Here is a 57671-nt window from a genome sequence, read left to right on the forward strand (position 1 = left end):
TTCAGACAATCCAACCTGGCGAATGCTTAAACTACTTCGCCAGTGCTGGATATGGTTCCATCAAAAAGTGAAATGCTCTAAAGTAATAATGCGACCATATAATAAGGATTCCTTACTAATGTCGAAAACCCTCCCGGATCCCGATTCATTTGGCTTCCTGCTGATGGATGTGGCGCGCCTTTACCGTGCTGAAGTTGACCGCCGCATCGGCAATGCCGGGCTGGACATTACCCCTGCCGAGGCGCGCACGCTGGTTCATGCCGCTCGCCATGGGCCTGTGCGCCAGACGGTTCTGGCCGAACGCATGGGCATCGAGGCCATGACCCTGTGCGGCTATCTCGACGGGCTGGAAGCGCATGGCCTGATTGTGCGCGTGGCTGATCCGGATGACCGGCGTGCCAAGCAGATTCACCTGACCGATGCGGCTGAACCGGCCTTGCAGGTCATCCTGAACATTTCAAAGGATATTCGCGCCGCCGTTTCGCGCAGCATGAGCGCGCAGGAATGGGACGCAATCAACGCACTTCTGAAATCCATACGCAACAATCTGGCCGAGGCCGCGCCGGATTGTTCCCCCAGTCACATGGATAGCCACAAGAAATGACAATACATCCTGATCCATTGAAAAAAGCCGCAGCCAGGGCGAATGATGATGCCCCGATCATGAGTGAGCTACGCGTCGGCATTGTCGGGGGCCTCCTTGCCGCGATCGGCTCGATCTCGATGTCGCTCTACACACCAGCGATGACGGAAATCGTACAAGCTTTTGGTACAACCGAGGCCATGGTGAAAATGAGTCTGTCGGTCTATTTCGGCGGCTTTTGCATGGCGCAGCTTATCTGTGGGCCATTGTCGGATGGCTTTGGGCGCAGACCGATCACCATTGCCTTCATGGGCATTTATCTTGCGGCAAGTGTTCTGGCGGTTTTTTCGACCGATATCGAGACATTGCTGGCCGCGCGTTTTTTGCAGGGCATCGGCTCTGCTGTCGGCGTGACGGTTTCGCGGGCGATCGTACGCGATCTTTTCACTCATGAGGCATCAGCCCGCGTGATGAACCTGATCGGCATTGTCATTTCCGTGGGGCCTGCCATATCACCAACCCTTGGCGGGCTGACCATGGAATATTTCGGCTGGCACGCCATTTTTCTGGTCATGGTCATGCTGGGCATCAGCGTGGTGCTGATGGCGATATTCGTCATCAGGGAAACGGTGGAACGGGATTTAAGCCGCATCCGGCCCAAGGAGTTGGTGCGTTCCTATGGAACCTTGCTTACCAATCGCTACTTCATGCTGCCGAGCCTGTCGGTTGGTGGCGCGACGGGGGCGCTTTATACGGCTGCAACCATCCTTCCCTTCATCCTGATGGGACGGGTCGGCATGTCGGCGACGAATTTTGGCGTCGGTATGCTGCTGCAGACGGGATCCTATCTGGCTGGTGGTCTCGCTTATCGGCGCGTGATGAAATATTACACCCCGCGCCAGCTTGGCATTGTCGGCATCATTGCCATTGGGCTTGCCAGCCTCCTGATTGCATTATTGCTGACCTGTTTTGAACCGAGTTATCTGCGTGTCATGGTGCCTATGGGTCTGTTTGTCTTTGGCATTGCCTTGATCATGCCGGTTTTGTCCTCTGCAGGCATGCAGCCATTTCCGAAAATGGCGGGTGCAGCATCTGCCCTGATGGGCTTTTTCCAGATGGGTGGCGGACTTCTTGGCGGTGTTCTGGCTGCCGTTATCGGTGATCCGGTCCATGCCTTCGCAATTCTTCTGCCTGCGCTGGGGATTGTCTCGACAGTCTGCTTTCTGTTGTGGCAACGTCTGCCGGAGCCATCACGGGCGGCTGTCGCCAAGTGATTGGAAAATGCCGCAAGTTGGCCTGCAAGGGGTTGACTTTGTGCGCCTCTCGTCGCAAACCACACACCAGCGGTGTTATTCAAGTCCGACCGCATCTTTCAACCGGAGTTTTCTCTCTTATGCCAAGCGACAGTCAGAGTCGATTGTGTCAGCCGTCAAGGCAACTCGTGGTCTGATCGTGCGCGGTCGGCTCGCCGGGTCTGCCTTTGACGGCGGATCGACAGAAAGGCGAGCCCATGAACGGTTTCAAAACCGATAACCACTTCTCCCCGGAAGTATTGAACGTTGCCGATCTGCCGGCAGCAGCAATCGCTGTCCGTATTGCAGGCATGCATACGGGTGATGCGGTTGAACTCGTCAACGAGCTTGATCTCGATGATGCAGTTGCCGTCATCGCAAAGCTTTCGCACGAGGATGCCATCCGGCTTCTCGACCAGCCGGAGCTGGAACGTGCGCCGGAAATCATTTCAACGCTTCCGCCCGGTCTGGCAACGCTGTTGCTTGATGGCATGTCGGCTGACCGTGCGACCGACGTTTTCCAGGAACTGGATGATAGCGAACGCACTGGGCTGTTTCCCATTCTGGCGCCGGAAACCAAGGCCGCGCTGAAAAAGCTGATGGGCTATCCGGACAATACGGCCGGATCGCTGATGACCATCGAATTCACCGTAGTGCCTTCCAACTGGAATGTCGGGCAGACGCTTGAACATATCCGCCGTGTCGAGCGCACGCGCGAGACGGTGTATGCCATTTATGTGGTCGATCCGAAAACGCGCGTGTTGCAGGGTGTGGTCAGTCTGCGCCGCCTGATCATCCGTGAGGCGGATGAGCCGATCCTTGCCATTGCGCGTGATGAGGAGCCGATCACCATTTCACCGCTGGCAAGCCGCGATGAAGTTGCACGCATGTTCCGCAAACACGACCTGCTTGCCGTTCCGGTTGTTGATGAAAGTCGGCATATTCTGGGTATTGTCACGGTGGATGACGTGCTGGACGCCATGACGGAAGATGCCAGCGAAGATGCCTACCGTTTTGGTGGTATGGAGGCGCTCGACAAGCCCTATATGCGCATTGGCTTCTGGGAAATGCTGAAAAAGCGCGGTGGCTGGCTGGGTGTGCTGTTTATTGGCGAAATGCTGACGGCAAGCGCCATGCAACATTATGAGGATGAGCTGGAAAAGGCGATTGTGCTCACCCTGTTCATTCCGCTGATCATGTCGTCGGGCGGCAATTCCGGCTCGCAGGCAACGTCACTCATCATTCGTGCACTTGCCTTGCAGGAAATCAAGCTCAAGGACTGGTGGCGTGTTGTCTTGCGTGAGCTGCCATCTGGCCTAGCGCTTGGCAGCTTCCTTGGCATAATCGGCATTGCCCGTATCATTGCCTGGCAGCAGCTTGGCATTTATGACTATGGCGAATACTGGATTCTGGTGTCGCTGACAGTTGGTCTGGCGCTGGTTGCCATTGTGACCTTCGGTTCGCTCACAGGCTCCATGCTGCCATTCATACTCAAACGGATCGGTTTTGACCCGGCCAGTGCATCGGCGCCTTTCGTGGCAACCCTTGTCGACGTCACCGGATTGGTGATCTATTTCACCGTGGCCACGCTTATCCTTTCCGGCACGCTTTTATGACGTGACCGCCCAAAAATGGCCGGTTTTTACGGATAAGATTTCAATCAATCAGGTGTTTTACGATGAAAAACGGGGCAGTCGCTGACTGCCCCTTTCTAAATCCGGAAAAAACCTGTATGAGCGCCGCATTGTTTTTCCGCGCGGGGCTACTTGTGGCGCGCCTCCCAACTCATACAGAAGTGATCTCATATGGAATTGCGTAATATCGCTATTATCGCACACGTCGATCATGGCAAGACTACCCTGGTCGACGAGCTCCTGAAGCAATCCGGTTCGTTCCGCGAGAACCAGCGCGTTGCCGAACGCATGATGGACTCCAACGATATCGAAAAGGAACGCGGGATCACGATCCTTGCCAAGGCGACCTCTGTTGTCTGGAAGAACACCCGCATCAATATCGTTGACACCCCGGGCCACGCCGACTTCGGTGGTGAAGTCGAGCGTATCCTGTCGATGGTGGATGGAGCGATTGTTCTGGTTGACGCCGCTGAAGGCCCCATGCCGCAGACCAAGTTCGTGGTCGGCAAGGCGCTGAAGGTTGGTCTTCGCCCGATCGTGGCGATCAACAAGATCGACCGCCCGGATGCCCGTCATGAAGAAGTCGTCAACGAGGTCTTTGATCTCTTCGCCAATCTCGATGCGACTGACGAGCAGCTCGACTTCCCGATCCTCTATGGTTCGGGCCGCAATGGCTGGATGGCGCTCAATCCGGATGGCCCGAAGGATGAGGGTCTTGCGCCCCTGTTCGATCTCGTGCTGAAGCATGTTCCGGCGCCAAAGGTTGCTGAAGGCCCGTTCCGCATGATCGGCACGATCCTGGAAGCCGATCCGTTCCTCGGCCGCATCATCACTGGTCGTATTCATTCGGGCTCCATCAAGCCGAACCAGTCGGTCAAGGTTCTGGCGCAGGATGGTTCGCTGCTTGAAACCGGCCGTATCTCGAAGATCCTCGCCTTCCGCGGCATTGAACGTCAGCCGATCGAGGAAGCCCATGCGGGTGACATTGTTGCGATTGCCGGCCTGTCCAAGGGCACGGTTGCGGACACGTTCTGCGATCCATCGGTTACCGAGCCGCTTGCCGCCCAGCCGATCGACCCGCCAACGGTTACCATGTCCTTTCTTGTCAATGACAGCCCGCTTGCCGGCACGGAAGGCGACAAGGTGACAAGTCGTGTTATCCGGGATCGTCTGCTGAAGGAAGCCGAAGGCAATGTCGCGCTTAGAATTGAGGAATCGACCGAGAAGGATTCCTTCTATGTTTCCGGTCGCGGTGAACTGCAGCTTGCCGTCCTGATCGAAAACATGCGCCGTGAAGGTTTCGAGCTTGGCGTATCGCGTCCGCGCGTCGTCATGAAGCAAGGCGAAAACGGCGAAATGCTGGAGCCGATCGAGGAAGTTGTCATCGACGTCGATGAAGAATATTCGGGCACGGTTGTGCAGAAAATGTCGGAACGCAAGGCCGAAATGGTCGAGCTGCGTCCGTCCGGCGGCAATCGCGTGCGTCTGGTGTTCTATGCGCCGACCCGCGGCCTCATCGGCTATCAGTCGGAACTGTTGACCGATACGCGCGGCACGGCAATCATGAACCGCCTGTTCCATGATTATCAGCCATTTAAGGGTGAGATCGCTGGCCGTAACAATGGTGTCCTGATCTCCAACGATCAGGGCGAAGCTGTGGCTTACGCGCTGTTCAATCTTGAGGATCGTGGCCCCATGATCATCGAGCCGGGCATGAAGGTTTATGCCGGCATGATCGTTGGCATCCACAGCCGCGACAATGATCTGGAAGTCAATGTTCTGAAGGGAAAGAAGCTCACCAACATCCGTGCCGCCGGCAAGGATGAGGCCGTGAAACTCACCCCGCCGATCAAGATGACGCTGGAACGCGCCCTGTCATGGATTCAGGATGACGAGCTGGTGGAAGTGACGCCAAAGTCGATCCGCCTGCGCAAGCTCTATCTCGATTCCAACGAGCGCAAGCGTTTCGAAAAGAGCGGCAAGACCGTCGTCGCCTGATCGATTTCAGCACGATTGCAAAGGCCGGGTTCGATGGTCGAACCCGGCCTTTTGTTTCGATCCATGTTCACATTGCTGCTCAGGGTTTGCGCGGATAAGGCCATTTCCAGTCGCGCACTTCCGGCATGTCTTCACCATGCTCGCGCACATAGGCATGATGCCGATCAAGCTTTTTACGGAACGCTTTGATCGTCGTTTCTGCCTGTGCCTTATCCATTGGCAGATGTTCGAGGGCCGCGATTGCCAGATGATAGCGGTCAAGTTCATTCATCACCGCCATGTCAAATGGCGTAGTCGTGGTGCCTTCCTCGATAAAGCCGCGGACATGGAAATTCGGATGATTGGTGCGCTTATAGACCAGCCGATGGATGAGATAAGGATAGCCGTGATAGGCAAAGATCACCGGACGGTTGCGCGTGAACAGGCGGTCGAATTCCTCGTCCGAGATGCCATGCGGATGGTGCTGCGGTGATTGCAGCGTCATCAGGTCAACGACATTGACCACGCGTATGCGCAAATGCGGCACGGCCTGACGCAGAAGATCGACCGCTGCCAGCGTTTCCATTGTCGGCACGTCACCAGCACAGGCCATGACCAGATCAGGCTCCAGCCCATCTTCGGTGCCGGCCCAGTCCCAGATGCCAAGCCCGGCTTCGCAATGTCTGCTTGCCTCTTCAAGCGACAGCCATTGCGGCGCTGGTTGCTTGCCTGCGACGATGACATTGATGCGGTTCCATGTCTTCAGGCAGTGGTCGCCGACCCAGAGAAGCGTATTGGCATCTGGCGGGAAATAACAACGCACAATATCGGCGCTTTTATTGGCGACAAGATCGACAAAGCCCGGATCCTGATGTGAGAATCCGTTGTGGTCCTGCCGCCAGACATGCGAGGTGAGCAGATAGTTGAGCGAGGAGACGGGCTTGCGCCATTCCAGTTCGCGCGCAACCTTCAGCCATTTTGCATGCTGGTTGAACATGGAATCGACAATATGGATGAAGGCTTCATAGCAGGAGAAGAAGCCGTGGCGGCCAGTCAGGAGATAGCCTTCCAGCCAGCCCTGGCACATATGTTCGCTCAGAATTTCCATCACCCGGCCATCGGCGGCAAGATGATCATCGCTGTCGAAAGTTTCGGCCATCCACACGCGGTCGGTCGCCTCAAACACGCTGCTTAGGCGGTTGGATGCTGTTTCATCCGGGCCAAAGACGCGGAAATTCTTCTCGGCTTCATTGAGCTTCAGGACATCGCGCAAGTAATTGCCCAGTACCTTGGTCGATTGCTCTTCAACCGCGCCGGGCTGGGTGATCTTGACCGCATAGGCATCCAATGCAGGTGTCTTCAGTTCCTTGCGCAGCAGGCCGCCATTGCCATAAGGGGTTGCGCCCATGCGCTTGTTGCCCTTTGGCGCGAGGGCCTGCAATTCGGGCTTCAGCCTGCCGGTTTCGTCGAACAGGTCTTCCGGTCGATAGCTGCGTAGCCAGTCTTCCAGGATCTTGCGATGTTCTTCGTTCTCGCGGCAGGCAGCCACCGGAACCTGATGCGACCGCCAGTGGTTTTCGACCATCTTGCCGTCAACGATCTTCGGTCCTGTCCAGCCTTTCGGGCTGCGCAAAATGATCATCGGCCAGCGTGGGCGCTTGTTTGATTTCGGATCAGCGTTTTTCTTGATCGTTGCAATGCGGTCAAACACGGTATCCAGCGTGGCGGCCATTGCCTGATGCATCTTTTCCGGCTCGCTGCCTTCAACAAAGAAAGGCTCATAACCATAGCCGCTGAAAAGCTGGGTCAGTTCCTCATCGGACAGACGCGCCAGAACTGTCGGATTGGCGATCTTGTAGCCGTTGAGATGCAGGATTGGCAGAACTGCGCCATCGCGTGCCGGATTGAGGAACTTGTTGGAATGCCAGGCGGTTGCAAGCGGGCCGGTTTCCGCCTCACCATCGCCGACCACGCAGGCAACAACCAGATCGGGGTTGTCAAAGGCAGCGCCAAAGGCATGTACCAGCGCATAGCCAAGTTCGCCGCCTTCATGGATGGAGCCCGGTGTTTCGGGCGCTGCATGGCTTGGGATGCCACCGGGGAAGGAAAACTGTTTGAACAGTTTTTTCAGGCCCGCTTCGCTCTGGTCGATGTCTGGATAGATCTCGCTATAGGTGCCTTCCAGATAGGTATTGGCCACCATGCCGGGGCCGCCATGGCCGGGGCCGCAGATATAAAGAATATCGGTATCACGCTTGTTGATGATACGGTTGAGGTGGGCATAAATGAAATTCAGCCCCGGTGTTGTGCCCCAATGGCCAAGCAGGCGCGGCTTGACATGTTCCGGCTTCAGCGGTTCACGCAAGAGCGGATTGTCCATCAGATAGATCTGGCCGACGGAAAGATAATTGGCAGCACGCCAATAGCGGTCAATGAGCGACAGTTCCTGATCGCTGAGCGGTTGGGCGTTCACGTGAGATGCCATGTGTCTATCCTTTGCCGTGAGATGCGATGTCGCTCGCCATGATGGTCGCAAGCGTTTCGTCTGCGATAACCTGTTCTTCATCCGTCTCCAGCACGAAAGCTGAAACCGGACTTGATTGCGTTGTGATGCGGAAACTGTTGGTGGCATTGGCAGCTTTGTCCAGCTCCAGACCAAGCCAGGTAAGCCGTTCGCAAACGGCCTCGCGCACGAAAGGCTGGTTTTCGCCAATGCCGGCGGTAAAGATCAGCGCGTCAATGCCGCCAATCGTGGCAGCAAGGCGGCAGATTTCCCCGGCAATGCGCAAGGTGAAGACGTCAAGCGCGGCAAGTGCTGCCGGCGAACCATCGGCCAGAAGATCGCGCGTGTCGCCGCTGATGCCGGAAAGACCAAGCAGCCCCGATTTGTGATAGAGCAGATCCGACAGTTCATCGGTGGAATGGCCGTTCTGGCTTAGAAGATGCAGCAGAACGCCGGGGTCAAGCGCACCACTGCGGGTTGCCATCGGAATGCCGTCCAGCGTGGAAAAGCTCATGCTTGTGTCATGGCTGACGCCATCTTTCATGGCGCAAAGGCTGGCGCCGCTGCCAAGATGTGCAGCGATGATGCGTTTTCTTGCAAGCGCCGGATCGTGCGTGGCGATCTTGCCGATGATCGATTTGTAGGAAAGCCCATGAAAGCCATAACGCTTGATGCCTTGCGCATAAAGTTCGGCCGGCAGTGCAAAACGGCGCACCGTTTCCGGCATGGTGCGGTGAAAGGCCGTGTCAAAAGAGGCCGCTTGCGGCAGAGGCGGATAGGCTTCACGCAGGGCGCGGATCAGGGCAACGCAGCGCGGCTGGTGCAGCGGCGCAAAGGATGACAACTGATCGATCTTTGCGAGGCTTTCATCATCGATCAGCACGGGGCCGGCAAATATATCGCCGCCATGCACCACGCGATGCCCGATCATGGCAATGCGGTTCATGTCGATATGGGCGGACAGATGGGTGGCTACTTCCAGTAGGATGGCGGCAATGGGCGCATCAGCCTTGCTTGTCAGCATGAAGGCATATGCTTCGTTATCCTGTCTCAGGTGAAAGGATGGCGGCTCGGTACCGAAATCAATCACACCCTTGGCGATGCGGCGGGCGGATGCCTGATCAAACTGGAAAAGGCCAATCTTGACAGTTGAAGAACCGGCATTGAATGTCAGGAGAAAGCCGCTCATATCTGTTCTCCTCCCTTGCCTCATCAACTGAAGAGACCCGCACAGCTATCGGCTAACAGAAAGCTTATGCGATGCAATTGATTCCGATCAAGTCTCCCTTGGCGCAATATTTCATGAAATAAAGGGCGGCCAGGCCGCCCTTTGAAAGCTGATCCTTGCAGTGCTTGCGCTCAGAGCGAAACAGCGTCGAGTCCCTGTTCGTACAGACGGTCGAGCAGTTCGACTTCTGCGGCGCTCAGGCTGATGCCTTCGCTTTCCGATTTCTTGCGTGCGTCAAAGCGGCGCTGGGATGGCAGGCGGGCACCTTGAGCGACAATCGCCTCGAAGAAGCTTTCCGCGCGTTCAAATGGATTGCCTGGACGGCCAGCCGAAAAAGCTTCCGGCGAGAAGGCGAGGATCAGCTCGCCATGCATGGGAGAAAGCGTGGTGGTGCCGAGATAGTCCAGTACTTCCGGGCTGGTGCGGTCGCCGATCATGATGGCGGCAAGCAGCTCGATCATGGTGCTGATGGCCGACCCCTTGTGACCACCAAATGGCAGCATGGCGCCAGCAAGTGCGGTTTCAGGATCGGTGGTCGGGTTGCCTTCGGAATCGATAGCCCAGCCTTCTGGCAACTGCTTGCCAGCGCGGCGGTGCAGTTCGATCTCGCCACGCGCGGCAACGGAAGTCGCAAAGTCGAATACATAAGGCGGCTTGTTTTCACGTGGCCAGCCGAATGCATAGGGATTGGTGCCAAGCAATGGCTTGGTGCCACCGGCAGGCGCAACGGTCGCATAGCTTGGGCACATGATCAATGTGGCCAGACCATAGGCCGTGACAGCTTCAACTTCCGGCCAGAGAGCGGTGAAATGGCTGCAATCATTGACAACCAGTGCTGCCAGACCGTGTTTGTGCGCACGCTCCGCCAGAACCGGCAGGCCAAGTTCAAAAGCAGGATAGGAAAAACCGCTCTTTGCATCGACGCGCACAATGGCCGAAGCCTCCTGCTCGACCAGTTCGGGAATGGCCGTCGGATTGACCTTGCCAGCCTTGACCGTACGCAGCGCACCTTCAATGCGATAGACGCCGTGCGACTTGCAATGGTCGCGTTCTCCAGCAGCAAGCACTCGCGCTAACGCACCCGCCTGCACCTTGTTTAGGCCTGCCTTCTTGAATATGGCTTCGACACGCTCCTGAAGGGTGGCGACGGTGAATGTGGCGCCGTTGGTCATCAATTGTCCCTCGTTTTCGAATTTCTTTTATCTTGTCATGGTATGCCAGATTTGTATACATACTGTATGCAAATTTGGGCGCTGTGCAACTCTCCTTTTATTGATAGTGAGAGTTTTATGAAGCGATATCTATAGAAAGGTTTCGACGGATGGCATTCATTCCTACCGGAAAAGTTCTGATCGCCGGCGAGTGGCAGGACGGTGTGACGACGTTTCAATCATCGCCAGCGCATGGTCCCGTACATACCTTCTTTTCTGCCACGCTTGAGCAGGTAAACAAGGCCTGTGAAGCAGCGGAAGACGCATTCTGGAGCTTTGGCTATTCAAGCCGTGCCGAGCGCGCAGCCTTCATCCGCACGATTGCTGCTGAAATTGATGCGCGCATTGAAGATATCGTTGTCATTGCCATGCAGGAAAGCGGCCTGCCGGAAGTACGCTTGCGCGGCGAGTGCGGCCGCACGACCGGCCAGCTGCGCCTTTTTGCCGATCACATTGAAAAGGGTGATTATCTCGACCGCCGCGTTGACCCGGCACTTCCCGATCGCCAGCCGGCGCCGCGCCCGGAAATCCGCCTGATGGAACGCCCGATCGGCCCGGTCGCCGTCTTTGGTGCGTCCAACTTCCCGCTTGCTTTCTCGACCGCTGGCGGTGACACGGCTTCCGCTCTTGCCGCTGGCTGCCCGGTTGTGGTCAAGGGCCATCCGGCCCATCCCGGTACCTGCGAAATCATCGCGCTTGCAATTGAGGCAGCGATCAAGAAATGCGGTGTTCATCCGGGTGTCTTCTCGCTCATCCATGATGCCGGCTATGAAATCGCGCATGCGCTGGTCAAGCATCCGCTGATCAAGGCTGTCGGCTTTACCGGCTCGCTTGCCGGTGGCCGCGCCCTGTTTGATCTTTGCGCCGCACGTCCGGAGCCAATTCCGTTTTTTGGCGAGCTTGGTTCGGTCAATCCGATGTTCCTGCTGCCGGAAGCCATCAAGGCACGCGCCGAAACGATTGGTCAGGGCTGGATTGGCTCGCTGACGCTGGGCGCTGGTCAGTTCTGCACCAATCCGGGCATTGCGATCGTGATTGATGGTCCGGATGCCGAGCGTTTCATCGCTTCCGCCGTTGAAGCCGCATCCAAGGTTGGCCCGCAGACCATGCTGACCGACGGTATTGCCGCCGCCTATCGCAAGGGGCAGGCCCGCTTTGAGGCCAGCAATGCGGTCAAGACGCTTTATCGTACGGAATCGGAAGGCCGTCAGGCGCTGCCGAATCTTTATGAGACCACGGGCGATCGCCTGCTTGCCGATCATACGCTGCGCGAAGAAGTTTTCGGCCCACTTGGCCTTGTCGTGCGCGTCGGCTCGGTGGATGAGATGATTACGCTTGCCAAGGGTTTTGAAGGCCAGTTGACCTCGACCATTCATATGGATGATGCTGATCTTGCCAATGCCCGCCGCCTGCTGCCGGTGCTGGAGCGCAAGGCTGGCCGTGTTCTGGTCAACGGCTTCTCGACCGGCGTGGAAGTAATCGATTCCATGGTTCATGGCGGACCTTACCCGGCCTCGACCAATTTTGGTGCAACCAGTGTTGGCACACTGGCGATCCGGCGTTTCCTGCGTCCGGTCTGTTATCAGAATTTGCCAAGGGATCTGTTGCCGGAAGATCTGGCATTTTAATCTGATGGGGCCGGAAGAATGCGTGAATGCGATGTAATTGTTATTGGTGCTGGTGTTGTTGGTCTGTCGGCGGCGATCATGGCGCATGCCCGTGGGCGCAAGGTGACCGTGCTCGACCGTGAGGGGCCAGCTGCGGGCGCTTCGGCAGGTAATGCCGGGGCTTTCGCCTTCACGGACATTCTTCCGCTTGCTTCCCCTGGCATCCTGCGCAAGGCACCCAAATGGCTGCTTGATCCGCTGGGGCCGCTTACCGTGCCGCCGGCCTATGCGCTGAAGATCCTGCCATGGATGTATCGTTTCTGGCGCGCCTGCTCGCCGGCGCAGGTTGCCAAATCCATCACGGCACAGACGGCCATGATGGATCTCGCCAAGGCAGAGCTTGAACCTTTCCTGCACATGACCGGGACTTTCCCTATGCTGCGCAAGGAAGGCAATCTTCAGGTCTATGAAGGTGAGGCAGAGTTTCGCGCATCCTTCACCGGCTGGAAGGCGCGCGAGGATCATGGCATTGAATTCCGTCATATGAATGCTGCTGAAATGGCGGAAATCCAGCCGGGGCTGTCACCACGCTTCACCCATGGCACCTTTACGCCGGGCTGGTATTCGATTGCCGATCCCAAGCTTTATACGTTGGCATTGGCGGATTATTTCCGCGCCAGCGGCAGCGCGATCGAGCGGGCGGATATTGTCGATATTCGACCGGTTGAAGGTGGGGTGGAAGTGATCAGCGCTGACGGACGCAGCTTCCGCGCCAGGGATGTGGTGCTTTCGGCTGGCGCTTTCTCGCATCGTCTGGCTGCCAGGCTTGGCGAACGCATTCCGCTGGAAACCGAACGCGGTTACAACACGACCTTGCCATCAGATGCTTTTGATCTGCGGACACAGATCACCTTCGGCGGACATGGTTTTGTCATTACGCGGCTTTCGACCGGCATTCGCGTTGGCGGCGCGGTTGAGCTTGGCGGTCTTGAGCTGCCGCCGAATTTCCGCCGTTCTGAAGCCATGCTGAACAAGGTAAAGGCATTCCTGCCTGGTCTGAAGCCAGAGGGTGGCGTGCAGTGGATGGGCTTCAGGCCGTCCTTGCCTGATACGCTTCCGGCCATTGGTCGCGCAAAGGCAACGGCGCATGTGATTTATGCTTTCGGCCATGGTCATCTGGGGCTGACGCAATCGGCAGGCACGGCGCGCCTGGTCGCTGACCTGTTGAGCAACGCCACGCCGCCGATCGACATGAAACCATTTTCCCCGCAAAGATTCTGACTGAGGTCACGCAATGGCTAATTACACTTTCTCCTGCATTGACGGGCACACCTGCGGCAATCCGGTTCGGCTGGTTTCCGGTGGTGCCCCGCGCCTTGAAGGCGCCAATATGCTGGAAAAACGCGCACATTTCTTGCGCGAATATGACTGGATTCGCACTGGCCTGATGTTTGAGCCGCGTGGCCATGACATGATGTCCGGCTCGATCCTTTATCCGCCGACACGTCCGGATTGCGATGTTGCCGTGCTGTTCATCGAAACGTCCGGCTGCCTGCCCATGTGCGGCCATGGCACGATTGGTACGATCACCATGGCGATTGAAAATGGCCTGATCACACCGCGTGAGCCGGGCAAACTGTCAATCGACACACCTGCGGGCAAGGTTGACATTACCTATCGTCAGGAAGGCCGTTTTGTTGAGGAAGTGCGTCTGACCAATGTGCCGGGCTTTCTTTATGCTGAAGGTCTGATGGCGGAAGTGGAAGGGCTGGGTGAAATTGTGGTGGATGTCGCTTATGGCGGCAATTTCTACGCCATTGTTGAGCCGCAGAAGAATTTCACCGACATGGCAGATTATACCGCCGGTGAGCTGATCGGCTGGTCGCCAAAGCTGCGCGCAGCGCTCAATGAGAAATATGAATTCGTCCATCCGGAACATCCGGAAATCCGTGGTCTCAGCCATATCCAGTGGACGGGCAAGCCAACCAAGCCGGAAGCCCATGCCCGCAATGCTGTGTTTTATGGCGACAAGGCGATTGACCGTTCGCCTTGCGGCACGGGCACTTCGGCGCGCATGGCGCAGCTTGTCGCCAAAGGCAAGTTGAAGGTTGGTGATGAATTCGTGCATGAATCGATCATCGGTTCGCTGTTCAAGGGCCGGGTCGAGGCGGCAACCACGGTTGCTGGCCGCGATGCGATCATTCCATCCATCGCCGGATGGGCACGCCAGACCGGCATCAACACGATCTTCATTGATGATCGTGACCCATTCGCCCATGGTTTCGTGGTGAAATGAGCTGGCTCAGTTATTGAGCTTGGCAGCGCGGATCTGTTTGTGATCCGCGCTGACGCTGATGCGGTAATGATCGGTCTGCACCACATCCAGTATCTGACTGGGCCGATAGGAAACGACATTTATGCCGCCCTTATGGCGCAGGCTGTCATAAAGAATGCCGGTTTCGCCTGCCGCGCGCATTGCCTCGCCAAATTGCTGGGCTGCTGAATGATCGCTGGAATCATAAATATCCGGCATGGCAGCGGCTTTGCCGCATATATCGACAAATTTTCCTGCAAGCCGTGCCGTATAGACGCGAAAATCGCGTTCGATTTCCTTCATGCCGGTGGCATGGGCTTCGCGGCGCATGTGGTGCGCCACTTCCACCACGGATGTCGTCAGCGAGGCGGCGGCATACCAGGCACCAAGCTCCGGTCCGTTAAACCGCATGCCGCCGGGTGCGACATGCATGAAGCTTGCCATGACAATGCTGGAATTGGCCCGGCCATAGACCCATTCGCTGCGGGGCAGACGATGCAGGCGTTCTTCCACCAGCCGGTCATTGGTCCAGCCGGCAAGTTCCATCACGGCTTCAAGGTCAGCTGCGGTCGTGACCGTATCAAACAGGCCAATTGGTGGAAAACGGGATGGAATCAGCCGGTAACTCGGCTGTGGAGCAGCTTTACGTTTCACGAGAAGATCACATCATCATCACTATAGGGCAGGAATTCGCGATCAAGCTCATTGGGTGACATATAGATTCCGCCGCGTGCTGCATCGAGAAAGCGCCGCACTGTGAGCAGTCCGTCCTGCGTGCCGCTTGTGACAAGGCGTAATGGTGGCTGTCCGGCAAAGGGCATGGCCTGATTGGGCGTGTTAAGCCAGCTTATGGCCTTTCCCTCATCAGGATAGAGTACGCCCAGCGCCTGATGAATGCCAAGCACGGCCGACAGGCGCAGCAATACATCGACATCAAGCGTGATTGCGCGATGTTCACGCACGGCCTTGATCCAGTTGTAATAGGTCGAGCGCGACGGCAGGCCGAGCACAAGGCGGCGCTGCTGTTCATCAAGCCCCCAAAGATCGGCAATGGCAAGAAATGTGCGCAGCCCCGGTGCGCTCAGCCGCCTGCGGACAGCAGGTGCAAAACGCCCGACATCCAGCATGTCTGGCCCTTTTGCGATGGTCTGTTGTCTTGCTGTCGAGGCTCGCGCCATTTTTTCCTCCTGTGTCCAGATTTAGATATAGTCTAAATTTGGACACATGCAAGAAATTGTTATGACAGACTGTTCCTGTTGACGATCAGAAGCTGAACAGGAACGGATGGTTTGATCGGCATCCGGTTTGACCGGAACAATACTGGTCAGAACATGTCGTGTCCTATTCGGCTGCGACCAGCGTCACCTTATCGTCTGTAAACGGATCATGCATGTCGCTATTGATAGGCTGCAAACTTGCAAAGCCATGACGAATATTGATCACATGTGTGTAAATGCCCTCGCCCTTGGCAAGGGTCGGTATGCGGTGCTCATGCATGATGCTGATCACGATTGCATCGGGGCAACGCGATTTGAGAGCTGCGTGGAACTGCATCTTGGCCTGCGGATCAAGCGCGCTGGTTGCCTCATCGAGAAAGATGATGTCTGGCTTGTGCAGGAGCAGCCTGGCAAGCATGAGTTTCTGCTTCTGTCCACCAGACAGGGCCATGTCCCACGGAAGATGGCTGGGCCCAAGGTCATGAATGTGTTCGATCAGTTCACCAAGGCCAGCCTCATGCAGAATGGCGGCAATTGTCACGTCCTGATGATTATCGGCATCTTCCGGCAGGCAGACAAGCTGTTTGAGCGATACGGATGGAAAGCGTGCTTCCTGCGGTACATAAAGCCTGCGTGCCTGATGCGGATAGATGATCTCGCCCGAACCATAAGGCCACAGGCCATTCAGCGCCTTGAGGAGAGAGGTCTTGCCAGTACCCGAGGCCCCGCGCATATAGGCCCAGTCGCCCGCGCGCAGATCCATGATGCCAGTGCGCAACAGCGGTGTTGTGTCCTTTGGCTGCACCAGCAGGGTAACCTTGCGGATCGACAGACCAAACTGTGGATGCTGTTGTCTGAAGGCAAAACGGCTGGTGCCGGTGCGGGCATAATAGTGGGAAGGCTCGCGCACATTTTCAATTGCCTTGGCGAGATCAATGACGCGGACGGCATTGGCCCTTAGATTAGCAATTGCTGGCATAACTTGAATGAACCAAGAACAATCATTGATCATTGCAGCAACAAGTTCTGCGCCGGTGATAAAGTTGCGGAACGAAACGGAACCACCGACATAAGTTGTAAGCCCCGGCAGATAAGCAACGATGCGGTTTGAAAGAAAACCATAGGCTTGTGAAAAGGCCAGATAGGCCGCGTCAACACGATTGAGCCGATGCCATGTCTGGTCGACATCATCATAGAGACGTTTGTTGACACGCACCTGAACCTGCTCACCTTCAGAAGCAGAAATCTGGAAACTCTGGCGCAGCAAGGTCGCCCATTCACCACGATAGGAGCCTTCGGCGCGTTGCATGCCATTGTTTAGGCGCTCAAGGCGCCGCCCCATGAAAACGGCAATCATCGTGCCGATGGGGACATAGATCACAATGGTGAGAAAGGCGATTGCCGCGGTTGCATAGGTTCCCAGAAATTCCAGTCCGCGGACTTCTGTCGACATTTCAATCAGCTTCTGGCCAATGAAAAAGGCAGAGAGCAAAACGCCGACAATGCCCATGGTCAGGCCAATTGCGCCGCCGGTCATGTTCTTGATCGATTCCTGCAGTCGCTGGTCGATATTGTCGGGCAGGGATTTGCTGTCGCCCTGTTGCAGATGGAAATGGGTGTGGTTGGCGTCAAGCAGGGCGGCGGAAAAGGTGTCATTAAGCCATTTGCGCCATTTGCGATGCAATGTGACGGAAAGGAAATGGCGGCTGCCGACCAGTGCGACATCCTTCAAAAGCATCAGCAGGACCAGAATGCCTGCATTGATGCCGATCAGTACCAGCGGATGTTCCGAGGAATGCAGATCCACATTGACGATGGAATTCATCAGACTGCCGGAGGCTTCGGCAATCCAGACCATGGATTTGCTGATGAAGGCGGTCAGCAGAAATATGGCGATGGTCAAGCCCCATGCCTCTTTCCAGCGATCGGAAATCCAGTAGGCGCGAAACAGGCCAAAGAAAGTGATCATGCCGGAAATCGGCATCACGGCAACCTCATTCGCCTTGTCAGGCGAATGTTTTCTGATCTGCCTGTTTCTGCCCATTCAAAAATCCACCATCACGAAAAATAACGAAATGTATCTTATTGCAACAAAGTGTTTTTAACACAATGTTAACAGTCAACACAAATCGCGAGCAGAATAGGAAATTGTGGATAGGCGATCTTGCAACATATTGATAATATTCATTTTTCTTTTGCGGCTTGGGCAGAATTTCGTATTCTGGTGTAGAAATGCACGCAAAATTGACGGGATCGTCACAATTTGCCTCTTATGATTGATCTGCGGGTTATTGGGATCTGACCAAAATTCTCAAGAAAACCATTAAGATCCTTCTGGTTCTCACCGCACTTCCTTTCTATATGCGGCAAGTTGCATGGGGCGTTTGTGGGCGCTTTTGATGATTGCTTGAAGATTGATCTCAGCCTTGCCGCCAATCTTCTGATGATCGTGATCTATTCCGGTTATGAAAATTCATCAGCCTTATGGATCTGGACGATCACAAGGAATGGCTGACTGGCATGGCGAAGTGGATTTCCCGGCGCTGAAGCTCAAACTTGTGGCGTCAATTGATGCGATTTCCGGCATTCACCTGCTGAAGGTCTTCATGGACACCAGCAAATATGGCTCCGAGCATATCAAGTGGATGGTGATCATCCACCTGATCTTGTGGTGACGGGCGTGCTCTGGGGACTATGGGCTGGGTCAGCAATCAGGCAAAGAATCTGAAAAATACAAGTCAGTGCAATGAAAAAAGACACCCGGAAAGTGATTTCCGGGTGTTATTCTGCCTGGTCTTCGATCGCCTGGATATCTGCATCCGACAGGCCAAAATGATGGCCAATCTCGTGAATCAGCACATGGGCGACAATATCACCCAGAGTTTCCTGATGTTCGGCCCAGTAATCCAGAATGGCGCGGCGGAACAGGGTGATCCTGTTTGGCGTGTCGCCTGTCTGCAGGCTGAATCGCTGGCCGATGCCTTGCCCCTCGAACAGCCCCATCAGGTCGAAAGGCGTATCAAGGCCCATGTCCTCGACGATCTGATCATCGGGAAAATCGGCAATCTGGATGATGAGATCGCCGCAAAGCGCACGAAATTCCTGCGGCAAGCGCGCAAGGGTTTCGATCGCGATTGATTCGATCTCGTCAAGCGAGGGCGAGAATCGTCCCGCCCAGTCGCCGCTCTGGTCTTCGCGAGCCATCTTGTCCAATCTGGTGCTAATCAACGGCTCAACCCGACTGCCTGTATAATGTGTCACTGCCGGCTTTTGAAGCCATTACGCCCATGGGCGCAGTGCTGCCTGCTTGGCTTCAAAAGCGTCGATGCTCTTTACCTTTTCCATGGTCAGGCCAATATCGTCCAGACCATTGAGCAGGCAGTGGCGCTTGAACTCATCCAGTTCAAAGGTGATCTTGCCGCCATCCGGGCCCGTGATTTCCTTGGCTTCCAGATCGATGGTCAAGGTTGCGTTCGAACCACGCGACGCATCATCCATCAGCTTTTCCAACTCTTCCGGCGTGACCTTGATCGGCAGAATACCGTTTTTGAAGCAGTTATTGTAGAAGATGTCGGCGAACGAGGTCGAGATGACGCAACGAATGCCGAAATCGAGCAATGCCCAGGGCGCATGTTCACGCGACGAGCCGCAGCCGAAATTATCACCGGCGACCAGAATCTGTGCATTGCGATAGCCTGGCTTGTTGAGAACGAAATCCGGATTTTCAGAACCGTCTTCGTTGTAACGCATTTCAGCGAACAGACCCTTGCCAAGTCCGGTGCGCTTGATCGTCTTCAGATAATCCTTCGGGATGATCATATCGGTATCGATATTGACGATCGGCAGAGGAGCGGCAACGCCCGTGAGCTTGGTGAACTTATCCATATGCAGAACCTGTCGGTTGGATGCTAGCTTTGTTGCGCTCTGATTTACATCAGCAAAACGCAGAGTCAATGTTTCTGGTGGTTTTCTGATGGGCTGGGGCAAAATAGGTCGCAATTCTCATGCCGGATACGCTTGCGCGTTTGCGCTGTTCGGTGCACAAATCGGGCATGAAACAGATCCTTCGCCCACGTCGTTCCGTTCTCTTCGTACCTGCCGCCAACCAGCGCGCACTCGAAAAGTCCGTTGGTCTTTCGCCAGATTGCGTGATTTATGATCTGGAAGATTCCGTTGCGCCGGATGCGAAAGCTTCGGCGCGTGCAGCCCTGCTTTCCCATTTCAGCGAGCATCCGTCCGTACCATTCGAGCGCGTGGTGCGCGTCAATGGTGGCGACAGCATATGGGGAGCAGATGATATTGCCACCGCTGCACGATGCGGTGCAGATGCAGTCCTTTTGCCCAAGGTTGAGAAGCCACAGGACATTATAGAAGCGGCCAAAGCGCTTGATCAGCATGATGCGGATCCCTCGGTCAGGATCTGGGCGATGATCGAAACCCCGCGGGGCATATTGAATGCGGACGAAATTGCCGCGCTGGGCTCGCGTTCTGCCGCACGCCTTGCCTGTTTCGTCGTCGGGCCAAATGATATTGCGCGCGAAACCCGCGTGCGGCCAATGGCCGGCCGTCCCTATCTGGTACCATGGCTGATGCAGATCATCCTTGCGGCAAGGGCTGGAAGGCTGACGGTGCTGGATGGCGTGTTCAATGATTTCCGCGATATGGCGGGCTTTGAAGCTGAATGCGCGCAAGGTGCGGCGATGGGTTTTGATGGCAAGACGTTGATTCACCCAAGCCAGATCGATGCAGCCAACCGCGCTTTTTCACCGTCAGAAGAGGATCTGCTTCAGGCGCGCCGGATTGTAGAAATTTTTGCCAAGCCGGAAAATGCTGATAAGGGCGTTGTCTCACTGGATGGTCAGATGGTTGAACGTCTGCATCTGGATATGGCTCGGCGTTTGCTGGCGCTGGCTGGAGAACAATAGCAAGGATGGAAGTCATGAAGCTTTATCGATTTATCACTGGCCCGGACGATGCGACTTTTTGCCATCGCGTGACGGCTGCCCTGAACAAGGGCTGGCAGCTCTATGGTTCGCCAACCTATGCCTTCAATGCGGCAACCGGCGTGATGCATTGTGGCCAGCCGGTGGTGAAGGAAGTTGAAGGCGTTGAATATACGCCCGACATCAAGCTCGGCGATTATTGATGGATGTGGCGCGCGCCTTTGGGTGCGCACTTCAGATTGATTGCAGATCCTCAATTTTTGTCAGCCTCAAAAACGACGCCGATCGTCTGGTTATGTGGCGTCGAAAACGTCTGGCCAGTCATTTGGTAGGATGGTTTTGAAGAATCAGAAGCTGGTAGCAGTATAGGTCGCTTGATCTGTGGCAGGTATGTTTTGAATACAGAAGATCTATGACAAGGAGCTTAACTGTCATAATTGACGGTGCGGAATCGTCAAGAATCTGCATTTTTCTCTAAATATGTTGAACAAACACGCTTTTATGGTGTTGACCATTCGGAAAGGCGCCCTTATGTTCCGCGCCAATCCCGGGGCGATTTGGTCGCATGGGAGCGCGTAGCTCAGCCGGTAGAGCAACTGACTTTTAATCAGTAGGTCCAGGGTTCGAATCCCTGCGCGCTCACCAATAATTTCAATGACTTGTGCCGGTAAGTCAACAATACATAAGCGGCAGTTTACAGTCAGGCGCAATAAGCAATAAGGCTGCGGATTGGGCAATTGTTTGATTCCTTGTGGTTCGGCGGGGCACCGATGGCAAGGAAGCAGTCTATGTATTGGCTCTCGAATGAAGAGCGGAAGGCAATCCAGCGGCATATGCCGACGGCGCGGTGCGCGGCGGGTGGATGACCGACGAGAGATTTCGGGCATCATGCGCATGCTGCGCTCTGGCGGACGCTGGAAGGGCTGTCCACCCGTTTACGGCCGCTGCACGACGATCTGCAATCGCTGGAACAGGCCGGGCGTATGGGAGCAGATCTTCTACGCCCTGACCGGGTTCAAGCGGTGTGTTCATCAGTTCGGTTGATTCCACCCACATCAAGGCCATCGTTTGGCGGCGGGGGTAAAAGGTGGCTTATCATCATGCCATTGACACCCTGCGCGGCGGTCGCACGACCAAAACCCATGCACTGAGCGACAATTGCGGCCGACCGCGCCTAAGATGCAGCCAGTCTGCGCGATTGGCTTGCTGGTCAGGGAACCGAGGCAGTCATTCCTCCCAATCCGACCCGAAATCCCCACGCGTATACGACCGCAGCGCCTATCGTGGTCGGAATCTCATCGAGCGGGTGTTCTGTCGGCTCAAGGATTTTCGCTGCATCGCAAGCCGATACGACAAGCACTCCGCAACTATCTCTCCCGTCAAATTCGTCGCGGCCTGCACCTGATGCGAGACGTAATGAGTCTATGCCCTGGTGAATTCGGGAATTGTTGGTTTCTCATGAGCAGTCATTTTGACTTATCAGAAAGGTCGCGTATCTGGCCCTGCTATGCTCCACGGACTGGGTATAAATTTTGCTTTTCCCTTTGGTTTTCGACATATTGGCTTGACCTTCCGGCAGTGTGGGAATCGAATGACAGCAATATGCTGGAAAGCATAATACAATGGGGAACGTCTTGTTATGACCTATAAAGTGACTTTGTCGAACACTACCTGGGTCTTTAAAAGTCTCAAAGAATTAATGGCAAAGGCAACGCCTTTACGTTCTGGCGATTTGCTTGCCGGGATCGCAGCCACTTCAGCCGAAGAAGCCGCAGCAGCACGCATCTGTCTATCCGAAGTTCCGCTCAACGCTTTCCTCAAGGAACTGCTCATTCCCTATGAGGAAGATGAAATTACCCGCCTGATCATCGACACACATGATGCGGAAGCCTTTGCACCCGTGTCGCATCTGACGGTGGGAGAATTTCGCGACTGGCTCTTGTCGGATGAAGCCACAACGGAGCGCCTTGCGCGTCTGGCACCGGGCCTGACGCCAGAAATGGTCGCGGCTGTCTCCAAGATCATGCGCAATCAGGATCTGATCCGCGTTGCCGCCAAGACGAAAGTCGTCACCCGTTTCCGCAATACGATCGGTTTGAGCGGAACGCTGGCAACGCGCCTGCAGCCAAACCATCCGACCGATGATCCACGTGGCATTCTTGCCTCGACACTGGAAGGTCTGAGCTATGGTTGCGGCGATGCGGTGATTGGTGTCAATCCGGCCTCCGATTCACCGGCGGCGGTGGCGGACATCATCCATCTTCTGGATGAGCTGATCAGCAGATACGATATTCCCACCCAATCCTGCGTGCTCACTCATGCAACAACCTCCATCAAACTGATCGAGCAGAATGTGCCGGTCGATCTGGTTTTCCAGTCTGTTGCAGGTACGGAAGCGGCCAATGCGAGCTTCGGCATTTCATTGTCGACCTTGCAGGAGGCCTACGAGGCTGGTCTTTCGCTTGGTCGCGGTACGGTCGGTCAGAATGTGATGTATTTCGAGACCGGGCAGGGTTCGGCGCTTTCGGCCAATGCACATCACGGCGTCGACCAGCAGACCTGCGAGGCGCGTGCCTATGCAACCTGCCGTCCGTTCAAGCCGCTTCTGGTGAATACGGTGGTTGGCTTTATCGGGCCGGAATACCTTTATGACGGCAAACAGATTGTCCGCGCCGGTCTGGAAGACCATTTCTGCGGCAAGCTGATGGGGCTGCCGATGGGCTGTGATATCTGCTACACCAATCATGCGGAATCCGATCAGGATGACATGGACGTTTTACTCACCCTGCTTGGCACGGCGGGCATCAATTTCATCATCACCGTGCCGGGGGCTGATGACATCATGCTGAACTATCAGTCCACTTCATATCATGATCAGCTCTATATTCGTGACCTGCTTGGCGTGAAGCGCGCGCCCGAATTCGAGGCATGGCTGCAAGGCATGGATATTTCTGACAAAAGCGGCGGGATCATTCCTTTGCGCAAGGATCACCCGTTTGTTTCCGCAATGCCGAGGTTGGTGGCATGACAGCCGATAAAACGTCTGAAATCAGGGTTTATGCACCTTCGATTGTCACGCGCGATGCGATTGAATTTTCAAAGGAAATCACGGCTGCGCGGCTGGGGCTGGGGCGTGCTGGCGCAAGCCTGCCAACGCGCGCGGTGCTGGAATTTACCCTTGATCATGCCCGTGCACGCGATGCTGTCCACATGCCGCTCGATTTTGCGGTACTCTCGGAGGACTGTGCTGGGCTGGGCCTTGAAATCGTGAAGGTTGATAGCGCTGCTTCCGACCGGCAGATCTATCTGCGGCGGCCTGACCTTGGGCGGGTTCTGTCGCAATCATCCCGCGCCATGCTTGAGGCGCATAAGCCGGAAACGGCGCCGGATGTGGTGATTGTCGTCGGCGATGGGCTTTCATCCAAGGCCGTGCAGACTGGCGCAGTAGAGCTGTTGCGGCATCTGGTGGCGCGCCTGCGTGAAATGGGCTTTTCGCTCGGCCCGCTTGTTCTGGCCTCTCAGGCGCGCGTGGCGCTTGCCGATGATATTGGTGAATTGTTGCAGGCGCGCATGTCCATCATGCTGATTGGCGAACGCCCCGGACTTTCCTCCGCTGACAGCCTTGGCGCCTATCTGACACTTGCGCCAAGGCGGCAATGTACGGATGCAGACCGCAACTGCATTTCCAATATCCGGCCGGGAGGTTTGAGTTATGAAACGGCGGCCTTCAAGCTGGGTTGGCTCACTGAAAATGCCTTCTGGCTGGGGGCAAGCGGGGTTGCGCTAAAGGATGAAAGTGACGCCGCCATTGCGCTTGGCAGTGCCAGCACAAAAGCCTTGTCGCAACCTGAATGAGAGTTGATGCCTCGCAAGCGAGGCATCAACCTTGTTGGAAACTCAGATCGCGCCGGGATAGATTCTGACTGGGCGATTATCCTTGACCGATTCCATGACCACGAAGGTCGAGGTGCTTGCCACATTGGGCAGGCTGGAAATCTTTTCGCCCAGCACTTCGCGATAGCGCCGGATGTTGGACGTGCGCACCTTCAGCAGATAGTCGAAAGAGCTTGCGATCATGTGGCACTCTTCCACCTCGCGGATCTTGCGTACGGCCGTATTGAAGGCTTCAAGCGCTGCCTCGCGCGTGTCGGACAGTTTGACTGTGGTGAAGGCAATATGATCAAGGCCGAGCTTTTCGGGATTTACTGCCGCACGAAAGCCCAGAATATAGCCCTGCTCGACCAGCCGCTTCAGCCGTGCCTGACAGGGGGTCTTGGAAAGCCCGACCTTTTTCGACAGTTCCGTTACGGGGATGCGTCCGTCATCACTCATGATTTCGAGTATACGCAGATCGAACTGATCCAGATCGCCTGAATTTTCCAGATTTTTCATCAAAATGACCTATTATAAGGCAAATAAAAGTTCGTTTTGCCTATAAATAGGAAAAAATTGGTCTGAATGGAATAGCTAACTTTGCTACTGTGCGCGAAACGCAAATGAGGGGTAAAGACTGTAGCTGCCAGCCGTCGGAAAGGCTGACCTGCATTCTGCCCGAATTTTGGAATTGGTCCCCAACCGCGCGAGCATTGCACCATGAACAATCAGAGCCCTGCCAGCACCACTCCTGTATTCCAGAATTTTGCACCGCCTATCCGCGAACAGAGCGCATTGCGTCAGGCAATCACCGCCGCCTATCGCCGTCCGGAAACAGAATGTGTGACGGCGCTGGTTGAACAGGCGACCTTGCCGGAAGAAACCCGCAAGGCCATTCGCGCGACAGCACGCAAGCTGATCGAGGCGCTGCGCGCCAAACATAAGGGCACCGGCGTTGAGGGTCTGGTGCAGGAATATTCGTTGTCAAGTCAGGAAGGCGTTGCCCTGATGTGTCTGGCCGAGGCGCTGCTGCGCATTCCGGATATGGCAACGCGCGATGCGCTTATTCGCGACAAGATCGCCCATGGTGACTGGAAGTCGCATATTGGTGGTGGCCGTTCGCTTTTCGTCAATGCGGCAACCTGGGGACTGGTTCTTACGGGCAAACTGACCAACACGGTTAATGATCGCGGTCTTTCTGCGGCACTCAGCCGCTTGATCGCGCGCGCTGGTGAGCCGGTCATCCGCCGTGGTGTGGATATGGCCATGCGCATGATGGGCGAGCAGTTTGTAACCGGCGAAACCATTGAGGAAGCGCTGAAGCGCGCCAAGCCGTTGGAAGAACGCGGCTTTCGCTATTCCTACGACATGCTGGGTGAGGCTGCGACCACGGCTGCCGATGCCGAGCGTTATTATAAAGACTATGAAATGGCGATCCATGCCATTGGCAAGGCTTCGGCCGGTCGCGGTATTTATGATGGTCCCGGCATTTCCATCAAATTGTCGGCCTTGCATCCGCGCTATTCGCGCGCACAGGCTGAACGTGTCATGGGCGAGCTTCTGCCCAAGGTCAAGGCGCTGGCGCTTCTATCCAAGCAGTACAATATCGGCCTTAATATTGATGCCGAAGAAGCCGACCGTCTGGAACTGTCGCTCGATCTGCTGCAAAGCCTGTGCGAAGATCCGGAGCTGGCTGGTTTTGACGGCATTGGCTTTGTCGTGCAGGCCTATGGCAAGCGCTGCCCGTTCGTGCTTGATTTCATCATTGATCTTGCCCGTCGTACCAATCACCGTGTGATGGTGCGTCTTGTGAAGGGGGCCTATTGGGATGCGGAAATCAAGCGCGCCCAGGTAGATGGTCTGGACGAGTTTCCGGTCTATACGCGCAAAGTCCACACCGACGTTTCCTATATTGCCTGCGCCCGCAAGCTGTTGGCCAATACGGATGTGATCTTCCCGCAATTTGCCACCCATAATGCGCAGACGCTGGCCACGATCTATCATCTGGCCGGACCGGACTTCAAAACCGGCAAATATGAATTCCAGTGTCTGCACGGCATGGGCGAGCCGCTTTATGACGAGGTTGTGGGCGCTGACAAGCTTGGCCGCCCGGCACGCATTTACGCGCCTGTTGGCACGCATGAAACCCTGCTTGCCTATCTCGTCCGTCGCTTGCTGGAAAATGGCGCAAATTCCTCCTTCGTCAACCGCATTGGCGATGCGAAAGTATCGGTCGATGAACTGATTGTCGATCCGGTCGATATTGTCCGTTCCATGGCGGTTATCGGCGCGCGGCATGACCAGATTGCGCTGCCAAAGGATCTTTATGGCAATCGCAAGAATTCGGCCGGCCTTGATCTGTCGAATGAAACCACGCTCGCCGCGCTTTCCAGGTCACTTGCAGACAGCGCTTCGCGTCATTGGACATCAGAGCCGCTGGTGGCAGGCGCCAGGGTCAAGGGGGAAAGCCGTCCGGTGCGCAATCCGGGTGACCACAGTGATGTGGTCGGTACGGTGACGGAAATCGCTGAAGCCGATGTTGCAAAGGCGATGAAGGCAGCAAAAAAGGCCGCAGCAAGCTGGGCTGCGGTTGCTCCGGCAGAGCGGGCTGCCTGCCTTGAGCGCGCCGCAGACATCATGCAGCGCGACATGCCGGAACTGATTGGCCTTGTCATGCGTGAAGCTGGCAAGTCCGCGCCAAATGCCATTGGTGAAGTGCGCGAAGCGATTGATTTTCTACGCTATTATGCGGAACAGGCACGTCGCACGCTTGGGGTTGCACACAAGCCGCTTGGCCAGATTGTCTGCATCAGCCCGTGGAATTTCCCGCTTGCCATTTTCACCGGCCAGATTGCAGCAGCGCTTGTGACTGGCAATCCGGTTCTGGCAAAGCCGGCTGAAGAAACTCCGCTCATTGCCGCGCAAGGTGTACGCATCCTGCATGAGGCCGGCATTCCGGCTGATGTCTTGCAGCTTCTGCCGGGCGATGGCCGCATTGGTGCAGCCTTGGTTGCTTCACCAGAAACTTGCGGCGTGATGTTCACCGGCTCGACGGAAGTTGCACGCATCATTCAGGGCGAGCTTGCAACGCGCCTTCTGCCCAATGGCAAGCCGATACCGCTGATTGCCGAAACGGGCGGGCAGAATGCGATGATTGTCGATTCATCAGCGCTTGCCGAACAGGTGGTTTTTGATGTGATTGCATCGGCCTTTGACAGTGCCGGACAGCGCTGTTCGGCGTTGCGCATTCTCTGCCTGCAGGAAGATGTGGCCGACCGCATTCTGACCATGCTCAAGGGCGCGCTGAAGGAGCTCAGCATTGGCCGTACGGACAGGCTGAGTGTTGATATTGGTCCGGTTATCACTGAAGAAGCCAAGGGCGTGATCGAGGCGCATGTCGACACCATGCGCAGCCTTGGCCGCAAGGTTGAGCGCCTGCCGCTTGGTGCATACACTGAAAAAGGCACATTCGTCGCGCCGACCATCATTGAGATCCAGAGCATCCATGACCTCAAGCGCGAAGTGTTTGGTCCGGTACTGCATGTACTGCGCTACAAGCGCGATGATATGGAACGTCTGATCGATGACATCAATGCCACCGGCTATGGCCTGACCTTTGGTCTGCATACACGTCTTGATGAAACCATCGCCAATGTCGCCGAGCGTATCCGGGTTGGCAATGTCTATATCAACCGCAACATCATTGGCGCCGTGGTTGGTGTGCAGCCATTCGGCGGACGTGGCCTTTCCGGTACGGGACCCAAAGCGGGTGGCCCGCTTTATCTCGGTCGCTTGGTCGAAAAGGCGCCGATTCCGCCGCGTCATGCCTCGGTTCACACCGATCCGGCGCTCAAGGATTTCGCGCGCTGGTTTGGTCAGCGTGGCATGAATGAACTGGCAAAGGCTGCTCGTGAAACCGGCAGTGCATCGGCGCTTGGTCTGGATATTGAACTGGCCGGTCCGGTTGGTGAACGCAATCTCTATGCTCTGCATCCGCGCGGTCATATCCTGCTGGTGCCGCAAACCGAAATGGGGCTTTATCGTCAGTTGACGGCCGTGCTTGCCACCGGCAATACCGCAATCATTGATGAAGAATCGGGTCTGCGCACTGTGCTGAAGGATCTGCCGGCATCGGTTGCCGCCCGCGTTGTGTGGAGCAAGGACTGGCAGGCCGATGTGCCATTTGCCGGCGCATTGATCGAGGGTGATGCTGATCGCATCATCGCAGTCAATCGCAAGATTGCGGCTCTGCCAGGGCCTCTGGTTCTGATACAGGCTGCATCCAGTGCAGAACTCGCGCAGAATCCGGATGCCTATTGTCTGAATTGGCTGTTGGAAGAAGTGTCGACTTCGATCAACACCACTGCTGCTGGCGGCAATGCCAGCCTGATGGCAATTGGCTGATCGGCATTTCTTGCAATAATCATATGATGTTCCGCAATGCTTGCGCAAAAGTTGCGGAACATCTGTTTTTGAAGCTCGATTCCATTTGCCATTGTGGGTTTGCTGCTGCGATACCAAATCATGGCTTATGAACTCGACAATCTGCCGCTTGAAGAGCTTTTTCTGCCTGTCAGCAATGCCACGGCAGCGCTGGTGCGACTGGATGAACGCATTGCGTGTTCGCCCATAGGGAACGGGCTGGTTGCCCGGCTTGATATGCGTGATGCCGTGGCGTCCATGTGGCTTGATGGCGAACTTGTGCATCTGGAAGATCTCGTCCTGCATGATGCAATGATGGATCTGCGCACGCCAAGTCATGCCCTGACGCTTGCCCATGCGGTTTTGCGCATGCGCCGCCAGATCGCCGGCCGTCCTGCCGACTGGGCTTTAAGTGCAGCGGGCATTCGCCATTTGCTGGGTCTGCAGGGAGAAGCGGCTGCGCAGGCAGAGCCAGAAGCGGGCAATCAAGACAGTCAGGCAGACGAGACAGCTCTTTATCAGGATATTGATGCACTTCTGGCGCGCACGGATGCAATCCTGAAAGGGCTTGCCGAGCCAAGGCCACGCAGGGAAATGGCGCAGCCCATGGCAGATCGCAATGATGTCTTTGTCGATGAAGATCAGGACGAAGATGCGCGGCTCAAGGAATGGATGGTCTGTTTCGAGGCAACTGCCCATCTGCCGCCCATGCTGCGCGCAGCCATCATGCACGATGCCTGGTTTACGCATGAAGTGGTGCAGCGATCGGTCTGGATTGGCCGCGTGCTGACGGCTGCCTATTTGCGTCAGTCCGGCCTTGCCGCGCATCATGTGCCAGCTTTGAGCATTGGCCTGCGCAACAAAAGACCGGATGAACGCCGTTCAGGCAGCCAGCTCGTACGGCTAAAGACCTTTCTTGCTGCGATTGAGGAAATGGCGGATGCGGCCTTGAAGGAGCATGACCGCCTGATGCTTGCGCGCGAGCAGATGAGCCGCAAGCTTAAAGGCAGGCGATCCAATTCGCGCCTGCCGCAATTGATGGAAATGACGCTGCGCTCCCCGCTGATTTCCAGCCTGATGGTGGAAAAGGAGCTGAAGGTGACACAGCAGGGCGCATTGAAACTGATTGCCGAATTGAATCTGCGCGAAATCACCGGTCGCGGGCGTTTTCGCGCCTGGGGCATCCTTTAAATTAGCCCCAGTTTTCAATCCGCAATTTCGATCCATTTGAAAAGCGCGAAATGTGGAATGCGGATGGATCGACGATCGGCTTTTCGCCGGTGACCATATCTGCAACAAGCTTGCCTGCGCCGGGGCCAATGCCAAAGCCATGGCCGGAAAAGCCGGTTGCCACAATCAGCCCCTCAACACCCGGCAGTGGCGAAATGACCGGGATCACATCCGGCATTGTGTCGATCTGGCCTGCCCATTCCTGCGCGATTGTTGCATTGGCAAAGGACGGAATGGTCTGTTTCAGGAGGGCAAGGACCTTGCAGTTTGTTGCGTGGTGCGGCTCCGGATCAAGGATGCGCACCTGTTCAAAAACCGATTTTTGGTCGGCAGGGCGCAATTTCCACTGTAGCGCCTCTTCAAAAAAGCGCTTGCCAAAACGGAAGCGCAGCGAGCGCCATTCGGTTGACAGTGATGGCAGAAAATCGCGGAAATAACGGAAACTGTCCGGCACGATGTCGGCAATCGAGCCGCCAAGGCTGGCCACCGTATAGCCGCCATCAAGACGCTTGCGCAGGGCAAAATCGGAATAAGCAATGGCCGGTTCCACGCCGCCTTCAATTGGTGCGGTACGGAATACAGATGAGCGTACTTTCAGCTGCGGCAGGTGGGCATCAAATTGCGACAGGATCAGCCGCGACCAGGCACCACCAGCAACCACTACCGCTTCGCAAGGCACACGGCCTTTTTCAGTCAGTACAGCGCTCACCCGGCCATTGGTGATTTCAACGCCGCGCACGGCGCAATTCTGCAAAATGACCGCGCCTTCTTCCTGCGCCTTGGCCGCCATTGCGGGGACTGCCATTTGTGGCTCGGCACGGCCATCAAGCGGGGTCAGCATGCCACCTGCAAGCTTGCGGGTCAGCCCCGGCGCAAGCGCTTCGGCCTGTTTGGCACTGAGCAGATGGGTTTCAATGCCGTGCTCACGCGCAATTTCGATCCATTTGGCATAGATGGCAAGCTGCTCCTCCTTTTCCGCTGCATAGGCAATGCCGGTTATGCGAAAGCCTGTTTCGCGGCCGGTGCGTTCATTCATGCCTTCCCAAAGACGCATGCTTTCAACAATCAGCGGCAGTTCGCGGCTGTCGCGGCCGGTGCGGCGGCACCAGCCCCAGTTGCGGCTCGACTGTTCGCCTGCGATTTCACCTTTTTCAAATAGGGCGACCGGAATTCTGCGCTCGGCCAGAAACAGGGCGGTTGATACGCCAATGACGCCGCCGCCAATAATGGCAATACGGGTTTGCTTTGGTAATTGATCGGCTGTTGCGACCTTGACCGTAACCGGCCCCATGTGAGCACTCCTGAAACAATAAAAGGATAGTTATGCGCATTTTGCCCGTCTTCGTGACATCAGCGCAATTGTTGCAATTTCAAGCAGTTGGTTCGCCGTAGCATGGGTTTGTCAGCTTAAGGTAATCAATCCTGACATAATCGATCCTGTTTTGGGTGGTTTTCACGCAAAAGTGAGCCTATACCCAAAGTCATTAAGATCAAGGAACGGGATTTCATGAACAGGCACAATGCGCAAAAATCCTTGTTGAATGGCATTGAACCGCTGCATGTGGAGGCGGGGGATGCCCTGCGCCTGTCTCATATTTCGCGCGCATTTGATGGCGTGCAGGCGTTGAAAGATGTTTCGCTCAATGTTACTTCCGGTGAGATTATCTGTCTTGTCGGCCATTCGGGCTGTGGCAAGACCTCGCTGTTGCGCATTATCGCCGGCATTGATGCGCCAGACAGTGGCACGTTGATGATCGGTGGCAAGATGCTGGTTGGTCCTTCGGTTTTTGTGGAGCCGGAAAAGCGTGATGTCGGGGTGGTGTTTCAGGATTATGCGCTGTTTCCGCATCTGACAGTGGCGCAAAATGTGAAATTCGGCCTGCGTGCCTTTAAAAGTGCTGACGCCAATCATCGTGTGGCGGAACTGTTGCAGCGTGTCTCGCTTGGCGACAAGGCGGATCGCTATCCGCATCAGCTGTCAGGTGGTGAGCAGCAGCGCGTTGCCCTGATCCGCGCTCTGGCGCCTAAGCCGCATGTTCTGTTGATGGATGAGCCGTTTTCAAACCTGGACCGTGGCCTGCGCGCAAGTGTCAGGCGCGAAACCATAAGCCTGCTCAGACAGTTGGGCACGACCGCCATTATCGTCACGCATGAGGCTGAAGAGGCGCTTTCCACGGGCGACCGGGTGGTGCTGATGCGCTCTGGTGAAATCGTGCAGACTGGCTCGGCGCGTGAGATCTATCAGCATCCGGTCAATCGCTATGCGGCGGAATTTTTCTGCGATTTCAATGTCATTCCCGGCAGGTTCGGACAGGATGGGGTGGAAACGCCGCTGGGTGTGTTCAAGGCAAACAAGACTGACATGTCGTCTGGTCAGGCGCTGGTCTATCTGCGGCCGGATGATTTGCATATTGTACCGGATGACGCTGTTACCCTTGGTGATATACGCGGAAAGGTTGTGTCGCGCAGCTATTTCGGACAGGGCGAGGAACTGATCCTGAAGGTCGAAGGGCTGGAAAATACGCTCAGAATCCATACGAAAATGCAGATTCCGCACGGCGTTACGCACATTTTCCTGAGAATTTCCGCTGAGAACGCACTTATATTTGCTGATTAGTCAGATTGGCACTCAACCCAAATATAGATGCATGCAATTGACCGCGGAACAGCTTCCCGGTATAAACTTGACAGTAATAGTCATCTATTTCTGGAACTGTTCCAAACAGGGGTATCATTATCGTGGTTAAATGTGCCGGACTAGGAATTCTCGCCCTTTCTCTGTTCTCCAGCGCCGCATTGGCTGAAACGGCTGGCAAAGAGGTCAATATCTATACGACGCGTGAGCCGGGTTTGATCCAGCCACTGCTGGATGCTTTCAAGCAATCGACCGGGATCACCGTGAATACGGTTTTCCTGAAAGATGGTCTGGCAGAACGTGTTGCCTCTGAAGGCGAAAGTTCCCCCGCAGATATTCTGATGACCGTGGATGCCGGGAAACTGGTCGATCTCGTTGAAAAGGGTCTGACGCAGCCGGTTGAATCCAGTATCCTGAATGAAGCCATTCCGGCGCAATTGCGCGATGCCAATGGCCATTGGTATGGCTTGTCGATGCGCGCGCGTATCGTCTATGCTGACAAGGACATGGATATTGAATCCATCAATTATGAAGATCTGTCCGATCCGAAATACAAGGGCAAGATCTGCATCCGCTCTGGCCAGCATCCTTATAATACCGCGTTGTTTGCCGACTATATCGCGCATTATGGCGTTGAAAAAACCGAGGAATGGCTGAAGGGCCTGAAGGCCAATCTGGCACGCAAGGCTGCAGGTGGCGATCGTGATGGCGCCAAGGATATTGTGGGCGGCATTTGCGATCTGGCTGTTGCCAATTCCTATTATGTCGGCCTGATGCGCTCGGGCAAAGGCGGTGAAGAGCAGAAGGCCTGGGGCGATGGTATCAAGGTCGTGTTGCCCACCTTCAAGGATGGCGGCACACAGGTGAATATCTCTGGTGCTGCGATTGCAAAACACGCCCCGCACAGGCAAGAGGCCCAGAAGCTGCTTGAATATCTGGTTTCAGACGAAGCTCAGGCCATCTATGCCCGCGCCAATTTTGAATATCCGGTGAAGAAGGGTGTGCCGCTCGATCCGATTGTTGAATCCTTTGGTGAGCTGAAAATCGACACTGTGCCTTTGACAGAAATCGTCAGCCATCGCAAACAGGCAAGCGAGCTGGTGGACAAGGTCGGTTTCGACAATTAAGCAGACTGAATATGTCTCCGGCAGCCTGCAAGCGAACAGTCGCGGATATGCGGGTTGCTGGAGCGTTTTTGCTGGGGCATGGGTGGTGGATTGCGCGGCATCTGATCCTGGCACTGATCATAGAGTGACCTGATGACTGTGTTCTCCGCCCCATTGCAGCAGCGTCTCGTCCGCGACTCGCGGGCGGGAAAGGGCTGGTTGTGGTTTTCTGGTCTGTTCGCGATGCTGGCATGTCTGCCGGTGCTGGCGCTGCTGTTTGAAGCGGTTCAGGGCTCGGACGGGTTGTGGAGCCATCTTCTGGCAACGACCTTGCCAACGGCGCTGATCGATACAACCACGCTGTTGTTGGGCGTTGGAGTGCTTGCTGCTGGTCTTGGCACATCCATGGCATGGCTGGTGACGGCCTATGATTTTCGTGGCCGTGCTGTGCTGGAATGGGCATTGTTGTTGCCGCTTGCCGTGCCGACCTATATCGTTGCTTATGCCTATCTCGACCTTTTGCACCCGATCGGCCCGATCCAGTCGGCAATCAGATTTGTGCTTGGCTATTCATCGCCGCGCGAATTTCGTCTGCCCGACATCCGCTCCATGGCGGGCTGTATCATGCTGCTGGGCTTTGTGCTTTATCCTTATGTCTATATTCCAACGCGGGCGATGTTCCTGACCCAATCAGCCAGCCTGATTGAAGCGGCACGGACTTTGGGCGTTTCCCGCCGCGGCATTTTCTGGCACGTTGCCTTGCCACTTGCCCGTCCGGCCGTTGCCGTCGGCGTCAGCCTTGCACTCATGGAAACGTTGAACGATGTGGGAGCAGCCGAATTTCTCGGCGTGCGCACCCTGACCGTATCAATCTATACGACATGGATCACGCGATCCGATCTTCCGGGTGCTGCCCAGATTGCACTTGCGCTCTTGTTGCTGGTTGTGGCGCTTGTCTCGCTGGAACGCTGGGCGCGTCGCCGTCAGCGTTATGTTTCCAATATCCGCCGTACGCGCAGCTTTACGCCGGTCAGCGTGCACGGCCTTTCAGGCTTGCTGCTTTGTGCCCTTGCAAGCCTGCCCATTATTATCGGCTTTGTTCTTCCGGCCAGCTATCTCGCTGTCGAGGCCTATAAACGCTATCAATTTGCCGGTCTTTCCCCGCGTTTGATCGGCGAGGCGATCAATACAGTCACGCTTGCGGCCATCGCCTCCTTGCTGGTTCTCATCTGTGGTCTTGTTATCGCCTATGCGCTGCGCCTGTTTCCAAAAGCTGCTGCACGCTGGTTTTTCCGAATTTCAACGATGGGCTATGCTGCGCCGGGCACGGTGATTGCCATTGGCATTTTGGTCGTGGCAGGCGGTTTTGACCGCATCGTCAATCAGCTTTGGGCAAGTATTTTTGATGCCACATCCGGCCTTATCCTGATTGGCAGTGGCGCTGCTGTCATTTACGCCTATGTGGTGCGGTTTCTCGCCATTTCTGCGGGCGGGATTGATGCGGGTTTCGAACGCATTCCAGCCTCGCTTGACCATGCTGCGCGCACGCTTGGACGTACAGTTAGCGAAACCTTCCGCGCCATACATCTGCCATTGTCGAAAACCGCCATCGTTGCCGCAGGACTGCTGGTCTTTGTTGATTGTGTCAAGGAACTCCCGGCCACCTTGCTGCTGCGGCCCCTGAATATGGAAACCTTTGCGACACATCTTTATGGCGAAGCGGCACGCGGCACCTATGAAGAAGCGGCAATCGCAGCACTTGCAATTGTCGTGGTGGGTATTCTGCCTGTCATCCTGCTTGCGCGTGTCGGACGGCGTCTGTGATGGGCAATGTGCCATCTTCCAGTATCAAATTGTAACAACTGTTACAGGATGCGCGATGATGATAGCTTAGCGCGTTCACCGCCAGACATGTTTGGGCGTGGATTTGTTAAGCCTATCAGGGGGATATTGAAGAGGTGGGGTCTGGGCATTAATACATTGCCAATGATTTCAACACGATACATCGCGTGAACGCAATAATATGTGACTATGTTCTGCTGTCATTTCTATGGTTTTAACACCTTGTCGCCCTATATCAGGGCTAGCCGGAATTGGCTTGAAACAGGATCGACGCAGGGAAAACGAAAACGCGACTGTTTTCTGATGACCCAGTCGAAACAGGATTGATGGTGGATATGATGACGTCGCAACAATGGTTGCCTGTCGAATTGCTGAATATCGGTCTGGCAGCCGCACTCTTTTTTGCCTGCCTGGTCTATTCGCTCTGGAAGGCGGTGTTCGATGAGTTGACGCCTGTTTTCTGGCGCCGTACGGCTGCCATTCTGTGGGCTGGCACTATGATTGTTGCCTTTGGCGGTAGTTTTGATGCACCTGTCTGGTTGCAGGCTTCTGGCTGGATGCTGGTTGGCATCGGGGTTTGCGCGACAGTCTATCGTGCTGGCCTGTTCTACTATCGTCAATATTGTGCGCAGAACGCAGAAACGCTGCATGGTCGTCGCGCACGACTGTCGGGACGGTGACCAATGATCGCATCACCTGCTGTTAAAACCGCTGCAATGCCAAGCCGGTCTCGCCGTCCGCGTAGTCTGCGATCGTTCTTTATCCGCGCTTTTGTTGCTGTACGATGCCGTAAATGTTCGTAGAGCGCGCGCCTGAACGGCAATAGGCCAGGACAGGGCCTTCTGCCTCTTCCAGCGCCTTGGCATGAGCATCCACGTCGTCCTGCGTCAGCTGGCCACCAATTACCGGAATGTAATAGGCCTTCAGCCCGGCCTTTTCAGCCTCGCGGGCGACATCGGCAAAATCTGGCTGCTCCGGGCCAGCTTCGCCATCCGGACGATTGCAGATAATGGTACGAAAACCGGCCGCCGCGATTTCACGCACATCCTCAGGGACAATCTGGCCGGAGACCGAATAGTTTTCATCGATTTGACGAATATCCATTTTTCCTCGCTTGTCGCGGTCAAAGTCGCAACGATCTTCATGTAAGATTTCGCTGCACCTTACATAAACTGCGGATTCGTGTCACATGAAACTGTCGTGCAGGATAGTTTCATGAGAGAGATGGCCACCTTGACCAAAACCAGCACCAGCCAGAAGGTTCAGCTCATCGCGCGCCGTAATCAGCGCTTTGACAATGGTACACGCTTGGTTGCCGAAGAAATGCCGGTAGCGCTGAGCTATAATGGCACAACGCAAGCTGTCATGATGGCAACGCCAGGAGACCTCGAAGATTTCGCTATCGGCTTCAGCCTCACTGAAGGCATTATTGCGCGTGCCAGCGAAATCGAACGCATGGAAATCGTTGCTTTTGATCAGGGCATTGATGTCCAGATGTGGCTGACGGAGACGCGTGAAAATGCGCTGGTTGCCCGCCGCCGCTTCATGGCCGGGCCGGTTGGTTGCGGATTATGCGGCATCGATTCGATTGAACAGGCGGTAAGGCCCTTGCGTCCGCTTGAGACCGACGGAACAAAATTTTCGGCCGACGATATTATCATGGCCATGTCTCTGCTTGCGGCTGGACAGCACCTAAACCAGAAAACCCATGCGGTTCATGCGGCGGGTTTTTATACGGCGGCGAATGGCATGCTGGCCGTGCGCGAGGATGTCGGGCGGCATAATGCGCTGGACAAGCTCATTGGTGCAGTCGCACGCGGCCACATGCAGCCACAGCAAGGGCTTGTGGCGCTCACCAGCCGCGTTTCAGTGGAGATGGTACAAAAGACCGTCATGTCCGGTGTTCCTGTTCTGGCCGCCATTTCGGCGCCGACCTCTCTTGCCATTCGTCTGGCCGAAGAGTCGAATCTCACTCTTGTTGCTGTGGTGCGTGGCGAGGAGTTCGACGTCTTCACTCATGCTCATCGCATCATCATGTCATGAGACAAGACCACATGATGTTTATGAAGGGTGTGAGGAAGAAAACTGGCGCATGCAAACTGGTGCACGCAAGAGGATTTGAACCTTTGTTGAGCCATTCGGAGGGGGCGTCCTGACCGCTGAACGATGCATGTGCCAGAATGGTTTCATAATAGGCTGAAACCGATCAGTGATTCATTACAGTTCAGATGTCGCTGATATTATGGAGAGAAGGGCGACCGAAGGGCCGCCTTCTGTCTGGCTGTGTTTGTTACCGTGCGGCCAGAATGCCGGCAATGACGCCGGTTGCCGTTGTGATCAGCAGGAACTGGTCGCCAACCTTGATCCAGCGCTGTCCACGTGCCGGTTTGCGCAGACCATAGCGCTTGTAATCCCGCACTTCGTGATGACGGCGCCAGTCGCCAAAACGTTGCCCCTTGGCAAAATGGTTGCGGTGCATGCCCGGACGTCCGGCTTTATGCGGTTCAACGCGATGCTTTGGCTTTCCGGGTGCCGATGGACGGGCAGGTTCCATGTGACCCGGGGCAGGCTTGTGCGGCGCCTGTGCCTGAGCAAGCGGAGCACCGACAAACGAAAGGGCGACTGCAGCAAGAATGATTTTCTTAAGCACGTGAGCTTCTCCTTTATTCATGGCCTGAAACTATGTCCGCGAAGCTTAACGGGATATGAACGAAATCGTTCTGAACATTAAATAAAATCAATGTAATGACGCGGCGCAGGTCTTTGGTTTCCGCTTAGGGGAGACTGCCTTTCCATGCAGTCCATGGTCGGGGTCAGGCGTGTGATCGAAGCCTGCAGACTTGTGTGAAGACGGGGACTTGGCCAGTCATCATGCAGAATGACAAGCCGGAACATCCACAGACATTGCCGCCAGATCACGACGGTCAATAGTGCGGATGCTGCAAAATATTCAGGCTTGTCTGGTCTTGTGGTCAGGACCGATACAGGACGGCTTATGCCGTTCGGCAGCAATGTAGCGTTCTGTCGCCAGAAAGGCGGCAGAACCTGTCGTCAGGCTGGAACGGAATCGATCGTTTTCAGGGCTGCTTTCTGTTTCTGGGCTGCGGCCTTGACCGCAGCCTGCACCTTTTCAAACGCGCGGACTTCAATCTGGCGCACACGTTCCCGGCTGATGCCAAATTCAGCCGAGAGGTCTTCTAGCGTCATTGGCTCATCTGAAAGACGGCGCGCCTGAAAAATGCGGCGTTCACGATCATTCAGCGTGTCCATGGCCTGTTCAAGCATGGAGCGACGGCTATCCAGTTCATCCTGCTCAATCAGTGTCTCTTCCTGGCTGGAGCTGTCATCAACCAGCCAGTCCTGCCATTCACCGGATTCGCCTTCGTTTGCGCGCAATGGCGCATTCAGCGACGCATCGCCAGACAGACGACGGTTCATGGAAACCACTTCGTCTTCGCTGACATTCAGCTTGGTCGCAATCTGCTTGACCTGTTCCGGGTTCAGATCGCCATCATCCAGCGCCTGAATCCTGCTTTTCATCTTGCGCAGGTTGAAGAACAGGCGCTTCTGATTGGCCGTGGTCCCCATTTTCACAAGGCTCCACGAACGCAGGATATATTCCTGAATGGAAGCCTTGATCCACCACATGGCATAGGTGGCAAGACGGAATCCGCGCTCCGGTTCAAATCGCTTGACCGCCTGCATCAGGCCGACATTGCCTTCGGAAATGACCTCGCCGATTGGCAGACCATAGCCGCGATAGCCCATGGCGATCTTGGCCACGAGACGCAGATGGCTTGTCACCAGCTTGTGCGCAGCCTTCGGGTCGCCATGTTCATGATAACGCTTGGCCAGCATATATTCTTCCTGCGGCTCAAGCATCGGAAAACGGCGGATCTCTTCGAGATAGCGGGTAAGACCACCATCGCCGGATGTGATTGTCGGAAGATTCATACTCTGGGTCATCAAGCACCCTCCCTTGGATTTCAGGTTCCCTTTTGGCAAACCTGGAAGCCATCTGCCCCTGCAATGCAGTCTGGCACAGACAACTTCGGACTCATCTATATAAGCATCATTTTGGCGAAAACACGATGCCTGAATAAATGAAACAATGTGTCAACGACCTGAATGAACTTTGCGCGCAACCATTAATTGCAAATTTACCTTCCCGTCAATGAAAAACTGCAGCCCTATTTCGCGTAAAGCCAAAATTTTTCAACAAGATCAGACATATCGCCCGGCATCGGACTTTCGAAGCTCATGATCGCATTGGTTGTAGGGTGTTCAAAGGCCAGTTGTGCCGCATGCAGCGCCTGACGTGTAAAGCCGTTGACGGCCTCCTTTAACGGCTCTGCCAGCTTGTTGGCCTTGGTCTTGTAGGCGCTGCCATAATCCATGTCGCCAACGAGCGGATGGCCGATATGGGCCATGTGCACGCGAATCTGGTGCGTACGGCCGGTCTCCAGACGACATTCAACCAGTGAGGCGAGGGCGGTTGCGTCCTCGCGCGGGCCGAATTTTTCAATCGTTGCATAATGCGTGATGGCATAGCGCGCATCATCGCGCATTTCATCGACGACAGCCTGCTTGGTGCGGTCACGATGTGAGCGGCCAAGATAGGTTTCGATCGTGCCTTGCGGCCGTTCCATCATGCCCCAGACCAGCGCGACATAGCAGCGTTCGAGTTCGCCTGTGCGGCCATGGTCGGCGAATTGCGCGCTCAAATGGCGATGGGCGTGATCGTTCTTGGCGACGACCATGACGCCGCTCGTATCCTTGTCGAGGCGATGAACAATGCCCGGACGGCGGATTCCGCCAATGCCTGACAAGGTGTCGCCACAATGATAGATCAGTGCATTGACCAGCGTTCCCGTCCAGTTGCCATTGCCGGGGTGGACAACAAGGCCAGCAGGCTTGTTGACCACAATGAGATCATCGTCCTCATAGAGAATGTCGAGAGGGATGTTTTCCGGTTGTGGCTCGGCAGGTTCCGGCTCTGGCAGCGCGATGGTTATGGTCATGCCTTCGCGCAGCTTCTGCTTGGTTTCCCTGGCGGGCGCGCCGTTGACGGTCACATGGCCGTCAGCAATCAGGGACTGAACGCGGCTGCGAGAGAGTTCCGGCCCCAAGGCTGCGGCCAGCCATTGGTCGAGGCGTTTGCCTGCAGCTTCAGAGTCGGTAATTAGCTCTTTCAAATGTGTCATTCCTTCGTTATCACCCGCACGCGAGAGTTTGAACCGGAGTCATTGAATGCAGGATCTACACCAACAGCGGTATCAAAATCATCACGATTCCGGATATCAGCATTATCAGCAAGATTATTATCCAGATCCAGAGCCAGCACTTGATCCAGCCATGGAGAAAGTGCGCCGCAAGATGATACGTCTGCTTGCCGTATCCATTGGCGTGATGCTGGTTGGGCTTATGGCTGTGTTGGGCGCAGTTGTCTACAAGATCAATAAATCGTCCGACGAACCGAAACCGGAAACGCATTCTGAAATTCCGGGCCAGCAGACGCCAGCCCTGCCAGAACCACCGAAAATGGTCGAATCACAGATCAATCTTGTGACTGGATCGCGCCTTCTATCCCAGAGTCTTTCGGGCAATCAGCTTTCGCTTGAAATTCTTATGCCAGATGGCGGCACGGAGCTTCTGATCTATGATTATCGCGAAGCGCGTATTGTTGGTCGCGTGAAACTCGGCAGTGATGAACAGAACTGACAAGGGGGGCAAAAGCCCCCTTACAGCATTTTCTCCGAAACAGGCGCCTGGTTTCAGCAGTCTGTTGCGCACATGAAAATCGACAGATCGCGAACGCTGAAAATTCCATAAAGCACAAAGATTGACTTGAACAGAATGAGGTCTATATGTCTCTCATTCTCTGCGCCCATCGTCTAGCGGTCAGGACGGCGCCCTCTCACGGCGCAAACAGGGGTTCGATTCCCCTTGGGCGTACCAATGATTTCAATATATTGGCTCTCAAACAGAGAACTTGTCCAATAACCGTAATTATGTGTTTTTCGGATTGGGCCTTGAATTCGTTTTGAATGAAAATTTCTGCATTTTCCTGCGACAATCTGTCATTACTTATCAGATGCCATTTTTCTGTAACACCTCGACTTGTTGTTTCTTTGGGTTAAGCTCAAAACGTATTTTTGCTGGAGGCAGGCATGATTTCTAGACGTGCATTTTGTTTGGGAATTGTGAGCGTGTTCGCTGCGGGATCTGCAGAAGCAACACCTGGGGCAGTAAACAAAAATGGTTGTCACGGTAGGCCGCGCCATTGCCATGACCCTTCGGAAATAAGAGCCACTCGTGGTCGACGCTATGTACCTGGTTTCTTCCCGAGGTCCTATTTGCCAAAGAGACGGAAAAAGCGTCGTTAACCGATGCTCTCGTTAATTCCAGGCCGTCGGCTCATAAGCTCAGATATCAAAGTCTGGTTGTAATGAACCTTATGGCAGCAAGGTAATTTTCGGGGCACTTGTCATACCGGGTTGCAATGCCGCGGAAGTGCTTTCTTCTGCTGAAGAGTGCCAACGAGGTTTCGTTGCCGATAGACCCAGGGGAAGAGTGCAACAGACTGCTTTCGATTCCTCTGGGGCACGCCGTTTCCCAGAATTCAGCTTCAGCTGATCAAAACCTCCCCACTTTCCATGATGCCTGACCAGACCTGCACCCGGTCTGATCAGGATCTGTCATGAAAGTCCGGGTTCACTCATAGATTGCGGTGTGGATGATGCCATCCTTGCCGCACCAGGCGCGGTACATGCCTTCGCTGTTGAAGGGCAGGCAGATATTGCCCTTGGCGTCAACCGCAATCACGCCGCCAGAGCCGCCGATCGCGCCAAGCTCCTGCACGACTTCCGTTGCAGCCTGTTCAAGCGACTGTTTTGCCCAGCGCATGCGGGCGTCCACCTCATGGCCAACGGCCCAGCGGATGAAATATTCACCATGGCCGGTCGCAGAAAGCGCAACGGTCTGGTTGTCCGCCCATGTTCCGGCGCCGATGACGGGGCTGTCGCCGACACGGCCCGGTGTTTTGGCCGTCATGCCGCCGGTTGAGGTGGCGGCGGCAAGATTGCCGAATTTGTCGCGTGCAACCGCACCAACCGTGCCATGTTTGCGCGCCGGATCGCCATCATCGGGCGAGCCGCTTTGGCGGCGTTCCATTTCCTTGTGCAGGGCCTGCAGACGCTGTTCGGTACCGAACCATTCAGGTGGCATGATTTCAAGACCAGCTTCCACGCAGAAACGTTTTGCGCCTTCACCGGCAAGGAAGACATGTTCAGTCTTTTCCATCACCGCACGCGCCGCCAGAACCGGATTGCGCGGGCCGCATATGCCGGAAATGGCGCCACAGGCGCGCGTCCTGCCATCCATGATGGCCGCGTCCATTTCATGCGTTGCGTCGGTGGTATAGACGGCACCGCGGCCGGCATTGAAAAGCGGATTTTCTTCCAGTGCGATGACAGCAGCCGTGACTGCATCAAGAGCCGTGCCGCCTTCAAGCAGGACATCAAGCCCTGACTGCAGGCATTCCCGCAGGCCCGCATGGTAGGCCGCTTCCTTTTCCGGTGTCATATTGGCCTTGAGAATCGTTCCTGCGCCGCCATGCAGCGCGATGACAGGTATATGGTCTGACATGCTCGCCCCGGAAATGATCATTGCTCAAAAGCCCAAGCGGGACTGTGCCCGCCTGAGTGATTGCGTTCTGTTGTCTTATTTCGGTTTTACGTCCATTGCCAGCGTGTCTTCATCCGAACGCGGCGTATAGCTGATCTTGTCTTTCCTGATGCCCCAGGCCGACAGGTTGATGGCAAGCGGCAGGTCAGGACGATCCGTGGCTACCAGCAGATTGGCCTGTTCAAGTAACTCGCGGCGCTTGTTTTCATCCATCTCGACACTGGCTTCCTCGATTAGCCTGTCCATTTCCGGATTGGAATAGCCGCGCACATTGAAGGCACCGAGCGATTTTGCCGGGTCATTCGTGTGCATCAGGGATGACAACATATAGTTGGATTCACCTGTCAGCGTGCCCCAGAACGCCATGTGTAGTGAATATTCACCACGTGTCTTGGCCGGGTTGAATACGGCAGACGGCACGCCATTGACATCAGCCTCGACATTGATCGCCGCCAGCAATTGCGCAACTGTCGGGCCAAGCTCAATCGGCAGACGGTCGTTGGCATAATTCAGCGCGACCTTGAAGCCATCCGGATAGCCGGCCTCAGCCATGAGCCTGGCTGCCTTTTCCACGTCGAAAGGTGCGGGCTTGATGTCCTTGTTGTAGCCGAAAATATTTTCGGTCACCATCTGCGTCGGGATTGCGCCCATGCCTTCAAGGGCAACATCCTTGATGGTTTCACGATCGATCGCCAGATCGAAAGCCTCACGCACGCGCGGGTCGAGGAACGGATTCTTGTCCAGCTTCTTGCCGGACTTGTCCCAGACCAGCGGGGTGTTTTCACGGAAGTCGAATTCCAGATAAGGGATATAGACCGATTCATACTTGACGACTTCGAGGTTCGGATCCGATTCCAGCGCGTCGAGGTCGGTGGACGGTACCTTGGAGATCAGGTCAACCTGGCCAGCCTTGAGCTGGGCCACACGTGCGGCATCATTTGGAATTTCCTTGCGGATCACATGATCCCATGGCTGGGCGCCGCCCCAATAATCATCAAATTTTTCCAGCACCAGATCCTGCGTTGGCGCCCATTTGACAAACTTGTATGGGCCGGTGCCAATCGTTGCCTTGCCAGTGTTGAAGCCTTCGGCTGCCGTTTCCTTGGTCGAATAATCGGCCGCAGCCTTGTGCGAGACGATGAACAGGCGCACGAAATCATTCGGCAGGGTTGGAGCCGGGCCAATGGTCTTGACCCGCACGGTCAAGGGATCGACGATCTCGACGTTCTGCACGCGACGGACATAGATGGTCGATGGATTAGGGCCGGTGACCTGCGGAATGCGCTCGATGGAAAATTTCACGTCTTCAGCGGTGAAATCCGAACCATCATGGAATTTGACGCCTTCGCGCAGCTTGAATTCCCAAGTCGTGTCGTCAATCGGCTTCCAGCTAACGGCCAGCGACGGCTCGACTTCCAGGTTGTTGCCAGAGCGCAGCAGCGTATCAAACACATGCTTGGTCGCCTCCGCATTGGCCGCGGTTGCGGTGTAATGCGGGTCCATTGAAGCCGGGCCGGATTTGGTGGCGATGATGAGGTCATCCGCCAGGACGGACAATGGGGTGAGAAGGGTGGTCAGGAAGAGAGCAGCATGCAAAATGGGACGTTTGATCATCGGGTTCCCCTAGTTGAGTTGCAGCAAAAATCGGTCAGTCCGGTCAAAAAATCAGCTTGTCACGTCTTCACTTTCTGACGGCTCTGGATCGAGGGACAATTGCTGTGGCCAGCCTTCAGAGGCCACGGCGAGTTTGGTCAGGATTTCGGAGAGATTGAGCCTTTCGGCAGGCGACAGGCATTCAAGCATGGTGCGCTCATGTTTCATCATGATGGCTTCGACGCTTTCGACCGCTTCGCGGCCCTTGTCGGTCAGCTTCATGGCGATGCGGCGCTGGTCGGTCATGTCGAGCTCACGCTGGATCATGCCGAGCGAATCCAGACGATTGATGGCGCGGCTCAGAGTATTCTTCGGAAAGCCTGAAGAACGGACAACTTCCGTCAGGGTCAGCTCATTGCTGAGATAGAGCGACCAGAGCACGACGAATTCCGGTCTGAGCAGCCCCAGCTTTTGCTGGATGAGACTGTAAACGGGATTGTTGAAGCGCAGCGCCAGATAATTGAGACGAAACGACAGCCAGCAGGGGTTGTGCCAAAGCTTGGGGAAAAGCGGATCATCTTCTGACAGGCCGGTCAGCTCTGACTCATCCCGTCCGGCACGTCCCTCATAGAGAGCAGTACGCATAAGCTCGTCCATAGCGATTTCCCGACCCTTAATTTAGTTCTATATGGAACGATATTTGAAAATTTTCTTGCGTCAATAGCAATTTTTTGTTTCTAATGGAACTGATTTAAGACTAGCAAAAGAAAGGGATGTCAGTCGCGCGGGCATTCCCGCTAGGGATGATGCACGCCGTATTGATGGGCGTGCATTTCATGAAATGCAGGAGACGAAGATGCGCATAAAAGATATGCATTGGTCGCAGGTGGAAGCTTATGTGAAGGAAGACGACCGTTGCGTCATACCGATTGGCTCGGTTGAACAGCATGCCTATTTGAGTCTCGCGACAGACATGATCCTGGCCGAGCGCGTATCAGTCGAAGCAGCCGAGCCGACGGGTGTCCCGGTTTTCCCATGCCTGCCCTTTGGCATGGCATCCGGCTTTGCCGACTATCCGGGCACGATCTCGCTAAGATTGCTTACCTATATTCATGTAATTGAAGATATTCTGAACAGCGTCTATCACCATGGCTTCCGCCGCATCCTGATCGTGAATGGTCATGGCGGAAACTCGCCTATCGCGCCGCTTCTGTCTGAATGGATGAACAGCCATCGTGATGCATCGGTGAAGCTTCACGACTGGTGGCGTGCGCCGAAAACCATGGGCAAGGTTCTGGAAATCGATCCGGCCGCCAGTCATGCAAGCTGGATGGAGAATTTCCCATGGACGCGTCTTGCCGGCGCGCCAGTTCCGGATTTTCAGAAGCCGCGGATCGACTTTGCCGCGACGGCGCGCGTGGATGCGGGGCGCAAGCGCGAACGCATTGCCGAGGGCAATTATCACGGCGTTTTCCAGCGCTCGGATGAAGACATGATGGAGATCTGGAAAGTGGCGGTCGAAGAGACCCGCCATGAAATCGAACACGACTGGCATTAACCCAAGAGGCACTCCGGGAGGCACTGTTGGCAGTATTCATCCTACGCAGGTTGGGACAGGCATTCATGGTGCTTGTCGTCATGTCCATCCTTGTCTTTGTTGGCGTCTATGTGATCGGCAATCCGGTTGATGTACTGATCTCTCCTGATGCAACGCAGGAAATCCGCCAGCGCGTGATTGAGGAATATGGGCTCAATCAACCGCTCTGGAAGCAATATGCCGATTTTGTCGTCAATACGCTGCATGGAGATTTTGGCCGTTCCTTTGTTTACAACATGCCGGTCAGCGAACTGATCAAGCAGCGCCTGCCGGCCACGCTTGAGCTGGCGGTGATTGCGGTTCTGTTTGCCTCCATGGTCGGTATTCCTCTGGGGATCTATGCGGGCTACCGGCCGGACGGTTTTCTTTCCAGGCTGATCATGGCGGGCTCCATTCTTGGTTTTTCCGTGCCGACCTTCTGGATCGGGCTGATGCTGATCATGGTTTTTGCCGTGCAGCTTGGCTGGTTGCCGGCGGGTGGTCGAGGTCAGACGCGCGATCTCTTTGGCATTCCCTTCTCATTCCTCACCTGGGATGGCTGGAAACATCTGTTTCTGCCGGTGCTCAATCTGGCGCTGTTCAAGATGGCGATGATGTGCCGGCTTGCGGCCGCCGGCACGCGCGAAATCATGACCACCGACACGATCAAGTTTGCCCGCGCGGCAGGCATTCAGGAGCGCACGATTCTGCATCGGCATGTGCTCAAGCTCATCTCGATACCGCTTGTGACGGTGTTCGGGCTGGAGCTTGGCTCGACGCTTGCCTTCGCACTGGTGACGGAAACCATTTTCAACTGGCCGGGCCTGGGCAAGCTGATCGTTGATTCCATTGCCTCGCTCGATCGTCCGGTGATGGTGGCCTATCTCATGATGGTGTCGGTTCTGTTCGTCGTCATAAACCTTTGTGTTGATCTGACCTATGCCGGGCTTGATCCGCGCTTGCGTCATAAGGGTTGATAGGAGGCTCACATGGCATCCAGCCAAAAGAGTGCTGCGCCGGTTGCAACATCACCCGTGATGGAATTCTGGCGCGCTTTTGCCAAGAACAAGGTGGCGGTTGTTGCCTTCGCCGTGGTGGTGATCATTGCCCTTTTGGCAATCTTTGCTCCATGGATCACGCCGCAGGATCCTTATGACCTGAAATCGCTGGTGCTGCGCGATGCACGTCGGCCGCCGGGCTATGTTGGCGCCAATGGTCTGCATTATCTTCTGGGCTCTGACAGTCAGGGACGCGATCTGCTGTCTGCGATCATCTATGGCCTGCGCATTTCACTGGAAATGGGGCTGATCGCAGGCGCGATTGCCTTTACGCTGGGAGCAGTGGTTGGCTGTTTTGCGGCCTATATCGGCGGGCGTTTTGAAACCTTCATCATGCGCCTTGTCGATGTGCAGCTCTCATTTCCGGCCATCCTGCTTGCCTTTGTCGTGGCGGCTGTATTGGGGCAGGGCAAATGGCAGCTCATTCTTGCGCTGGTCTTTGCGCAATATGCCTATTTTGTCCGCACCGCTCACGGTGCGGCTTCAGCCGAACGGCAAAAGGATTATGTCCAGGCCGCCCTTTCCATTCCGATCAGCGGCTGGCAGATCGTCACGCGCCATATCCTGCCAAACTCCCTGCCACCGCTCATTGTTGTGGCGACCGTGCAGATCGCATCGGCAATCTCGCTTGAGGCAACGCTTTCCTTCCTGGGGGTAGGCCTGCCACCGACCGAGCCTTCGCTTGGCATGCTGATTGCAAACGGTTTTCAGTATCTTCTCTCCGGCCGCTACTGGATTTCCATCTATCCTGGTATCGCGCTCATCATTCTGATCATGGCCATCAATCTGATGGGTGATCAGATCAGGGACATCTTGAATCCGAGGTTGCGCAAATGACAGCTCTTCTTCAGGTCAAAAACCTGCGAACCTGGTTCGAGACCGACCGGGGTACGGTGAAATCGGTCGATGGCATCTCGTTTGAGGTGAAAAAGGGCGAGATCATGGGGCTTGTCGGCGAATCCGGTTCGGGCAAGTCCATCACAGGTTTTTCCCTGATCGGACTGATCGACAAGCCAGGCAAGATACAGCCGGGCAGTTCGATCCGCTTTGAGGGGCGCGAACTTGTCGACCTGTCGGAAACCGAGTTGCGCTCAATCCGCGGCCGTGAAATTGCCATGGTGTTTCAGGATCCGATGATGACCCTCAATCCCGTCCTGAAAATCATCGATCAGATCGCCATGGCAATCCGCGCGCATGAAAAAGTGTCAGATGCCGAGGTGCGCCGCCGGGCCATTGAAGCGCTGGCGATGGTGCGTATTGTCGATCCGGAGAAGAAGGTTGATCAATATCCGCATCAGTTTTCCGGCGGGATGCGTCAGCGTGTGGCCATCGCCATTGCCCTGTTGCACAAGCCAAAGCTGGTGATCGCCGATGAGCCAACCACGGCGCTGGACGTATCGGTTTCGGCGGAAATCCTGAAGGAAATGAAGGCGCTGGTGGCAGAGCTTGGTATTTCCATGATCTGGATCAGCCATGATCTGGCAACCGTTGCCTCCATTTCGCAAAAGATTGCCGTGATGCGTCTGGGCAAGATTGTGGAAATGGGGTCGGTCGCTGAAGTGCTTGGCGCGCCAAAACATCCCTATACGCAAGGGCTGCTTGATGCACTGCCAGCGCGCAAGAAGCCCGGCGAGTTGCTGACATCAAGCGTAACCGAAAACAGTGGTCCGCTTGTGATCGAGGGTCTTGAGGCTGGAAAGTCGGGTGCGCCAAATCCGCATTTCGTCAAGGTGCAGGACGTCGACATGATTTACCGGCGTCCTGTTGGTGCCATGGAGCGCTTTGCCCGGCGTCTTGGGCTTGCAAAGCCGCCACAATCGGTTCATGCGGTGAAATCTGCCAGTTTCACCATAGCGCGCGGTGAGGTGCTGGGTCTCGTAGGCGAATCCGGCTCAGGCAAGTCAACGATCGGCCGGATCATCTGCGGCATTGACAGTCCGACCTCCGGTGCGGTGCTGATTGATGGGGCAAGGATACGGGAGAATGACCGCAAGATCGGCACGTCTGTGCAGATGATCTTCCAGGATCCCTTCGCCTCGCTCAATCCGCGGCGGACCATTTTTCAGGCGGTGGCCGAAGGGCCGATTGCACATGGCCTGTGCAGCAAGAGCAATGCACGTGACTATGTCAATCGCTGGCTGCGTGCGGTTGCCTTCGATCCGGACCTGAGCGACCGCTATCCGCATCAGTTTTCCGGCGGGCAGCGCCAGCGTGTGGCGATTGCTCGCGCCCTTGCCATGCAGCCGGAACTCATTGTCTGTGATGAGCCGGTCGCCTCGCTTGACGTCTCGATTCAGGCGCAGGTCATCAATCTGCTGCTGACGCTGAAAAACAGCCTTGATCTGACATTGCTTTTCATCAGCCACGATTTGTCGGTGGTCCGCCATCTCTGTGACCGGGTGATCGTGATGCATCATGGCAAGATTGTCGAGGAAGGGGCAGTCGCAGAGATATTTGAACATCCAAAGCAGAACTATACCGCAATGCTGCTTGATGCGATCCCGAAACTTGCCTGGTAGCGCTGCATTTCAGCCTTCTGTCAAGCAGTGAAAAGTTGCAGCACGCGTGGCTGTCAGAAAATATGGGCTGAAAGCTGCCGGTGTCCCGCAGTTTTCAGCCTTTTGCGCGTGACTGTTTCAGCTTTCACACCCGCAAGTGCAGGACGCGGGGGAAATCGTCCCATGATCAACCATGAGCAGATTTCGTATTGCGCATTTGCCTGTGTCCATTTGTGCGGATAGTCTATCGCCCTTGAAAATAAGAACAAATTTCCAATACCCGCTAATTTAGAATTTAAAACGATTAAAATTTATGTTTTTGCTGCAAGTCTGTGATTGACAGGGGCAGATTTTTACACCCTATCTTTTGGTTGTGATTAAGTGGTAACGGGTTGCATTTCAAATAGACAACGTTGTCAATTTGATGTAGCCAACATCTCCGCAAGGCCTTGGTCTGTTGGGTGTGGCCCGGTGGAACATGGTTCAGCTGGCTTATGAGGAGGATAGGCTGGGATCGGAAAGGGGGTAGCAATCGTGTGTTGTGAAAGAATCCAATCGGGATATTATCATGGTGCACGGTTGTTCAAAAATAATGAGCCGATCAAAGATCATAATGCTCTGTAATGATGATCAAATATCTGAATAGGCGGCAATATATTGCCGTTGTATATCAAATATGACGATGCTGAATCGTGAGAAGAAGCATCTAAAACCGCAGCAGTAATATTCTCAGGGAGGGAATTATGCATCATCTCTTTAAGCGATTTCTTCTTGCAACCTCGGTTGCAGGGTTGGCTGTTCTGACGCTGCAGGGTGCGAATGCACAAGACAAGCAGAATGTGGAAGTCCTCCACTGGTGGACAGCTGGTGGTGAAGCTGCTGCCCTCGATGTCCTGAAGCAGGATCTTGAGAAAAAGGGTGTGACCTGGACGGATATGCCGGTTGCCGGTGGCGCTGGTAATGAGGCAATGACGGTGCTGCGTGCACGTGTGACGGCCGGAAACCCGCCAACGGCAGTGCAGATGCTTGGTTTTGATGCCCGCGACTGGGCAGAACAGGGCTCGCTTGGCAATCTCGATGAAATTGCTGAGAAGGAAGGCTGGGACAAGGTGATCCCTGAGTCTCTGCAGGAATTCGCCAAATATGATGGTCACTGGATTGGCGCGCCGGTGAATATCCATACCACCAACTGGATGTGGATCAACAAGGCTGCCCTCGACAAGGCAGGCGGCAAGGTTCCGACCAATTGGGACGAGCTCATTGAAATGCTCGACAAGTTCAAGGAACAGGGTATTACGCCGATCGCTCATGGCGGCCAGCCTTGGCAGGATGCCACCGTGTTTGAAGCCATCGTGCTGTCCGAGGGGCCGGAATTCTACAAGAAGGCCATGATTGATCTTGATCCGGAAACGCTGGGCAGCGATCAGATGAAGGGTGTCTTCGACAAGCTGGCGAAGCTGCGCACCTATGTCGATGACAATTTCTCGGGTCGTGACTGGAATCTGGCCTCTGCCATGGTGATTGAAGACAAGGCGGGCGTCCAGTTCATGGGTGACTGGGCAAAGGGTGAGTTCCTGAAGGCTGGCAAGAAGCCGGGCGTGGATTTCGTTTGCGTCCGTTATCCGGGAACGCAGGGTTCGGTCACCTTCAATTCCGACCTTTTTGCCATGTTCAAGGTGGATGAAGCCAAGGTTCCAGCCCAAATGGAGATGGCTTCCGCGATTGAAAGCCCGTCTTTCCAGTCGGCCTTCAATGTGGTGAAGGGATCGGCGCCGGCACGCACCGATGTGTCGGATGCTGCCTTTGACGATTGCGGCAAGAAGGCTATTGCCGATGTAAAGGAGGCAAGCTCTGCCAACAAGATGTTTGGTTCCATGGCGCATGGCTATGCGGCGCCGGCAGCCGTCAAGAATGCGGTTTTCGATGTCGTGACCAAGCATTTCAATGGCCAGATATCGTCTGAAGATGCTGCCAAGGAACTTGCAGCAGCCGTTGAAGCTGCAAAGTAAGATGAAATGTCGCCCGGATTATTCCTTGATCCGGGCGATTTTTCATGCGCTGGCGATTTGAGAAGCGCATCACAATCAATCGCAGGATGCGCCTGGTATGAGTGCGCATATGGATGCGCTTGATAACCGATAGGTAGGCGATTATGCAGCGAAACAGCCGAATACAGGATTGGATCCCAAAGCTTGTGCTTGGCCCAAGCGTCTTGATCATACTGATCTTTGTTTACGGATTCATCATTTACACCGGGGTTCTGTCCTTAACCAACAGCCGTATGCTGCCATCCTATGGTTTCGTCGGTTTGCAGAACTATGCAAAGCTGTGGGCTTTGCCGCATTGGTGGCGGGCAATAACCAATCTGGCTATTTTCGCGTCGCTCTACATTGTCATCTGCACCATCATTGGCCTGTTTCTGGCGATCCTGCTTGACCAGAAAATTCGTGGCGAGGGATTCCTGCGGCCGATCTACCTCTATCCGATGGCACTTTCCTTCATTGTGACGGGTACGGCCTGGAAATGGTTTCTGGATCCGGGCATTGGTCTGGAAAACACCATGCATCTCTGGGGCTGGGAAAGTTTTTCCTTCACCTGGATCAAGGACAATACCATGGCAATCTACTGTCTTGTGATTGCTGCGGTCTGGCAATCATCCGGCTTTGTCATGGCCATGTTCCTCGCGGGTCTTCGTGGCGTTGACACGGAAATCATCAAGGCTGCCCAGATCGATGGCGCCTCGACGGGTCTCATCTATCGTCGCATCATCATTCCGCTGATGCGCCCGGTCTTTCTGTCGGCTTTTGTGGTGCTCGCCCATCTTGCCATCAAGGCCTATGACCTTGTGGTTGCCCTGACGGGTGGTGGTCCTGGCCAGGCGACGGAACTGCCGGCGACCTTCATGTATTCCTACACTTTTGCGCGTAATCAGATGGGCATTGGTGCGTCTTCGGCCATCATCATGCTGGTCATGATCTTCTCGATCATCATTCCTTATCTTTATTCGGAAATCCGCGGAGGTTCGCGTTCATGAGTGCTGAAGCGATTGCCCGTTCCCATGACAATCCGATCAATAATGGCCGACTGACGCGCGCGCTGATCTATCTGGCGCTGATCCTGTTTGCCGTCTATTTCCTGTTGCCGCTCTATGTGATGGTGGTCAATTCGCTGAAGCCACTGGAGGAAATCCGCCAGGGTGGCATGCTGAACCTTCCGAAACAGTGGACGATCGAGCCCTGGCTGTCGGCATGGTCGACGGCGCAGATTGGCGTGCAGCCTACCGGCCTGAAGCCATTCTTCATCAATTCACTGCTGATCGTGGTACCGGCAGTGGCGATCTCCACCATTGTCGGTGCGATCAACGGTTATGTCCTGACCAAGTGGCGGTTCCGCGGTTCGAACATTTTCTTTGGCCTGCTGCTGTTGTCCTGCTTCATTCCATTCCAGATCGTGCTGATCCCGATGGCGCGCATGCTGGGTATTCTGGGGCTGGCCGGTTCGATAACGGGGTTGGTCTTCGTTCACATCATCTATGGGCTGGGTTTCACCACACTCTATTTCCGCAACTATTATGAAGCCTTTCCGAACGAGCTTGTGCGTGCGGCGCAGATTGATGGCGCAAGCTTCTTCCAGATTTTCTGGCGCATTCTGCTGCCGTCTTCAGGGCCGATCATCGTTGTTTCGGTGATCTGGCAGTTCACCAATATCTGGAACGACTTCCTGTTCGGCGTGTCCTTTTCCGGGGCGAATTCAATGCCGGTAACGGTTGCGCTGAACAATCTGGTTTCGTCATCAACCGGCGTCAAGGAATATAATGTTCACTTCGCTGCCGCCATTCTGGCCGCCTTGCCGACACTCATCGTGTACATCGTTTCGGGGCGATATTTCGTGCGTGGCCTGATGTCTGGTGCCGTAAAGGGATAAAGCAATGTCATTTCTGAAGATTTCCAATCTCCATAAGGCCTATGGCACGGTCGAGATTCTGAAGAACATCAATATCGAGATCGAACAGGGTGGCTTTCTGGTGCTGGTCGGGCCGTCCGGTTGCGGCAAGTCCACACTGCTCAACACCATTGCCGGTCTGGAGCCGATTACGTCGGGCGACATTTCGATCAATGGCCGTTCGGTCGTCGATCTGCCACCATCGCAACGTGACATTGCCATGGTGTTCCAGTCCTATGCGCTTTATCCCAACATGACGGTGGCTGGAAATATTGCCTTCGGCATGGAAATTCGCGGCGTGCCAAAAGCGGAACGCGATGCTGCCATCAAGCAGGTGGCAGAAATGCTCAAGATTGATCATTTGCTTGACCGCAAGCCAAGCCAGCTTTCAGGTGGCCAACGCCAGCGTGTCGCCATGGGTCGTGCGCTTGTGCGCAACCCGCAGGTTTTCCTGTTCGACGAACCCCTGTCAAACCTTGATGCCAAGCTGCGCGTGGACATGCGCACTGAAATCAAGCGCCTGCATGACCGGATGAAGACAACCATTGTCTATGTGACACATGACCAGATCGAGGCCATGACACTGGCGACCAAGATCGCTGTGCTGAAGGATGGCGTCCTGCAGCAGTTCGGCACGCCAGCGGAAATCTACAACAATCCTACAAACATGTTTGTGGCAGACTTCATGGGCTCGCCTGCCATGAATCTGCTGACTGTCCGCGTTGAAAAGGAGGGTTCATCGCCTGTCATTTCGCTTGAGCGCACAGACAGGGAACCTTTGAAACTTGCACTCAAGGTCACGCCGCGCGATCTGGACAAATATATCGGCAAGGAAATCGTCTTCGGCATTCGCCCGGAAGCGTTGACCGATCCGGAAGGTGCCGATCGCAATGCCCATTGTCTGGTTGAAGGCGATTGCATGATTGATGTGGTTGAACCTGCCGGTTCCGATACATTCGCAATCACCCGGCTTGGCGGAAAGCACATTGTGGCGCGTCTGCGTGCAGACGCATCGATTGATGCAGGTGCGCCGGCACGACTGGCCTTCAATCTCGACAAGGCTGTCTTCTTTGACCCGACAAGTCAGGAAAGAATCCGCTGACACCGCCTTCCCGGGGCATTATCTGATCCAGTCAATCAGACCCGCCGCAAATGGTTCTGCCAGATTGCTGCGGGTCTTTTATTCGTCTGCAATGTTACTTTTTTCTAATAAAATGTTGCATGGAGCATATTGGCCTTTGCGGGCCTTGAATTGTTGCAACGCAATTATTGCTCATAATATAGTAAACAAAATTAGATATATGTTATCTGCTTGGCACTGCAAGGAAGACGAATCGTCATTGCGGCTGTCGTGCCGGCCCTTGCTGGGGAGCTGAATAAATGAATGCCGGGGGTGAAATGGGGGCAGATCTTGCTCTGCAGGACGGGCGTGCGCGAACAGGCGTTTCTCTTGCGATCATCATTGCGACAGCATCCGTTTTTGGCCTGACCTATAGTCTGACAGCGCCGCTTGTTGCCCAGCTTCTGATTGAAAGCGGCATGACCGAGACATTGGTGGGTGCCAATGCCGCCATGCATGCGGTTGGCGTGCTGATGATTGCGCCATTCCTGTCGCAATTATCCATCCGTTATCAGCCGAAGCGTCTCATCGTTGTAGCCCTGCTGATGTCGGGCATCTGCCTTTTTGCGTTTCCGTGGATGCCAAGCGTCTGGCTGTGGTTTCCGCTGCGTCTGATCCTTGGCGTTGCGGCGGAAATTCTGTTCGTCCTGACCGAGACCTGGGCGAGCGAACTCAGCACGGACAGCAATCGTGGCCGCGTCATGGCAACCTATACGGCTTCGCTGTCGCTTGGCTTTGCGGGTGGGCCACTGATCCTGTCCTATACCGGCTTTGACGGGCTTTTGCCCTTTGCTGTGGGCACGATCATTGCAATGGCGGCCTTGCTTGTCATCAATATGCCGGGCTTGCGCCAACCTGCCATGGTCAGCCACGGCCATTCCAATATTTTGCGCATGATGCGTCTTTCGCCCATCGCGATGGGCACGACGGCGCTCAATTCCGCGATTGAAACGGCGGGGCTGTCCTTCCTTGGCATCTATGCCGTGCGTCTCGGCTGGAGTGAAACGGATGGTGCGCAGCTCATCACGGTTTTGATGATTGGTGCAATCATTCTGCAGCTGCCGATCGGCTGGCTTGCGGACAAGGTCAACCGCATTGGGCTGATGATCGGGCTAACGGCACTGTCGGCGATTTCCGCCTTCCTGTGGCCGCTGATGTTGACAGTTGAATGGCTGGCTTATCCCGCACTTTTCATCTGGGGTGGTTTGTTTGTCGGCATTTACACGACCATGCTGGCAATCATCGGATCCCAGTTCCGGGGCGCCGATCTTGTCAATATTTATGCAGCCATGGGGCTTTTGTGGGGGGCTGGTGCATTGTTTGGCCCGACACTTGCCGGCGGCTTCCTGGATGTGCTGCCCCATGGTCTTCCCATCTTTGTTGGCCTGACCTGCACCCTGTTCCTGATCTTCGTATTCTACGTCAAAAAGAGCGCGATCCGCGCGCCTGAGGCGAACCAATCATGATACAGATCATCCTCCTTTTGCTTGGACGTGAAATCATCCAGCGCAATTGGCGCATGCTTTTGGCGGTAAGCATTGTCTGGATATTGGCTGGCGCCTTCATTGTCGTTGATGCGCTGGATGGTGTCACCCTGATCCCGTCGCGTTTCTTTGGCTATCTGCTGCTGCCCGAGGCGGTCGTGAGTTTCATTGCCGCGTTTGGCCGACAGGGCACGGCCCGTCGCATGCGCTTTCTGCAAAGTGCCGCCTTGTTCACGGTTGCCCTGCTCATTCTGAGTGCCCGTCCGGCCAGCAATTTCATTCTCGCCATGCTGCTTGGTCTTTGCTTCCTGGTTGATGGTGGCATTCGCATTGGTAGCGCATGGGTCGTGCGTTATCCGCGTTGGAAATGGGGCCTTGCCGGAGGCATTGGGGAAGTTCTGCTTGCCATTGCCACATTGCAGCCTTGGCCGACCTGGTATGCCGGCACAGTTGGAAGCAATGTTGGTGCCGTCATGATCCTGACGGGCGCTGGCCTGTTGATGATCGCGATGAGAATCCGCAGACTGCATGAGGGCGCCTCCTTCAGCAGTCTTCTGAGCCGCAATCCATTCTGGCACTATGGCGGCAAGCTGCGCGATGATGGTGAAACGCACACCAATGAAGTCATCGTCCATGTCTGGACGCCAACCGGAACGGCCATGACGCCCCTGCGGCGGCGCGCCATTGAACGCTATATCGCGGCAGTGGATGCCAATGGCGTCATCTCGACGGGGCATGCGGCGCTGCAGATGGGCGACGATCTTTATATCAGCCATTATCCTGCTACTGAAATTGACCGGTCGCCGGAAGATTTTGCCCGTACCCTGCGGGCTACGGCAGACAATGATGTACCAGGGCGTTTTCTGACAAGCTATGAGGAGGAAGCCGCAGAATGGTGCCCTTCGACCGTGCAGGTTGTCATAACCAATATTGACGCCAAACGGTTGAGGACTTTCTGGGAGAATTACCGGGCGGACAATACCTATAACCTCACCAACCGCAATTGCTCCAGTGCAGTGGCCAATGCACTTGATGCGGCAGTTGAGGGTGTTTACGGCAAAAGACATCGCAGGCCAATCATTGCGGCGCTTAGAGCA

At 55.3% G+C, this 57671-nt stretch carries 47 protein-coding genes, 2 tRNA genes and 2 pseudogenes (1 of these 51 running past the window's edge); 33 read left to right on the forward strand and 18 right to left on the reverse strand.

Annotated features, from left to right (window positions below; all coding sequences use genetic code 11):
• The first annotated feature begins 118 nt into the window (after positions 1-118).
• From ACFO1V_RS13630 to typA, 4 genes are all read left to right on the forward strand, one after another.
• Positions 119-604: a MarR family winged helix-turn-helix transcriptional regulator gene (locus ACFO1V_RS13630; RefSeq protein ID WP_374831046.1), complete on the forward strand. Its 486-nt coding sequence runs from the start codon at positions 119-121 to the stop codon at positions 602-604.
• A gap of 59 nt (positions 605-663) precedes the next feature.
• Positions 664-1857, forward strand: a complete 1194-nt coding sequence (locus ACFO1V_RS13635; RefSeq protein ID WP_374831048.1) for a multidrug effflux MFS transporter — start codon at positions 664-666, stop codon at positions 1855-1857.
• Positions 1858-2093: 236 nt separating this feature from the next.
• Positions 2094-3491: a magnesium transporter gene (gene mgtE / locus ACFO1V_RS13640; RefSeq protein ID WP_374831050.1), complete on the forward strand. Its 1398-nt coding sequence runs from the start codon at positions 2094-2096 to the stop codon at positions 3489-3491.
• A 189-nt stretch (positions 3492-3680) separates the two neighbouring features.
• On the forward strand, positions 3681-5507 hold the full coding sequence (gene typA / locus ACFO1V_RS13645) for a translational GTPase TypA (RefSeq protein WP_374831052.1): 1827 nt from the start codon (positions 3681-3683) through the stop codon (positions 5505-5507).
• Between the two features lie 79 nt (positions 5508-5586).
• On the opposite strand, the gene ACFO1V_RS13650 is transcribed toward typA, so the two are convergent.
• The 3 genes from ACFO1V_RS13650 to ACFO1V_RS13660 form a co-directional block, all read right to left on the reverse strand.
• Positions 5587-7971, reverse strand: a complete 2385-nt coding sequence (locus ACFO1V_RS13650; protein WP_374831054.1) for a phosphoketolase family protein — start codon at positions 7969-7971, stop codon at positions 5587-5589.
• 4 nt (positions 7972-7975) lie between these two features.
• Positions 7976-9178, reverse strand: coding sequence for an acetate/propionate family kinase (locus ACFO1V_RS13655; protein WP_374831056.1), 1203 nt, complete (start codon positions 9176-9178; stop codon positions 7976-7978).
• A gap of 170 nt (positions 9179-9348) precedes the next feature.
• Entirely contained in the window at positions 9349-10389 is a 1041-nt protein-coding gene (locus ACFO1V_RS13660; protein ID WP_374831058.1) for an Ldh family oxidoreductase, read from the reverse strand.
• A 149-nt stretch (positions 10390-10538) separates the two neighbouring features.
• On the opposite strand from ACFO1V_RS13660, the gene ACFO1V_RS13665 reads away from it, so the two are divergent.
• Genes ACFO1V_RS13665 through ACFO1V_RS13675 form a run of 3 tightly spaced genes read left to right on the forward strand, consistent with a single transcriptional unit; the run spans position 10539 to position 14331 of the window.
• The gene (locus ACFO1V_RS13665; RefSeq protein WP_374831060.1) at positions 10539-12056 is read left to right on the forward strand and encodes an aldehyde dehydrogenase (NADP(+)); all 1518 of its coding nucleotides are present in this window, start codon (positions 10539-10541) and stop codon (positions 12054-12056) included.
• 18 nt (positions 12057-12074) lie between these two features.
• Complete coding sequence (locus ACFO1V_RS13670; protein WP_374831062.1) at positions 12075-13316, forward strand: NAD(P)/FAD-dependent oxidoreductase; 1242 nt, start codon at positions 12075-12077, stop codon at positions 13314-13316.
• A gap of 13 nt (positions 13317-13329) precedes the next feature.
• Positions 13330-14331 (forward strand): 4-hydroxyproline epimerase, encoded by a 1002-nt coding sequence (locus ACFO1V_RS13675; RefSeq protein WP_374831064.1) that lies wholly within the window; start codon positions 13330-13332, stop codon positions 14329-14331.
• A 6-nt stretch (positions 14332-14337) separates the two neighbouring features.
• Here the strand turns inward: ACFO1V_RS13675 and ACFO1V_RS13680 are convergent, their stop codons facing one another.
• The 3 genes from ACFO1V_RS13680 to ACFO1V_RS13690 all read right to left on the reverse strand — a co-directional run bounded on the left by ACFO1V_RS13680 (position 14338) and on the right by ACFO1V_RS13690 (position 17544).
• Positions 14338-15003, reverse strand: a complete 666-nt coding sequence (locus ACFO1V_RS13680; protein WP_374831066.1) for an RES family NAD+ phosphorylase — start codon at positions 15001-15003, stop codon at positions 14338-14340.
• Positions 15000-15527, reverse strand: a complete 528-nt coding sequence (locus tag ACFO1V_RS13685) for an antitoxin Xre/MbcA/ParS toxin-binding domain-containing protein (protein ID WP_374831068.1) — start codon at positions 15525-15527, stop codon at positions 15000-15002. Before ACFO1V_RS13685 ends, ACFO1V_RS13680 begins: the two co-directional genes overlap by 4 nt.
• Before the next feature lie 163 nt (positions 15528-15690).
• Positions 15691-17544, reverse strand: a complete 1854-nt coding sequence (locus ACFO1V_RS13690) for an ABC transporter ATP-binding protein/permease (RefSeq protein WP_374831246.1) — start codon at positions 17542-17544, stop codon at positions 15691-15693.
• Between the two features lie 529 nt (positions 17545-18073).
• Between ACFO1V_RS13690 and ACFO1V_RS13695 the strand changes: the two genes are divergently transcribed.
• Positions 18074-18241 (forward strand): hypothetical protein, encoded by a 168-nt coding sequence (locus tag ACFO1V_RS13695; protein ID WP_374831070.1) that lies wholly within the window; start codon positions 18074-18076, stop codon positions 18239-18241.
• A gap of 106 nt (positions 18242-18347) precedes the next feature.
• Here ACFO1V_RS13695 and ACFO1V_RS13700 read toward each other — a convergent pair whose 3' ends face one another.
• Both ACFO1V_RS13700 and leuD read right to left on the reverse strand, forming a co-directional pair.
• On the reverse strand, positions 18348-18770 hold the full coding sequence (locus tag ACFO1V_RS13700; RefSeq protein WP_374831072.1) for a metallopeptidase family protein: 423 nt from the start codon (positions 18768-18770) through the stop codon (positions 18348-18350).
• A gap of 75 nt (positions 18771-18845) precedes the next feature.
• Complete coding sequence (leuD, locus tag ACFO1V_RS13705; protein ID WP_374831074.1) at positions 18846-19451, reverse strand: 3-isopropylmalate dehydratase small subunit; 606 nt, start codon at positions 19449-19451, stop codon at positions 18846-18848.
• A 167-nt stretch (positions 19452-19618) separates the two neighbouring features.
• Here leuD and ACFO1V_RS13710 point away from each other — a divergent pair, with 167 nt between their 5' ends.
• From ACFO1V_RS13710 to eutC, 6 genes and pseudogenes are all read left to right on the forward strand, one after another.
• Positions 19619-20491: an HpcH/HpaI aldolase/citrate lyase family protein gene (locus ACFO1V_RS13710; RefSeq protein ID WP_374831076.1), complete on the forward strand. Its 873-nt coding sequence runs from the start codon at positions 19619-19621 to the stop codon at positions 20489-20491.
• Between the two features lie 14 nt (positions 20492-20505).
• Positions 20506-20712, forward strand: coding sequence for a DUF1737 domain-containing protein (locus tag ACFO1V_RS13715; RefSeq protein WP_374831078.1), 207 nt, complete (start codon positions 20506-20508; stop codon positions 20710-20712).
• Between the two features lie 366 nt (positions 20713-21078).
• A tRNA-Lys gene (locus ACFO1V_RS13720) sits at positions 21079-21154 on the forward strand.
• 143 nt (positions 21155-21297) lie between these two features.
• Positions 21298-21914, forward strand: a pseudogene (locus ACFO1V_RS13725) (transposase).
• A gap of 234 nt (positions 21915-22148) precedes the next feature.
• A complete protein-coding gene (locus tag ACFO1V_RS13730; protein ID WP_374831080.1) occupies positions 22149-23537 on the forward strand; it encodes an ethanolamine ammonia-lyase subunit EutB in 1389 nt (462 codons plus the stop codon).
• Positions 23534-24364 (forward strand): ethanolamine ammonia-lyase subunit EutC, encoded by an 831-nt coding sequence (gene eutC, locus ACFO1V_RS13735; RefSeq protein ID WP_374831082.1) that lies wholly within the window; start codon positions 23534-23536, stop codon positions 24362-24364. The genes ACFO1V_RS13730 and eutC overlap by 4 nt, the downstream gene beginning before the upstream one ends.
• A 42-nt stretch (positions 24365-24406) precedes the next feature.
• Here the strand turns inward: eutC and ACFO1V_RS13740 are convergent, their stop codons facing one another.
• Positions 24407-24901: an Lrp/AsnC family transcriptional regulator gene (locus ACFO1V_RS13740; RefSeq protein ID WP_374831084.1), complete on the reverse strand. Its 495-nt coding sequence runs from the start codon at positions 24899-24901 to the stop codon at positions 24407-24409.
• A gap of 201 nt (positions 24902-25102) precedes the next feature.
• Between ACFO1V_RS13740 and putA the strand changes: the two genes are divergently transcribed.
• Positions 25103-28786, forward strand: coding sequence for a trifunctional transcriptional regulator/proline dehydrogenase/L-glutamate gamma-semialdehyde dehydrogenase (gene putA / locus ACFO1V_RS13745; protein WP_374831086.1), 3684 nt, complete (start codon positions 25103-25105; stop codon positions 28784-28786).
• Between the two features lie 120 nt (positions 28787-28906).
• On the forward strand, positions 28907-29995 hold the full coding sequence (locus ACFO1V_RS13750) for an RHE_PE00001 family protein (protein ID WP_374831088.1): 1089 nt from the start codon (positions 28907-28909) through the stop codon (positions 29993-29995).
• Position 29996: 1 nt separating this feature from the next.
• Here the strand turns inward: ACFO1V_RS13750 and ACFO1V_RS13755 are convergent, their stop codons facing one another.
• Positions 29997-31325, reverse strand: coding sequence for an NAD(P)/FAD-dependent oxidoreductase (locus ACFO1V_RS13755; RefSeq protein WP_374831090.1), 1329 nt, complete (start codon positions 31323-31325; stop codon positions 29997-29999).
• Between the two features lie 216 nt (positions 31326-31541).
• Between ACFO1V_RS13755 and ACFO1V_RS13760 the strand changes: the two genes are divergently transcribed.
• From ACFO1V_RS13760 to ACFO1V_RS13775, 4 genes are all read left to right on the forward strand, one after another.
• Positions 31542-32651 (forward strand): ABC transporter ATP-binding protein, encoded by a 1110-nt coding sequence (locus tag ACFO1V_RS13760; protein WP_374831092.1) that lies wholly within the window; start codon positions 31542-31544, stop codon positions 32649-32651.
• A 146-nt stretch (positions 32652-32797) separates the two neighbouring features.
• The gene (locus ACFO1V_RS13765) at positions 32798-33796 is read left to right on the forward strand and encodes a Fe(3+) ABC transporter substrate-binding protein (RefSeq protein ID WP_374831248.1); all 999 of its coding nucleotides are present in this window, start codon (positions 32798-32800) and stop codon (positions 33794-33796) included.
• 132 nt (positions 33797-33928) lie between these two features.
• Positions 33929-35599: an ABC transporter permease gene (locus ACFO1V_RS13770; protein ID WP_374831094.1), complete on the forward strand. Its 1671-nt coding sequence runs from the start codon at positions 33929-33931 to the stop codon at positions 35597-35599.
• A gap of 353 nt (positions 35600-35952) precedes the next feature.
• Positions 35953-36297, forward strand: a complete 345-nt coding sequence (locus ACFO1V_RS13775) for a hypothetical protein (protein WP_374831250.1) — start codon at positions 35953-35955, stop codon at positions 36295-36297.
• Between the two features lie 79 nt (positions 36298-36376).
• Here the strand turns inward: ACFO1V_RS13775 and ACFO1V_RS13780 are convergent, their stop codons facing one another.
• Positions 36377-36721, reverse strand: coding sequence for a protein tyrosine phosphatase family protein (locus ACFO1V_RS13780; RefSeq protein WP_374831096.1), 345 nt, complete (start codon positions 36719-36721; stop codon positions 36377-36379).
• 129 nt (positions 36722-36850) lie between these two features.
• Here ACFO1V_RS13780 and fdhD point away from each other — a divergent pair, with 129 nt between their 5' ends.
• On the forward strand, positions 36851-37660 hold the full coding sequence (fdhD, locus tag ACFO1V_RS13785) for a formate dehydrogenase accessory sulfurtransferase FdhD (RefSeq protein ID WP_374831252.1): 810 nt from the start codon (positions 36851-36853) through the stop codon (positions 37658-37660).
• A gap of 247 nt (positions 37661-37907) precedes the next feature.
• On the opposite strand, the gene ACFO1V_RS13790 is transcribed toward fdhD, so the two are convergent.
• The 3 genes from ACFO1V_RS13790 to ACFO1V_RS13800 form a co-directional block, all read right to left on the reverse strand.
• Complete coding sequence (locus ACFO1V_RS13790; protein ID WP_374831098.1) at positions 37908-38267, reverse strand: RcnB family protein; 360 nt, start codon at positions 38265-38267, stop codon at positions 37908-37910.
• Between the two features lie 401 nt (positions 38268-38668).
• Positions 38669-39583, reverse strand: a complete 915-nt coding sequence (rpoH, locus tag ACFO1V_RS13795; protein WP_374831100.1) for an RNA polymerase sigma factor RpoH — start codon at positions 39581-39583, stop codon at positions 38669-38671.
• A gap of 224 nt (positions 39584-39807) precedes the next feature.
• Positions 39808-40821, reverse strand: coding sequence for an RluA family pseudouridine synthase (locus tag ACFO1V_RS13800; protein ID WP_374831102.1), 1014 nt, complete (start codon positions 40819-40821; stop codon positions 39808-39810).
• Between the two features lie 46 nt (positions 40822-40867).
• Between ACFO1V_RS13800 and ACFO1V_RS13805 the strand changes: the two genes are divergently transcribed.
• Positions 40868-41338, forward strand: a complete 471-nt coding sequence (locus tag ACFO1V_RS13805) for a hypothetical protein (RefSeq protein ID WP_374831104.1) — start codon at positions 40868-40870, stop codon at positions 41336-41338.
• 162 nt (positions 41339-41500) lie between these two features.
• Positions 41501-41575 (forward strand) — tRNA-Glu (locus ACFO1V_RS13810).
• Between the two features lie 474 nt (positions 41576-42049).
• Here the strand turns inward: ACFO1V_RS13810 and ACFO1V_RS13815 are convergent.
• The 4 genes and pseudogenes from ACFO1V_RS13815 to ACFO1V_RS13830 form a co-directional block, all read right to left on the reverse strand.
• Positions 42050-42221, reverse strand: a pseudogene (locus ACFO1V_RS13815) (IS5/IS1182 family transposase); the annotation flags it as partial.
• 110 nt (positions 42222-42331) lie between these two features.
• Positions 42332-43264, reverse strand: a complete 933-nt coding sequence (locus tag ACFO1V_RS13820; RefSeq protein WP_374831106.1) for an isoaspartyl peptidase/L-asparaginase family protein — start codon at positions 43262-43264, stop codon at positions 42332-42334.
• A gap of 75 nt (positions 43265-43339) precedes the next feature.
• On the reverse strand, positions 43340-44917 hold the full coding sequence (locus ACFO1V_RS13825) for an ABC transporter substrate-binding protein (RefSeq protein ID WP_374831108.1): 1578 nt from the start codon (positions 44915-44917) through the stop codon (positions 43340-43342).
• Positions 44918-44968: 51 nt separating this feature from the next.
• On the reverse strand, positions 44969-45553 hold the full coding sequence (locus tag ACFO1V_RS13830; RefSeq protein ID WP_374831110.1) for a MarR family winged helix-turn-helix transcriptional regulator: 585 nt from the start codon (positions 45551-45553) through the stop codon (positions 44969-44971).
• Between the two features lie 199 nt (positions 45554-45752).
• Between ACFO1V_RS13830 and ACFO1V_RS13835 the strand changes: the two genes are divergently transcribed.
• The 10 genes from ACFO1V_RS13835 to ACFO1V_RS13880 form a co-directional block, all read left to right on the forward strand.
• Complete coding sequence (locus ACFO1V_RS13835) at positions 45753-46454, forward strand: creatininase family protein (protein ID WP_374831112.1); 702 nt, start codon at positions 45753-45755, stop codon at positions 46452-46454.
• Between the two features lie 26 nt (positions 46455-46480).
• The gene (locus ACFO1V_RS13840) at positions 46481-47449 is read left to right on the forward strand and encodes an ABC transporter permease (protein ID WP_374831114.1); all 969 of its coding nucleotides are present in this window, start codon (positions 46481-46483) and stop codon (positions 47447-47449) included.
• 12 nt (positions 47450-47461) lie between these two features.
• The gene (locus ACFO1V_RS13845; protein WP_374831116.1) at positions 47462-48367 is read left to right on the forward strand and encodes an ABC transporter permease; all 906 of its coding nucleotides are present in this window, start codon (positions 47462-47464) and stop codon (positions 48365-48367) included.
• Positions 48364-50049: a dipeptide ABC transporter ATP-binding protein gene (locus ACFO1V_RS13850; protein WP_374831118.1), complete on the forward strand. Its 1686-nt coding sequence runs from the start codon at positions 48364-48366 to the stop codon at positions 50047-50049. The genes ACFO1V_RS13845 and ACFO1V_RS13850 overlap by 4 nt, the downstream gene beginning before the upstream one ends.
• 722 nt (positions 50050-50771) lie before the next feature.
• Positions 50772-52037, forward strand: a complete 1266-nt coding sequence (locus tag ACFO1V_RS13855) for an ABC transporter substrate-binding protein (protein WP_374831120.1) — start codon at positions 50772-50774, stop codon at positions 52035-52037.
• 143 nt (positions 52038-52180) lie between these two features.
• Complete coding sequence (locus tag ACFO1V_RS13860; protein ID WP_374831122.1) at positions 52181-53062, forward strand: carbohydrate ABC transporter permease; 882 nt, start codon at positions 52181-52183, stop codon at positions 53060-53062.
• Positions 53059-53952, forward strand: coding sequence for a carbohydrate ABC transporter permease (locus tag ACFO1V_RS13865; RefSeq protein ID WP_374831124.1), 894 nt, complete (start codon positions 53059-53061; stop codon positions 53950-53952). The genes ACFO1V_RS13860 and ACFO1V_RS13865 overlap by 4 nt, the downstream gene beginning before the upstream one ends.
• 4 nt (positions 53953-53956) lie before the next feature.
• A complete protein-coding gene (locus tag ACFO1V_RS13870; protein ID WP_374831126.1) occupies positions 53957-55072 on the forward strand; it encodes an ABC transporter ATP-binding protein in 1116 nt (371 codons plus the stop codon).
• A gap of 278 nt (positions 55073-55350) precedes the next feature.
• Complete coding sequence (locus ACFO1V_RS13875) at positions 55351-56556, forward strand: MFS transporter (RefSeq protein ID WP_374831128.1); 1206 nt, start codon at positions 55351-55353, stop codon at positions 56554-56556.
• Positions 56553-57671, forward strand: partial view of an HdeD family acid-resistance protein gene (locus tag ACFO1V_RS13880; protein ID WP_374831130.1) — the 5' portion only. The gene runs 195 nt beyond the window's last position; the window shows 1119 of its 1314 coding nt (coding positions 1-1119); its start codon is at positions 56553-56555; its stop codon lies beyond the right edge, outside the window. The genes ACFO1V_RS13875 and ACFO1V_RS13880 overlap by 4 nt, the downstream gene beginning before the upstream one ends.

Source organism: Daeguia caeni, assembly GCF_042653845.1.
Lineage (GTDB): Bacteria > Pseudomonadota > Alphaproteobacteria > Rhizobiales > Rhizobiaceae > Brucella > Brucella caeni.

Bases quoted from the DNA above. Each gene is read 5' to 3' on its own strand.
- ACFO1V_RS13865 (WP_374831124.1), top strand. From the start codon at position 53,059: ATGAGTGCTGAAGCGATTGCCCGTTCCCATGACAATCCGATCAATAAT.
- mgtE (WP_374831050.1), top strand. From the start codon at position 2,094: ATGAACGGTTTCAAAACCGATAACCACTTCTCCCCGGAAGTATTGAAC.
- ACFO1V_RS13820 (WP_374831106.1), bottom strand. From the start codon at position 43,264: ATGTCAGACCATATACCTGTCATCGCGCTGCATGGCGGCGCAGGAACG.
- rpoH (WP_374831100.1), bottom strand. From the start codon at position 39,583: ATGACCCAGAGTATGAATCTTCCGACAATCACATCCGGCGATGGTGGT.
- ACFO1V_RS13685 (WP_374831068.1), bottom strand. From the start codon at position 15,527: ATGGCGCGAGCCTCGACAGCAAGACAACAGACCATCGCAAAAGGGCCA.
- ACFO1V_RS13670 (WP_374831062.1), top strand. From the start codon at position 12,075: ATGCGTGAATGCGATGTAATTGTTATTGGTGCTGGTGTTGTTGGTCTG.
- ACFO1V_RS13730 (WP_374831080.1), top strand. From the start codon at position 22,149: ATGACCTATAAAGTGACTTTGTCGAACACTACCTGGGTCTTTAAAAGT.
- ACFO1V_RS13675 (WP_374831064.1), top strand. From the start codon at position 13,330: ATGGCTAATTACACTTTCTCCTGCATTGACGGGCACACCTGCGGCAAT.
- ACFO1V_RS13855 (WP_374831120.1), top strand. From the start codon at position 50,772: ATGCATCATCTCTTTAAGCGATTTCTTCTTGCAACCTCGGTTGCAGGG.
- ACFO1V_RS13805 (WP_374831104.1), top strand. From the start codon at position 40,868: ATGCAGGATCTACACCAACAGCGGTATCAAAATCATCACGATTCCGGA.
- ACFO1V_RS13860 (WP_374831122.1), top strand. From the start codon at position 52,181: ATGCAGCGAAACAGCCGAATACAGGATTGGATCCCAAAGCTTGTGCTT.
- ACFO1V_RS13710 (WP_374831076.1), top strand. From the start codon at position 19,619: ATGAAACAGATCCTTCGCCCACGTCGTTCCGTTCTCTTCGTACCTGCC.
- ACFO1V_RS13760 (WP_374831092.1), top strand. From the start codon at position 31,542: ATGAACAGGCACAATGCGCAAAAATCCTTGTTGAATGGCATTGAACCG.
- typA (WP_374831052.1), top strand. From the start codon at position 3,681: ATGGAATTGCGTAATATCGCTATTATCGCACACGTCGATCATGGCAAG.
- ACFO1V_RS13665 (WP_374831060.1), top strand. From the start codon at position 10,539: ATGGCATTCATTCCTACCGGAAAAGTTCTGATCGCCGGCGAGTGGCAG.
- ACFO1V_RS13630 (WP_374831046.1), top strand. From the start codon at position 119: ATGTCGAAAACCCTCCCGGATCCCGATTCATTTGGCTTCCTGCTGATG.
- ACFO1V_RS13715 (WP_374831078.1), top strand. From the start codon at position 20,506: ATGAAGCTTTATCGATTTATCACTGGCCCGGACGATGCGACTTTTTGC.
- ACFO1V_RS13830 (WP_374831110.1), bottom strand. From the start codon at position 45,553: ATGGACGAGCTTATGCGTACTGCTCTCTATGAGGGACGTGCCGGACGG.
- ACFO1V_RS13635 (WP_374831048.1), top strand. From the start codon at position 664: ATGAGTGAGCTACGCGTCGGCATTGTCGGGGGCCTCCTTGCCGCGATC.
- ACFO1V_RS13755 (WP_374831090.1), bottom strand. From the start codon at position 31,325: ATGGGGCCGGTTACGGTCAAGGTCGCAACAGCCGATCAATTACCAAAG.
- ACFO1V_RS13850 (WP_374831118.1), top strand. From the start codon at position 48,364: ATGACAGCTCTTCTTCAGGTCAAAAACCTGCGAACCTGGTTCGAGACC.
- eutC (WP_374831082.1), top strand. From the start codon at position 23,534: ATGACAGCCGATAAAACGTCTGAAATCAGGGTTTATGCACCTTCGATT.
- leuD (WP_374831074.1), bottom strand. From the start codon at position 19,451: ATGGATAAGTTCACCAAGCTCACGGGCGTTGCCGCTCCTCTGCCGATC.
- ACFO1V_RS13655 (WP_374831056.1), bottom strand. From the start codon at position 9,178: ATGAGCGGCTTTCTCCTGACATTCAATGCCGGTTCTTCAACTGTCAAG.
- ACFO1V_RS13845 (WP_374831116.1), top strand. From the start codon at position 47,462: ATGGCATCCAGCCAAAAGAGTGCTGCGCCGGTTGCAACATCACCCGTG.
- ACFO1V_RS13775 (WP_374831250.1), top strand. From the start codon at position 35,953: ATGATGACGTCGCAACAATGGTTGCCTGTCGAATTGCTGAATATCGGT.
- ACFO1V_RS13875 (WP_374831128.1), top strand. From the start codon at position 55,351: ATGAATGCCGGGGGTGAAATGGGGGCAGATCTTGCTCTGCAGGACGGG.
- putA (WP_374831086.1), top strand. From the start codon at position 25,103: ATGAACAATCAGAGCCCTGCCAGCACCACTCCTGTATTCCAGAATTTT.
- ACFO1V_RS13695 (WP_374831070.1), top strand. From the start codon at position 18,074: ATGGCTGACTGGCATGGCGAAGTGGATTTCCCGGCGCTGAAGCTCAAA.
- ACFO1V_RS13825 (WP_374831108.1), bottom strand. From the start codon at position 44,917: ATGATCAAACGTCCCATTTTGCATGCTGCTCTCTTCCTGACCACCCTT.
- ACFO1V_RS13835 (WP_374831112.1), top strand. From the start codon at position 45,753: ATGCGCATAAAAGATATGCATTGGTCGCAGGTGGAAGCTTATGTGAAG.
- ACFO1V_RS13740 (WP_374831084.1), bottom strand. From the start codon at position 24,901: ATGAAAAATCTGGAAAATTCAGGCGATCTGGATCAGTTCGATCTGCGT.
- ACFO1V_RS13780 (WP_374831096.1), bottom strand. From the start codon at position 36,721: ATGGATATTCGTCAAATCGATGAAAACTATTCGGTCTCCGGCCAGATT.
- ACFO1V_RS13700 (WP_374831072.1), bottom strand. From the start codon at position 18,770: ATGGCTCGCGAAGACCAGAGCGGCGACTGGGCGGGACGATTCTCGCCC.
- ACFO1V_RS13770 (WP_374831094.1), top strand. From the start codon at position 33,929: ATGACTGTGTTCTCCGCCCCATTGCAGCAGCGTCTCGTCCGCGACTCG.
- ACFO1V_RS13650 (WP_374831054.1), bottom strand. From the start codon at position 7,971: ATGGCATCTCACGTGAACGCCCAACCGCTCAGCGATCAGGAACTGTCG.
- ACFO1V_RS13660 (WP_374831058.1), bottom strand. From the start codon at position 10,389: ATGACCAACGGCGCCACATTCACCGTCGCCACCCTTCAGGAGCGTGTC.
- ACFO1V_RS13800 (WP_374831102.1), bottom strand. From the start codon at position 40,821: ATGACACATTTGAAAGAGCTAATTACCGACTCTGAAGCTGCAGGCAAA.
- ACFO1V_RS13750 (WP_374831088.1), top strand. From the start codon at position 28,907: ATGGCTTATGAACTCGACAATCTGCCGCTTGAAGAGCTTTTTCTGCCT.
- ACFO1V_RS13870 (WP_374831126.1), top strand. From the start codon at position 53,957: ATGTCATTTCTGAAGATTTCCAATCTCCATAAGGCCTATGGCACGGTC.